General features: G+C 61.7%; 52 protein-coding genes (2 of these 52 running past the window's edge). 35 read left to right on the plus strand and 17 right to left on the minus strand.

The features are described from left to right. From CGA22_RS13030 to tauD, 7 genes are all read left to right on the plus strand, one after another. Positions 1 to 1,453 carry the 3' portion of a Tex family protein gene (locus tag CGA22_RS13030; RefSeq protein WP_041024659.1) on the plus strand. Its footprint begins 872 nt before the window's first position, so the window shows 1,453 of its 2,325 coding nt (coding positions 873-2,325); the start codon falls outside the window, past its left edge; its stop codon occupies positions 1,451 to 1,453. Continuing rightward, positions 1,453 to 1,836, plus strand: coding sequence for a PaaI family thioesterase (locus CGA22_RS13035; RefSeq protein WP_041024658.1), 384 nt, complete (start codon positions 1,453 to 1,455; stop codon positions 1,834 to 1,836). The genes CGA22_RS13030 and CGA22_RS13035 overlap by 1 nt, the downstream gene beginning before the upstream one ends. 269 nt (positions 1,837 to 2,105) lie before the next feature. Continuing rightward, positions 2,106 to 3,689, plus strand: coding sequence for a glutamate--cysteine ligase (gshA, locus tag CGA22_RS13040; protein WP_041024657.1), 1,584 nt, complete (start codon positions 2,106 to 2,108; stop codon positions 3,687 to 3,689). A gap of 174 nt (positions 3,690 to 3,863) precedes the next feature. Next, positions 3,864 to 4,841, plus strand: coding sequence for a taurine ABC transporter substrate-binding protein (gene tauA, locus CGA22_RS13045; protein WP_041024656.1), 978 nt, complete (start codon positions 3,864 to 3,866; stop codon positions 4,839 to 4,841). A gap of 26 nt (positions 4,842 to 4,867) precedes the next feature. Continuing rightward, on the plus strand, positions 4,868 to 5,662 hold the full coding sequence (tauB, locus tag CGA22_RS13050) for a taurine ABC transporter ATP-binding subunit (RefSeq protein WP_041024655.1): 795 nt from the start codon (positions 4,868 to 4,870) through the stop codon (positions 5,660 to 5,662). Beyond that, positions 5,659 to 6,498, plus strand: a complete 840-nt coding sequence (gene tauC, locus CGA22_RS13055; protein ID WP_041024654.1) for a taurine ABC transporter permease TauC — start codon at positions 5,659 to 5,661, stop codon at positions 6,496 to 6,498. Before tauB ends, tauC begins: the two co-directional genes overlap by 4 nt. A gap of 49 nt (positions 6,499 to 6,547) precedes the next feature. Then, positions 6,548 to 7,390: a taurine dioxygenase gene (gene tauD / locus CGA22_RS13060; RefSeq protein WP_041024653.1), complete on the plus strand. Its 843-nt coding sequence runs from the start codon at positions 6,548 to 6,550 to the stop codon at positions 7,388 to 7,390. A 65-nt stretch (positions 7,391 to 7,455) separates the two neighbouring features. Here tauD and mgrA read toward each other — a convergent pair whose 3' ends face one another. Next, positions 7,456 to 8,493, minus strand: coding sequence for an L-glyceraldehyde 3-phosphate reductase (gene mgrA / locus CGA22_RS13065; protein ID WP_041024652.1), 1,038 nt, complete (start codon positions 8,491 to 8,493; stop codon positions 7,456 to 7,458). A 222-nt stretch (positions 8,494 to 8,715) separates the two neighbouring features. Further along, positions 8,716 to 9,606 (minus strand): LysR family transcriptional regulator, encoded by an 891-nt coding sequence (locus CGA22_RS13070; protein ID WP_041024651.1) that lies wholly within the window; start codon positions 9,604 to 9,606, stop codon positions 8,716 to 8,718. A gap of 117 nt (positions 9,607 to 9,723) precedes the next feature. On the opposite strand from CGA22_RS13070, the gene CGA22_RS13075 reads away from it, so the two are divergent. Continuing rightward, positions 9,724 to 10,464, plus strand: a complete 741-nt coding sequence (locus tag CGA22_RS13075; protein ID WP_041024650.1) for an SDR family oxidoreductase — start codon at positions 9,724 to 9,726, stop codon at positions 10,462 to 10,464. Between the two features lie 12 nt (positions 10,465 to 10,476). On the opposite strand, the gene betT is transcribed toward CGA22_RS13075, so the two are convergent. Then, positions 10,477 to 12,438 carry a choline transporter BetT gene (betT, locus tag CGA22_RS13080; protein WP_177329295.1) on the minus strand — a complete coding sequence of 654 codons (1,962 nt, stop codon included), beginning with the start codon at positions 12,436 to 12,438 and terminating at the stop codon, positions 10,477 to 10,479. A gap of 462 nt (positions 12,439 to 12,900) precedes the next feature. Here betT and CGA22_RS13085 point away from each other — a divergent pair, with 462 nt between their 5' ends. From CGA22_RS13085 to CGA22_RS13140, 12 genes are all read left to right on the plus strand, one after another. Next, positions 12,901 to 13,893: a D-cysteine desulfhydrase gene (locus CGA22_RS13085; protein ID WP_188258608.1), complete on the plus strand. Its 993-nt coding sequence runs from the start codon at positions 12,901 to 12,903 to the stop codon at positions 13,891 to 13,893. A gap of 309 nt (positions 13,894 to 14,202) precedes the next feature. Then, positions 14,203 to 15,003 carry a cystine ABC transporter substrate-binding protein gene (tcyJ, locus tag CGA22_RS13090; protein ID WP_041024647.1) on the plus strand — a complete coding sequence of 267 codons (801 nt, stop codon included), beginning with the start codon at positions 14,203 to 14,205 and terminating at the stop codon, positions 15,001 to 15,003. Further along, positions 15,003 to 15,668: a cystine ABC transporter permease gene (gene tcyL / locus CGA22_RS13095; RefSeq protein WP_041024646.1), complete on the plus strand. Its 666-nt coding sequence runs from the start codon at positions 15,003 to 15,005 to the stop codon at positions 15,666 to 15,668. The genes tcyJ and tcyL overlap by 1 nt, the downstream gene beginning before the upstream one ends. 3 nt (positions 15,669 to 15,671) lie before the next feature. Continuing rightward, positions 15,672 to 16,433, plus strand: coding sequence for an L-cystine ABC transporter ATP-binding protein TcyN (tcyN, locus tag CGA22_RS13100; protein ID WP_041024645.1), 762 nt, complete (start codon positions 15,672 to 15,674; stop codon positions 16,431 to 16,433). 464 nt (positions 16,434 to 16,897) lie between these two features. Beyond that, a complete protein-coding gene (locus CGA22_RS13105; protein WP_041024644.1) occupies positions 16,898 to 17,668 on the plus strand; it encodes a hypothetical protein in 771 nt (256 codons plus the stop codon). 249 nt (positions 17,669 to 17,917) lie between these two features. Further along, positions 17,918 to 19,159 carry an SfnB family sulfur acquisition oxidoreductase gene (locus CGA22_RS13110; RefSeq protein ID WP_041024643.1) on the plus strand — a complete coding sequence of 414 codons (1,242 nt, stop codon included), beginning with the start codon at positions 17,918 to 17,920 and terminating at the stop codon, positions 19,157 to 19,159. 23 nt (positions 19,160 to 19,182) lie between these two features. Further along, positions 19,183 to 20,376 (plus strand): SfnB family sulfur acquisition oxidoreductase, encoded by a 1,194-nt coding sequence (locus CGA22_RS13115; RefSeq protein WP_041024642.1) that lies wholly within the window; start codon positions 19,183 to 19,185, stop codon positions 20,374 to 20,376. Next, positions 20,376 to 21,764, plus strand: a complete 1,389-nt coding sequence (locus tag CGA22_RS13120; RefSeq protein WP_041024641.1) for an LLM class flavin-dependent oxidoreductase — start codon at positions 20,376 to 20,378, stop codon at positions 21,762 to 21,764. Before CGA22_RS13115 ends, CGA22_RS13120 begins: the two co-directional genes overlap by 1 nt. Beyond that, positions 21,754 to 22,563 (plus strand): MetQ/NlpA family ABC transporter substrate-binding protein, encoded by an 810-nt coding sequence (locus CGA22_RS13125; protein WP_188258609.1) that lies wholly within the window; start codon positions 21,754 to 21,756, stop codon positions 22,561 to 22,563. The genes CGA22_RS13120 and CGA22_RS13125 overlap by 11 nt, the downstream gene beginning before the upstream one ends. A gap of 2 nt (positions 22,564 to 22,565) precedes the next feature. After that, entirely contained in the window at positions 22,566 to 23,684 is a 1,119-nt protein-coding gene (locus CGA22_RS13130; protein ID WP_041020984.1) for a methionine ABC transporter ATP-binding protein, read from the plus strand. Beyond that, a complete protein-coding gene (locus tag CGA22_RS13135; protein ID WP_041020983.1) occupies positions 23,674 to 24,318 on the plus strand; it encodes a methionine ABC transporter permease in 645 nt (214 codons plus the stop codon). Before CGA22_RS13130 ends, CGA22_RS13135 begins: the two co-directional genes overlap by 11 nt. 56 nt (positions 24,319 to 24,374) lie before the next feature. Beyond that, the gene (locus CGA22_RS13140) at positions 24,375 to 25,004 is read left to right on the plus strand and encodes a class I SAM-dependent methyltransferase (protein WP_041020982.1); all 630 of its coding nucleotides are present in this window, start codon (positions 24,375 to 24,377) and stop codon (positions 25,002 to 25,004) included. 85 nt (positions 25,005 to 25,089) lie between these two features. Here the strand turns inward: CGA22_RS13140 and CGA22_RS13145 are convergent, their stop codons facing one another. Then, positions 25,090 to 25,668: a transporter substrate-binding domain-containing protein gene (locus tag CGA22_RS13145; protein ID WP_041020981.1), complete on the minus strand. Its 579-nt coding sequence runs from the start codon at positions 25,666 to 25,668 to the stop codon at positions 25,090 to 25,092. 133 nt (positions 25,669 to 25,801) lie between these two features. Here CGA22_RS13145 and CGA22_RS13150 point away from each other — a divergent pair, with 133 nt between their 5' ends. After that, positions 25,802 to 26,224: a DUF4399 domain-containing protein gene (locus tag CGA22_RS13150; protein WP_041020980.1), complete on the plus strand. Its 423-nt coding sequence runs from the start codon at positions 25,802 to 25,804 to the stop codon at positions 26,222 to 26,224. 147 nt (positions 26,225 to 26,371) lie between these two features. Here the strand turns inward: CGA22_RS13150 and serA are convergent, their stop codons facing one another. Continuing rightward, on the minus strand, positions 26,372 to 27,601 hold the full coding sequence (serA, locus tag CGA22_RS13155; protein ID WP_041020979.1) for a phosphoglycerate dehydrogenase: 1,230 nt from the start codon (positions 27,599 to 27,601) through the stop codon (positions 26,372 to 26,374). Positions 27,602 to 27,803: 202 nt separating this feature from the next. Between serA and CGA22_RS13160 the strand changes: the two genes are divergently transcribed. From CGA22_RS13160 to CGA22_RS13175, 4 genes are all read left to right on the plus strand, one after another. After that, positions 27,804 to 29,198 carry an FAD-binding oxidoreductase gene (locus CGA22_RS13160; protein ID WP_041020978.1) on the plus strand — a complete coding sequence of 465 codons (1,395 nt, stop codon included), beginning with the start codon at positions 27,804 to 27,806 and terminating at the stop codon, positions 29,196 to 29,198. A gap of 40 nt (positions 29,199 to 29,238) precedes the next feature. Further along, the gene (locus tag CGA22_RS13165; RefSeq protein WP_041020977.1) at positions 29,239 to 29,904 is read left to right on the plus strand and encodes a fumarylacetoacetate hydrolase family protein; all 666 of its coding nucleotides are present in this window, start codon (positions 29,239 to 29,241) and stop codon (positions 29,902 to 29,904) included. A 171-nt stretch (positions 29,905 to 30,075) separates the two neighbouring features. Further along, positions 30,076 to 31,008 carry an SdiA-regulated domain-containing protein gene (locus tag CGA22_RS13170; RefSeq protein ID WP_041020976.1) on the plus strand — a complete coding sequence of 311 codons (933 nt, stop codon included), beginning with the start codon at positions 30,076 to 30,078 and terminating at the stop codon, positions 31,006 to 31,008. A gap of 116 nt (positions 31,009 to 31,124) precedes the next feature. After that, positions 31,125 to 32,036: an SdiA-regulated domain-containing protein gene (locus CGA22_RS13175; RefSeq protein ID WP_041020975.1), complete on the plus strand. Its 912-nt coding sequence runs from the start codon at positions 31,125 to 31,127 to the stop codon at positions 32,034 to 32,036. A 137-nt stretch (positions 32,037 to 32,173) separates the two neighbouring features. On the opposite strand, the gene rpiA is transcribed toward CGA22_RS13175, so the two are convergent. Then, positions 32,174 to 32,848, minus strand: a complete 675-nt coding sequence (gene rpiA, locus CGA22_RS13180) for a ribose-5-phosphate isomerase RpiA (protein WP_041020974.1) — start codon at positions 32,846 to 32,848, stop codon at positions 32,174 to 32,176. Between the two features lie 137 nt (positions 32,849 to 32,985). On the opposite strand from rpiA, the gene ilvA reads away from it, so the two are divergent. Further along, positions 32,986 to 34,500, plus strand: a complete 1,515-nt coding sequence (ilvA, locus tag CGA22_RS13185) for a threonine ammonia-lyase, biosynthetic (RefSeq protein WP_041020973.1) — start codon at positions 32,986 to 32,988, stop codon at positions 34,498 to 34,500. Between the two features lie 41 nt (positions 34,501 to 34,541). Continuing rightward, a complete protein-coding gene (locus CGA22_RS13190) occupies positions 34,542 to 34,970 on the plus strand; it encodes a DUF2269 domain-containing protein (RefSeq protein WP_041020972.1) in 429 nt (142 codons plus the stop codon). A 94-nt stretch (positions 34,971 to 35,064) separates the two neighbouring features. Here the strand turns inward: CGA22_RS13190 and CGA22_RS13195 are convergent, their stop codons facing one another. Then, a complete protein-coding gene (locus tag CGA22_RS13195; RefSeq protein WP_041021514.1) occupies positions 35,065 to 35,721 on the minus strand; it encodes an HAD family hydrolase in 657 nt (218 codons plus the stop codon). A 143-nt stretch (positions 35,722 to 35,864) separates the two neighbouring features. Between CGA22_RS13195 and CGA22_RS13200 the strand changes: the two genes are divergently transcribed. Beyond that, positions 35,865 to 36,344 carry an RNA pyrophosphohydrolase gene (locus CGA22_RS13200; protein ID WP_003186867.1) on the plus strand — a complete coding sequence of 160 codons (480 nt, stop codon included), beginning with the start codon at positions 35,865 to 35,867 and terminating at the stop codon, positions 36,342 to 36,344. A gap of 22 nt (positions 36,345 to 36,366) precedes the next feature. Further along, complete coding sequence (ptsP, locus tag CGA22_RS13205) at positions 36,367 to 38,646, plus strand: phosphoenolpyruvate--protein phosphotransferase (protein ID WP_041021513.1); 2,280 nt, start codon at positions 36,367 to 36,369, stop codon at positions 38,644 to 38,646. A 94-nt stretch (positions 38,647 to 38,740) separates the two neighbouring features. On the opposite strand, the gene CGA22_RS13210 is transcribed toward ptsP, so the two are convergent. Further along, positions 38,741 to 39,487, minus strand: a complete 747-nt coding sequence (locus CGA22_RS13210; protein ID WP_041021512.1) for an NRDE family protein — start codon at positions 39,485 to 39,487, stop codon at positions 38,741 to 38,743. A 175-nt stretch (positions 39,488 to 39,662) separates the two neighbouring features. Between CGA22_RS13210 and CGA22_RS13215 the strand changes: the two genes are divergently transcribed. The 3 genes from CGA22_RS13215 (at position 39,663) to CGA22_RS13225 (ending at position 42,345) form a co-directional block, all read left to right on the plus strand. Further along, positions 39,663 to 40,445, plus strand: a complete 783-nt coding sequence (locus CGA22_RS13215; RefSeq protein ID WP_041021511.1) for a sulfite exporter TauE/SafE family protein — start codon at positions 39,663 to 39,665, stop codon at positions 40,443 to 40,445. 68 nt (positions 40,446 to 40,513) lie between these two features. Further along, entirely contained in the window at positions 40,514 to 41,323 is an 810-nt protein-coding gene (lgt, locus tag CGA22_RS13220) for a prolipoprotein diacylglyceryl transferase (RefSeq protein ID WP_041021510.1), read from the plus strand. Positions 41,324 to 41,373: 50 nt separating this feature from the next. Next, positions 41,374 to 42,345 carry a thymidylate synthase gene (locus CGA22_RS13225; protein WP_041021509.1) on the plus strand — a complete coding sequence of 324 codons (972 nt, stop codon included), beginning with the start codon at positions 41,374 to 41,376 and terminating at the stop codon, positions 42,343 to 42,345. Positions 42,346 to 42,494: 149 nt separating this feature from the next. Here the strand turns inward: CGA22_RS13225 and cadR are convergent, their stop codons facing one another. Continuing rightward, positions 42,495 to 42,941 carry a Cd(II)/Pb(II)-responsive transcriptional regulator gene (gene cadR / locus CGA22_RS13230; RefSeq protein WP_041021508.1) on the minus strand — a complete coding sequence of 149 codons (447 nt, stop codon included), beginning with the start codon at positions 42,939 to 42,941 and terminating at the stop codon, positions 42,495 to 42,497. Positions 42,942 to 43,027: 86 nt separating this feature from the next. Between cadR and CGA22_RS13235 the strand changes: the two genes are divergently transcribed. Continuing rightward, positions 43,028 to 45,241, plus strand: coding sequence for a heavy metal translocating P-type ATPase (locus tag CGA22_RS13235; protein WP_041021507.1), 2,214 nt, complete (start codon positions 43,028 to 43,030; stop codon positions 45,239 to 45,241). Positions 45,242 to 45,407: 166 nt separating this feature from the next. Here the strand turns inward: CGA22_RS13235 and CGA22_RS13240 are convergent, their stop codons facing one another. The 7 genes from CGA22_RS13240 to CGA22_RS13270 form a co-directional block, all read right to left on the minus strand. Beyond that, positions 45,408 to 48,455: an efflux RND transporter permease subunit gene (locus tag CGA22_RS13240; protein ID WP_041021506.1), complete on the minus strand. Its 3,048-nt coding sequence runs from the start codon at positions 48,453 to 48,455 to the stop codon at positions 45,408 to 45,410. Next, positions 48,452 to 49,516 carry an efflux RND transporter periplasmic adaptor subunit gene (locus CGA22_RS13245; protein ID WP_041021505.1) on the minus strand — a complete coding sequence of 355 codons (1,065 nt, stop codon included), beginning with the start codon at positions 49,514 to 49,516 and terminating at the stop codon, positions 48,452 to 48,454. Before CGA22_RS13245 ends, CGA22_RS13240 begins: the two co-directional genes overlap by 4 nt. Continuing rightward, positions 49,513 to 50,616, minus strand: a complete 1,104-nt coding sequence (locus CGA22_RS13250) for an efflux RND transporter periplasmic adaptor subunit (protein ID WP_041021504.1) — start codon at positions 50,614 to 50,616, stop codon at positions 49,513 to 49,515. Before CGA22_RS13250 ends, CGA22_RS13245 begins: the two co-directional genes overlap by 4 nt. Before the next feature lie 504 nt (positions 50,617 to 51,120). Continuing rightward, the gene (locus tag CGA22_RS13255) at positions 51,121 to 51,903 is read right to left on the minus strand and encodes a MetQ/NlpA family ABC transporter substrate-binding protein (protein WP_041021503.1); all 783 of its coding nucleotides are present in this window, start codon (positions 51,901 to 51,903) and stop codon (positions 51,121 to 51,123) included. Positions 51,904 to 52,081: 178 nt separating this feature from the next. Further along, positions 52,082 to 53,014 (minus strand): sigma 54-interacting transcriptional regulator, encoded by a 933-nt coding sequence (locus tag CGA22_RS13260; protein ID WP_041021502.1) that lies wholly within the window; start codon positions 53,012 to 53,014, stop codon positions 52,082 to 52,084. A gap of 49 nt (positions 53,015 to 53,063) precedes the next feature. Continuing rightward, the gene (locus CGA22_RS13265) at positions 53,064 to 53,645 is read right to left on the minus strand and encodes an alpha/beta hydrolase (RefSeq protein ID WP_041021501.1); all 582 of its coding nucleotides are present in this window, start codon (positions 53,643 to 53,645) and stop codon (positions 53,064 to 53,066) included. 139 nt (positions 53,646 to 53,784) lie between these two features. After that, complete coding sequence (locus CGA22_RS13270) at positions 53,785 to 54,030, minus strand: DUF2789 domain-containing protein (protein ID WP_041021500.1); 246 nt, start codon at positions 54,028 to 54,030, stop codon at positions 53,785 to 53,787. A 133-nt stretch (positions 54,031 to 54,163) separates the two neighbouring features. Here CGA22_RS13270 and CGA22_RS13275 point away from each other — a divergent pair, with 133 nt between their 5' ends. Next, positions 54,164 to 54,709 (plus strand): NfeD family protein, encoded by a 546-nt coding sequence (locus CGA22_RS13275; protein ID WP_223194760.1) that lies wholly within the window; start codon positions 54,164 to 54,166, stop codon positions 54,707 to 54,709. Position 54,710: 1 nt separating this feature from the next. After that, on the plus strand, positions 54,711 to 55,472 hold the full coding sequence (locus CGA22_RS13280; RefSeq protein ID WP_041021499.1) for a slipin family protein: 762 nt from the start codon (positions 54,711 to 54,713) through the stop codon (positions 55,470 to 55,472). Positions 55,473 to 55,507: 35 nt separating this feature from the next. On the opposite strand, the gene CGA22_RS13285 is transcribed toward CGA22_RS13280, so the two are convergent. Then, on the minus strand, positions 55,508 to 56,374 hold the 3' portion of the coding sequence (locus tag CGA22_RS13285) for an aspartyl beta-hydroxylase (protein WP_041021498.1). It continues 75 nt past the right edge of the window; 867 of the gene's 942 nt are visible here — the last part of the coding sequence; its start codon lies off the right edge, out of view; it ends in the stop codon at positions 55,508 to 55,510.

A 56,374-nucleotide genomic window follows, 5' to 3' on the forward strand; every position in this document is an offset into this window, starting at 1 on the left:
GCTGGGCGAACTGCGGGACAACGCCGAGACCGAGGCAATCAACGTCTTCGCCCATAACCTGCACGACCTGCTGCTGGCGGCACCGGCCGGCCCACGCGCCACATTGGGCCTGGACCCGGGCCTGCGTACCGGTTGCAAGGTGGCGGTGGTGGACTCCACCGGCAAGCTGCTGGACCACGCGACGGTCTATCCCCACGTCCCGCACAACAAATGGGACCAGACCCTCGCAGTGCTCGCGGCCCTGTGCGCCAAGCATTCGGTGGACCTGATCGCCATCGGCAACGGCACCGCCAGCCGTGAAACGGACAAACTGGCCGCCGAGCTGATCAAGAAATACCCGGCCATGAAGATGACCAAGGTCATGGTTTCCGAGGCTGGTGCTTCTGTTTATTCGGCCTCGGAACTGGCGTCCAAGGAGTTCCCGGACCTGGACGTGTCGATCCGTGGCGCGGTGTCGATTGCCCGTCGCCTGCAGGATCCGCTGGCGGAGCTGGTGAAGATCGACCCGAAATCCATTGGTGTCGGCCAGTACCAGCACGATGTGTCCCAGTTGAAACTGGCCCGCGGCCTGGACGCCGTGGTGGAAGACTGCGTAAACGCCGTGGGTGTGGACGTGAACACCGCTTCGGTGGCGCTGCTGGCGCGCATCTCTGGCCTCAACGCTACGCTGGCGCAGAACATCGTCACCCACCGCGATGAGCACGGCGCCTTCAAGACCCGCGCCGCGTTGAAGAAAGTCCCGCGCCTGGGGGAAAAGACCTTCGAACAGGCCGCCGGCTTCCTGCGCGTCATGAACGGCGACAACCCATTGGATTCGTCGGCGGTCCACCCTGAAGCCTACCCGCTGGTGCAACGCATCGCCGCCCAGACCGATCGCGACATCCGCTCACTGATCGGTGACGCTTCGTTCCTCAAGCGCCTGGATCCGAAGAAATTCACCGACGAAACCTTCGGTCTGCCCACCGTCACCGACATTCTGCAGGAGCTGGAGAAACCGGGCCGTGACCCGCGCCCCGAGTTCAAGACCGCCGAATTCCAGGAAGGCGTCGAAGACCTCAAGGATCTGCAACCCGGCATGATTCTCGAGGGTGTGGTGACCAACGTCACCAATTTCGGGGCGTTCGTCGACATCGGCGTGCATCAGGACGGTCTGGTGCACATTTCGGCCTTGTCGGAGAAATTCATCAAGGATCCGCGCGAAGCCGTGAAGGCCGGTGATGTGGTGAAGGTGAAGGTCATGGAAGTCGACATTCCGCGCAAACGCGTCGGCTTGTCGATGCGCATGAGCGACACGCCCGGCGAGAAAGTCGACGGTGCCCGCGGCCCTCGCCCAGGCTCAGCGCCGCGTCAGTCACAGAACACCGCGCCGCGCAAGGAAACCGCCACGGCGGCCCCGGCCAACAATGCCATGGCCTCGCTGTTCGCCAACGCCAAGCAGTTGAAGAAACGCTGATGGACACGCCGGCCGAGTTGGTGGAAAGCGCCTTCTTCAAGCTGCTCGGCTGCCGCCTGCACAGCCTGGGGGACGGGGTGGCGCAAGTTGCCCTGGCCCTGGAGCCGCCGTTGCGCAATCGTGGCGGCAAGCTGCACGGCGGCGCACTGTTCAGCCTGGTGGACATCGCCATGGGCCTGGCTTGCTCCAGTGTCCATGGCTTTGATCAACAGAGCGCAACCATCGAATGCAAGATCAACTACATTCGCGCCGTGTCCGACGGCGAGGTGCTGTGCACGGCCCGGGTCATCCACCCGGGGCGACGTACGCTGGTGGTCGAGGCCGAAGTGACCCAGGGCGACAAGCTGGTCGCAAAAGCACAAGGCACCTTCGCTGTCCTATAGCTCCCTGTCATCGATTTGAGTTAATTTCGGCGCAACAGAAACAGCGTCGCAACTCCCTGTGGGAGCGAGCCCGCTCGCGATAACGGTGTGTCAGTCGCATCAACGCAGCTGATTCACCGCAATCGCGAGCACGCTCGCTCCCACAGGAGACTGCGATGATCCGTTCTTGGCCGTACAAAACCAGGCGATAACGCCAGTTTCAACTTCACCCTTGTAGAGCGCCTTGCCCACCCCCATATTGGGGCGACTGACGCGTGAAGGAATTCAACTTGAGCGACCTCTTAAACCGCCGCCTGGCCCTGCTCGGCGAGCGCGCCAACCTCTCCCTGCTCGAGCAGTGCCTGCACGGTATCGAACGTGAATGCCTGCGTGTCACGGACAGCGGGCGCCTGGCGTTGACTCCGCATCCCGAAGCCCTGGGCTCGGCGCTGACCAACGAGCAGATCACCACCGACTATTCCGAGTCGCTGCTGGAGTTCATTACCCCGGCCCTGGCGGACCCGGCCGATACCCTGAGCAGCCTCGACAGGATCCACCGGTTCGTCTACAGCAAACTCGGTGACGAGTACCTGTGGAGTCCGTCGATGCCGTGCCCGCTGCCGGCGGAAGAAGAGATCCCGATCGCGTACTACGGCACCTCGAACATCGGTCGGCTCAAGTACGTCTATCGCCAGGGCCTGGCCCTGCGCTACGGCAAGACCATGCAATGCATCGCCGGGATCCATTACAACTTCTCCCTGCCGGAAAAACTCTGGCCGCTGCTCCGCCAGGCCGAGGCGGCAGACGTCAGCGACCGGGATTTCCAGTCGCTGGCCTACATCGCGCTGATCCGTAATTTCCGTCGCTACAGCTGGCTGCTGATGTACCTGTTCGGTGCCTCGCCGGCCCTGGACGCCGGTTTCCTGCGCGGTCGCCCGCATCAGTTGGAACAACTGGACCCGGACACCCTGTACCTGCCCTATGCCACCAGCCTGCGCATGAGCGACCTGGGTTACCAGAGCAACGCCCAGGCTGGCCTGACGCCGTGCTACAACGACCTGGCCAGCTACACCGACAGCCTGCGCAAAGCGGTGGCGACGCCTTATGCACCGTATGTCGAAGTCGGCACGCATCGGGACGGTGAGTGGGTGCAGCTCAACACCAACATCCTCCAGATCGAAAACGAGTACTACTCCAACATCCGCCCCAAACGCGTGACCTACACCGGCGAACGTCCGATCCAGGCCTTGATGGCCCGGGGCATCCAGTACGTTGAAGTACGCTGCCTGGACATCAACCCGTTCCTGCCATTGGGCATCGACGTCATCGAGTCCCGTTTCCTCGATGCGTTCCTGTTGTATTGCGGCCTCAACGAGAGTCCGTTGTTCGAAAGCAGCGAATGCGGCAATGCCACCGACAACTTCCTGACCGTGGTCAAGGAAGGCCGCAAGCCGGGCCTGCAACTGCAACGCCAGGGCCAATCGGTGGACATGCAGGCATGGGCCATCGAACTGCTGGAGCAGATCGCGCCGCTGGCGTCGTTGCTCGACCAGAGCCAGGGTGGCGATGCTCACCGCCAGGCCCTGGATGCACAACTGGCGAAGGTCCGGGATCCGTCCCTGACCCCATCCGCGCAGGTACTGGCGGCCATGGCGGAACATCAGGAAAGCTTCGCCCAGTTCTCCCTGCGCCAGAGCAAGGCCCACGCCGAGTTCTTCCGTGCCGAACCATTGCCTGCCCAGGAACAGGCCGCGTTCGAAGCATCCGCTCGCGAATCCCTGGCCCAGCAAGCCGAGCTGGAACAGAACGAAGTGGGGGATTTCGACGTGTTCGTGGGTTCGTATCAGGCGAGCATTCTGGCGATCAGTAACTAGATCGCACTTGTCGAGCAAGTCAGTGTGGCGAGGGAGCTTGCTCCCTCGCCCGCTCCCGGCGATCAATTTTTTCGCTGATAAGCTTATGCGAAAAAGTTATTTATTTTTGAATTCTTAGATCATTTAGTCTCCTTCAACGCCGAACATCCGGCGGCCTGTCGAGGAGCTTTCCCCATGACTTTGAGTTTCCCCCTTCGCCTTCTCGCAGCCGCCTCCCTGGCTGCCGCGAGTCTGTTTGCCCAAGCCGCCGACCTGACCGTCGCCTACCAGACCACCGTCGACCCGGCCAAGGTTGCCCAGGCCGACGGCACCTATGAAAAAGCCACCCAGGCCAGCATCGACTGGCGCAAATTCGATAATGGCGCCGACGTCATTGCCGCCATCGCCTCGGGCGATGTGCAGATCGGTTACCTCGGTTCCAGCCCGCTGACCGCCGCCATCACGCGCAAGGTTCCGGTGGAAACCTTCCTCATCGCTACCCAGATCGGCGCCGCCGAGGCCCTGGTAGTCCGCGACGGCTCCGGGATCAACACCCCGCAGGACCTGATCGGCAAGAAGATCGCCGTACCATTCGTTTCCACTGGCCACTACAGTCTGCTCGCCGCGTTGAAGCACTGGGGTATCGCCCCGTCGCAAGTCACCGTACTCAACCTCGCGCCACCGGCCATCATCGCCGCCTGGAAGCGTGGCGACATCGATGCCACCTATGTCTGGGACCCGGCCCTGGGCGTGGCCAAGGAGAACGGCAAGGTACTGATTACCTCGGCGGAGCTGGCCAAATTCGGCGCGCCAACCTTCGATGCCTGGATCGTGCGCAAGGACTTCGCCCAGAAACACCCTGAAATCGTCACCGCCTTCGCCAAAGTCACCTTGGACGCCTACGCCCAATACCGCAAGGATCCGCAAGCCTGGCTGGCAAACACGGCCAACATCGACAAGCTGGTGAAACTCTCCGGCGCCAAGGCCAGCGACATTCCGCTGTTGCTGCAAGGCAACGTGTATCCACTGGCGGCGGACCAGGTCGTGAGCCTCGGCGCGCCGACCACCCAGGCCATCACCAACACCGCTGCGTTTCTCAAGGAGCAAGGCAAAGTGGAAGCGGTCCTGCCCGACTACGCCCCTTACGTCAGCGCCAAATACATCACTCACTGATCGCCAGGAAAAAGGGAGTCACTGCAATGGCCTTGCTACAGCTGGAGCGCATCGGCGCACAGTATCCCGGGGCATCGGAAGCCGTGTTGACGGATATTTCACTGACCCTGGGGCCGCAACAATTGCTGGTTGCCCTGGGTCCGTCCGGCAGCGGCAAGACCTCGCTGCTGAACCTGATCGCCGGGTTCGTCCAGCCCAGCGCCGGGCAGATCACCCTGGACGGCGTGCCAGTCCTGGGGCCCGGCGCCGAACGCGGCGTGGTGTTCCAGGACGACGCGCTGTTGCCTTGGCAGGATGTGCTGGCAAACGTCGGGTTCGGCCTGGAGCTGGCCGGGGTCGCCAGGGAACCGCGCGAAACCCGCGCCCGGGAGATGCTCGCCTTGGTGGGCCTGGCCGGTTTCGAGGGACGCCGTGTCTGGCAGCTCTCCGGTGGTCAGAAGCAGCGCGTCGGCCTGGCCCGGGCACTGGCGGCCGACCCTCGCGTGCTGCTGATGGACGAACCCTTCGGCGCGCTGGACGCGTTCACCCGTGAACAGATGCAAGAGCTGTTGCTGCAGGTCTGGCAACGCACTGCCAAACCGGTGTTCCTGATTACCCATGACATCGAAGAGGCCGTGTTCCTCGCCACCGAACTGATCCTGCTGGCGCCCAACCCGGGGCGGATTGTCGAACGGCTGAGCCTGGACTTCAGCCGGCGCTACGGGGCCGGGGAGTCGGCGCGATCGATCAAGTCCGACCCTCGCTTCATCGACATCCGTGAACACGTGCTTGCCAAAGTGTTCGCCCAACGCAGCGTCACCCGACACCAGGAGCCGGTATGAGCAGCTATGAAATCCCGGCGGTGGCCAGCGAACCCCTAACCGGAAAACCAGCGCGCCGCTTCCGGCATCCCCTGAGCACGCGCCGGATCAGCGGCCTGACGCTGATCACGCTGCTGGTCCTGTGGTGGGCGATGACGGCAAGCGGGCTGGTCGAACCGTTGTTCCTGCCCTCGCCTTCCGCCGTGCTGCAAAAAGGCTGGCTGCTGGCGACCAGTGGCTATATGGACGCCACGCTCTGGCAGCACCTGGGCGCGAGCCTCGGACGGATCGGCCTGGGCTTGTTGTTGGCCGTGCTGACAGCGGTGCCGGTGGGCATTGCCATTGGCTCCAGCCGTATCGCTCGGGGCGTGTTCGATCCGTTGATCGAGTTCTATCGGCCGATTCCGCCGCTGGCCTACCTGCCGCTGATCGTGATCTGGTGCGGCATCGGCGAATTGTCGAAGGTGCTGCTGATCTACCTGGCGATTTTTGCCCCGATTGCCATCGCCACCGCCACCGGTGTGCGCACGGTCGACCCGGCCAAGGTACGGGCCGCGCAATCCCTGGGCGCGACGACGGCACAGTTGATTCGCCACGTGATCCTGCCCAGCGCCCTGCCTGACATTCTCACCGGCATTCGCATCGGCCTGGGTGTGGGCTGGTCGACACTGGTGGCCGCCGAACTGATCGCCGCCACCAGCGGCCTGGGGTTCATGGTGCAGTCAGCAGCGCAGTTCCTGGTCACCGATGTGGTGGTGCTGGGGATCCTGGTCATCGCACTCATCGCCTTCGCCATGGAAATGAGCTTGCGAGCTGTGCAACGCAAACTGGTGCCGTGGCATGGCCAGGCCCATTGAGACCGAATGACCACGCCGACCATTCGGCGCCCAATCCAGGAAAACAACGATGAGCCACCCAACCGTCACCCCGTTGAGTATCGCCCTCGGTGCGCAGATCAGCGGGATCGATATCAGCCAGCCGCTGGGCATGGAACAACGGGATTTCATTGAGCAGGCATTGCTCGAACACCAGGTATTGTTCTTTCGGGACCAGCCCATCGACCCGGTCCAGCAGGCACGCTTCGCCGCCTGTTTTGGCGACCTGCATATTCACCCCATCTACCCCAATGTGCCCGGGCAGCCCGAAGTGCTGGTGCTCGACACGGCTGTCACCGATGTTCGCGACAACGCCGTCTGGCACACCGACGTGACCTTCCTGCCGACCCCGGCCATGGGGGCGGTGCTCAGCGCCAAACTATTGCCGGCGTTCGGTGGCGATACCTTATGGGCCAGCGGCATTGCCGCCTACGAAGCCTTGTCGGCACCGTTGAAAAGCCTGCTGCAAGGCCTGACGGCCACCCACGATTTCACTCGATCCTTTCCTCTGGAGCGCTTTGGTCATACCGCCGCGGACCAGGCTCGTTGGGAAGAAACACGACGGAAAAACCCACCGCTGTCCCATCCGGTGGTTCGCACCCATCCGGTGAGCGGTCGCCGGTCGCTGTTCGTCAACGAAGGCTTTACCACACGCATCAATGAGCTGTCCGAAACCGAAAGCGAAGCCATTCTGAAACTGCTGTTCGCCCATGCCACCCGCCCGGAGTTCACCCTTCGCTGGCGCTGGCAGGTCAATGACGTGGCGTTCTGGGACAACCGCGTGACCCAGCATTTCGCCGTGGACGACTACCGCCCTGCCCGACGCGTGATGCACCGGGCGACGGTGCTGGGGGATGTGCCGTTTTTCGAATAATCCCCAATCCTATGTGGCGAGGGAGCTTGCTCCCTCGCCACAGAGTCTGTGTTCAGATTTGGGGATTACTCCGCCGACGAAGGCTTCTCCCAGAGATTGATACCGCCTTCCTGGGCAAACCGGTCGATCTCCGCCAGTTCTTCGGCATTGAAGCTCAGGTTCTGCAGCGCCCCGACGTTCTCGACGATCTGCTCCGGGCGGCTGGCGCCGATCAGGGCAGACGTGACCCGAGGATCGCGCAGGGTCCAGGCCAGGGCCATTTGTGCCAGGCTTTGGCCGCGTCGCTGAGCGATCTCGTTGAGGGCGCGCACGTGGGCGATGTTTTCCTCCGACAGATGCGAAGCCTGCAACGAACCGCCACCCGGACGATTGACCCGTGCATCGGACGGAATACCCTTGAGGTACTTGTCCGTGAGCAGACCCTGGGCCAGTGGGGTAAAGGCGATCACGCCGGTACCCAATTCGTCGGTGGCGTCCAGCAGGTCTTTTTCCACCCAGCGGTTGAGCAGGTTGTAGGCTGGCTGGTGGATCAGCAACGGGATTTTCCACTCCTTGAGCAACGCAGCCATTTCCCGGGTCTTTACGCCGGAATAGGAAGAAATACCGACGTACAACGCCTTGCCTTGTTGTACTGCCGTCGCAAGGGCGCTGGCGGTTTCTTCCAGCGGGGTATCCGGATCGAAGCGGTGGGAATAAAAGATATCCACATAGTCGAGTCCCAGGCGTTGCAGGCTCTGATCGAGGCTGGCCAACACGTACTTTCGCGACCCGCCACCCTGGCCATACGGTCCGGGCCACATGTCCCAACCGGCCTTGCTGGAGATGATCAACTCGTCGCGGTAGTGCTTGAAGTCCTCACGCAACAACCGACCGAAATTGATCTCGGCGCTGCCGTAGGGCGGGCCGTAGTTGTTCGCCAGGTCGAAGTGGTTGATGCCCAGGTCAAACGCCGTGCGCAGCAAGGCACGCTGAGTGTCGATCGGCGTGCTGTCGCCGAAGTTGTGCCACAACCCCAGCGACAACGCCGGCAACACCAACCCGCTGCGACCAACGCGGCGATAGGGAATGGACTCGTAGCGATTTTCAGCAGCGATGTAGGTCATCGAAGGCTCTCTGTTCGGGGACAATGCGGATGGCAGAAGCTAACATTTCACAGACGCATCGTTCAGCTCGAAAGTTCGCGTAGTCGTCGTGAAAGCGACAGGATCGCAGCGAGATCCAATGTGGGAGCGAGCCTGCTCGCGATGGCGGTGGGACAGGCGATGATACGTCGGCTGATAAGGCCTCATCGCGAGCAGGCTCGCTCCCACAGGCGGCGATTAGCGCTAACGCGCCTCGGCAAACACCTCCGTCACCCAATCCACAAACACCCGCACCCGCGGCGAAAGGTGACGGTTGTGCGGGTAGAGCACCGATATCGGCATGGGCGGCGGCGGGGTGGCCGTGAGGATTTCCTGGACCAGGCCCTGCTGGATCTGCGTTTCCATCCGATAGCGCGGGCATTGGATCAGGCCCAGGCCGGCGATGGCCGAGGCGGCGTAGATTTCGGCACCGAACACCGAGAGCGCACCCTCGATAGCCACTTCCTTGAGTTCGCCTTCAACCATGAACTCGAACGGATATTGTTTGGCGGTGGTGCGCGACACGTAGTTCACCGCCCGGTGCCGGCCCAGGTCGTCGAGGCTTTTCGGTTCGCCGTACTGACGCAAATAGGCGGGGCTGGCACAGGTGATCTGTCGCAGGTTGGCGACACGCCGGCCAATCAACGACGAATCCCCCAGCGTGCCGGCCCGCAGCACGCAATCGATCCCTTCGCTGATCAGGTCGACGAAACGATCGGCCTCGCTGATGGACAACTCGATGTCCGGGTAACGGGCCATGAATTGTGGCAGCGCCGGGATCACGAAATGCCGGGCCAGGGTACCGTGCAAGTCCACCCGCAACCGCCCCTTGGGCGCCACGCTGCGAAACGCCAGTTCGGCCTCTTCGAGTTCCGCCAGCAGTTGAACGCAGCGAGGGTAATAAGCTTCGCCATCCAGCGTCGGTCGCACCTTCCGGGTGCTGCGCTCCAACAGGCGTACACCCAACCAGGCTTCGAACTGATTGAGGGTATGAGTCAGCGTGGCGCGGGGCAGGTTCAGGTCATCGGCGGCCAGAGTAAAACTGCTGCGCTCGTAGATGCGCACGAACACCTTCATCGCCTTGACTTGATCCATGGCTTGCCGCGCCCTGATTGTTGGTGGTTATTGAACAGTCAAGGCAACTCTCGTGTATTTATCGGGGTAAGTAAACATGTGAGTCTGGTTCCACTCCACCCAACGAAGGAAACAGCCATGTCGACTCAAACCGCCAAAGTAGCCATTGTCACCGGAGCGTCCCGCGGCATCGGTGCTGAAATCGCCAAGCAATTGGCCCACGATGGCTTCGCTGTCGCCATCAACTACGCCAACAGTGCTACCGAAGCGTCGAAGCTGGTGGTGCAGTTGCGCCAGGCCGGTCACCGGGCCATCGCGATCAAGGCCGATGTGTCTTCCGCCGCCGACGTTCGCCGGATGTTCGATGAGACGGAGGCGCAACTGGGCAAGGTCGATGTGCTGATCAACAACGCCGGGATCCTCCAGGTGATGCCCCTGGCGCAGCACAGCGACGAACTGTTCGACCAGACCTTCGCGATCAACACCCGGGGTACGTTCAATACCTTGCGCGAAGCCGCGACCCGCCTCAACGACGGCGGCCGCATCGTGAACTTCTCCAGCAGTACCGTTGGCCTGAACCTGCCCGGCTATTCGGTGTACATCGCCAGCAAGGCGGCGGTGGAATCGCTGACCCAGGTATTCGCCAAGGAGCTGCGCGGCCGCCAGATCACCGTCAATGCCATCGCTCCCGGCCCGGTGGCGACCGAACTGTTCATGCACGGCAAGAGCGAAGAACAGATCCAGCAGTACGCCAAGATGCCGCCCCTGGAACGCCTCGGCCAGCCGGAGGACATCGCCAGCATCCTCTCCTTCCTGGTGAGCCCTGCCGCCGGCTGGGTGAACGGTCAGGTCCTGCGGGCCAACGGCGGGCTTGTCTGAGACGCCGCCCGATCAACGCACCAGATGCAGGAACTGCATGTGCCGTTCGTACTGGTCGAGGATGTCGTTGATGACCTGCTCCTTGGTATAGCCCACCAAGTCGTAGTCCTGGCTGCCCTCGCTCAAATGTACCTCGGCACGGTAGTAACGACGGTTGTTGATCTGCTTGGAGCCCATGCCGCCCCGGGCGAAGGATGGCGTGAAGTAGCCGCGCATCTGTACCTGGTAGATGAACGGGTGCTGCTCGCCATGACCGATTTCCAGGCTGACGCTGTCGTTGGCCGGGTCGGGCTGGGTCATCACCGCCAGCCCCTTCTCGGCGAACACCGCTTTCACCTCCTCGATGGCCGGACGCACCGTGGTGTCGAGGAAGCGATAGACCTCGTCCCGGGACGGGAAATGCACCGCCTGGCTCAAGCGCTGGCGCCAGCCGCCCTTGCCGCGACGCGAACCCGACACCGGCGCCAGGGAATGCAATTGCGCGATCTGCTTCTGGGACTCGAGGTGAAACGCTTTGTGCAGGCCCCACATCATCAACAACAGGATCAGCGAGAACGGCAGTGACGTCAGCACCACCGCTGATTTCAGCGCATCGATGCTGCCGGAGAACAGCAGCGCACTGGTCACCAGGGCGGTCATCGCCCCCCAGAACACCCGCAGCCATTTCGGCCCGTCTTCATCAGCATTGCCGCCCTTGGCCGAGAGCGTTGACAGCACCACGGTGCCGGAATCGGCCGAGGTGACAAAGAACACGAAGCTGATGAACACCGTGATCGCGATGACCGTCTTGCTCCACGGGTAGGTTTCCAGCAGCAGGTAAAGACTCATCGACGGATTGTCCAGGGCCGACATGCCCAGGGCGCTCATGCCGTGGTTGAGTACCTGGTCGATGGCGCTGTTGCCGAAGATCGACATCCACGCGAGGGTGAAACCCAAGGGGATCAGCAACACGCCAAACACGAATTCACGGATGGTGCGACCACGGGAAATCCGCGCGATGAACAGCCCCACGAACGGCGACCAGGCGATCCACCAGGCCCAATAGAACACCGTCCAGCCCCCCAGCCAGTCGCTGGGTTTGTCGTAGGCATAGAGATCGAAACTCTTCATCGGCAAGGCGCCGAGGTAATCGCCCACATTCTGGATCAGGGTGTTGAGCAAATGCTGGGTGGGCCCGGCAAACAGCACGAACAGCAGCAGCGCGCAGGCCAGCAGCATGTTGATGTCGGACATGACCCGCACGCCCTTATCGACGCCGGCCACCGCCACGATGATCGCCGCCCCCATCATCAGCACGATCAGGCCAACCTGAATCCATTGGGTATGCGGAATGCCCAGCAGGTAATCGAGACCGGAATTGAGGTGCAGGACCCCAAATCCCATGTCGGCGCCGAGGCCGAACACGGTTGCGATGATGCCGAAGCCATCGACGGCATAGCCGATGGGACCGTTGATGCGTTTGCCGATCAGCGGATACAACGCCGAACGCAGCGCCAGCGGCAGGTTATGCCGATAGGCAAAGTACGCCAGGGCCATGCCGACGAACGCAAACACGCCCCAGCCGTGCAGGCCCCAATGCAGAAACAGTATCTGCATGGCCTGGCGCGCCGCATCGGCAGTGCCGGCCTCGCCTTGGGGCGGCTGCGCCAGATGGGTCAGCGGCTCGGAGACGCAAAAGAAGAACAGCGTGATGCTGATCCCGGCGGCGAACAACATGCCGGCCCAGGACAGGTAACTGAATTCGGGCTCGTCGTGGTCGGCACCGAGCTTGATCTTGCCGTAGCCGGACAAGGCGGTGACCACCACGAAGACCAGATACAGGGCCATCGCCAGCAGGTAATACCAGCCGACCGTATTGGCCGCCCAGTTCTGCGCCGCCAGCAGCCAGGCGCCGGCTTGCTCGGGCATGGCAATCACCACCAGGCCGAACAACAGGATAAACGTCGCCGCGAAGTAGAATACCGGCGGGTTCATGCGGACCAGGCCGCTGGGTGGAAGGGACGAGGCACTCATGAACGAAGTACCCCGATGTGGGAAACCGTGACAGTCGATAACGGACTCGGCAAAGGCAAGCCTCCTGTTGTGAGCGGGCAGCAAACCAATGGTTTAACTTGAATGAACGTTCAATTTAAACATGAATAGGCAGCTAAGGACTAATCGCCGGTCTCGGCGGTACGTGTCCCACATAGATGACGCCGCTTCGCCTACATTCGTTCAGTGGGGCACCCTAGGTTCCAAATAAACAAATACCCTGTGGGAGCGAGCCCGCTCGCGAAAGCGGTCTGTCAGGCACATTGTATGTAGCAGGTACACCGCTATCGCGAGCAGGCTCGCTCCCACAAGGGGCTCCGTCCCCCACTCTGATCTGGTCCCGGGGTTGCCCGTGAATATCGGCGTGCCTATAGTCCAGACATTGCCTACAACCAGTACGGACTCATGATCAAACAACAGCTGTCCCGCTTTAACCGTCTCGACCTGCTCGGCCATCCGACACCGCTGGAAAAACTCGAACGCCTCTCCGCCTGGCTCGGCCGCGACCTTTACATCAAGCGCGACGACCTGACGCCCCTGGCCCTGGGTGGCAACAAGCTGCGCAAGCTCGAATACCTCGCCGCCGACGCCTTGGCCCAGGGAGCCGACACCCTGATTACCGCCGGCGCAATCCAATCCAACCATGTGCGCCAGACTGCCGCACTGGCGGCCAGACTGGGCCTGGGTTGCGTGGCACTGCTGGAAAACCCCATCGGCACCGAGGACGCCAATTACCTGGGCAATGGCAACCGATTGCTGTTGGAATTGTTCGACGCCAAGGTCGAACTGGTGGAAAACCTGGATAACGCCGACGAGCAACTGCAGGCCCTGGCCGCGCGGCTGCGCAACAACGGCAAGAAGCCGTACCTGGTGCCGATTGGTGGCTCAAACGCCCTGGGCGCATTGGGGTACGTGCGCGCCGGCCTGGAATTGGCCGAGCAAATCAAGGATACCGGCCTGGATTTCGCCGCCGTGGTGCTGGCCTCGGGCAGCGCCGGCACCCACAGCGGCCTGGCCCTGGCCTTGAGTGAAACCCTGCCGCAACTTCCAGTAATTGGCGTAACGGTATCGCGCAGTGAAGAAGACCAGTTCCCTAAGGTCCAGGGGCTTGCCGAACGCGTCGCCCAGTTGCTTGATGTCGCGCTTCCAGAGGCCTTCAAGGTGAACCTGTGGGACGAATATTTCGCCCCTCGCTACGGTGAACCGAACGCCGGTACGCTGGCAGCGGTCAAGCTGCTGGCCAGTCTCGAAGGCCTGCTGCTGGATCCGGTCTATACCGGCAAGGCCATGGCCGGCCTGCTCGACGGCATCGGCCGCGACCGTTTCGACGAGGGTCCGATCATCTTCCTGCACACCGGCGGGGCACCGGCGCTGTTTGCCTACAACGCCGCGTTCTGAAAGGAATGAGAGCAGCATCTTCCTGTGGGAGCGAGCCTGCTCGCGATGGCGGTGTTTCAGTCAAATAGCCGCTGACTGACCCACCGCCATCGCGAGCAGGCTCGCTCCCACAGAGAACAACTCCATTTCGGAATATGTGGATGATTTAATATTATTTTCCAATCTATTAAAGCCACCCTATAGTCATGCCCGCTGGCCTAATTGCCACGCGACGCACACGCCGCTTTAAGGCAGGATGTGGCAGTCTTCCAGATCACGGCTACACCTTCTAATCCAATACGTCTTCATAAGAAAACACAGGGGCTTGTCATGAATTTTTCCGCATTACGTCGCAACCTGTTGATCGGTTCGCTGGGCCTGGCATTGAGCGCCGGCCTGTTGGGGCAAGCAGTGGCCGGTGAGCAACTGCAGAAAATCAAGGATGCAGGCGTGATCAACGTCGGCCTGGAAGGCACTTATCCACCGTTCAGCTTCGTCGATGCCGACGGCAAACTGGCCGGTTTCGAAGTCGAGTTTTCCGAAGCCCTGGCCAAGGAACTGGGTGTGAAGGTGAATCTGCAAGCCACTAAATGGGATGGCATCCTGGCTGCGCTGGAATCCAAGCGTCTGGACGCCGTGATCAACCAGGTCACCATTTCCGAAGAGCGCAAGAAAAAGTACGACTTCTCCGAGCCCTACACCGTCTCCGGCATCCAGGCGCTGGTTCTGAAGAAAAACGAAGAAAAACTCAACATCAAGGCCGCCGCCGACCTGGCTGGCAAGAAAGTCGGCGTAGGCCTGGGCACCAACTACGAACAGTGGCTCAAGGACAACGTGCCCAAGGCGGACATCCGTACCTACGAGGATGATCCGACCAAGTACCAGGACCTGCGTATCGGCCGTATCGACGCAATTCTGGTAGACCGCCTGGCCGCCTTCGAACTGGCGAAAAAGGCCCCGGACACCGCGGTTGCCGGCGACGCCTTCTCCCGCCAGGAAGCCGGCGTGACCCTGCGTAAAGGCGAACCCGAGCTGTTGGCGGCGGTGAACAAAGCCATCGATAAGCTGCGCGCCGACGGCACCTTGAAGAAGCTGTCCGAGAAATACTTCAACGCTGACGTCACTCAATAATGGAAGCAAAGCTCCAACTCGTCCTCAGTTCCACGCCCTTTTTGCTTCAGGGCGTGTACTTCACGGTCATCCTGAGCCTGGGAGGAATGTTCTTCGGCTTCCTGCTCGGGTTTGGCCTGGCCTTGATGCGCCTGTCGCGCTTCAAACTGGTGAGCTGGTTCGCCCGGGTCTACGTCTCGTTCTTCCGCGGCACGCCGTTGCTGGTCCAATTGTTCATGATGTATTACGGCCTGCCACAAGTGGGCATCGAACTGGACCCGATACCCGCAGCGCTGATCGGTCTCTCGTTGAACATGGCCGCCTACATCTGTGAAACCCTGCGGGCCGCCATCAGCTCCATCGAGCGTGGCCAGTGGGAAGCGGCTGCCAGCATCGGTATGACCCGCGTGCAGACGTTGCGTCGGGCCATCCTGCCGCAAGCCATGCGCACGGCCCTGCCGCCCTTGGGAAACAGCTTCACGTCGCTGGTCAAGGACACCTCGCTGGCAGCCACCATCCAGGTGCCTGAACTGCTCCGCCAGGCGCAGTTGGTTTCCGCGCGGACCTTTGAAATTTTCGCCATGTACCTGTCCGCGGCACTGATCTACTGGATTCTTGTCAGCGCCCTGGCACATGTGCAAAACCGTCTGGAAGCGCGGGTCAACCGGCATGAGCAGGAGTCGTGAAGCATGATCGTGGTTGAAAAGCTGACCAAACAATTCAAGGGTCAGACGGTGCTCAACGGCATCGACCTGCAGGTCGAAGAAGGCGAAGTCGTTGCCATCATCGGTCCCAGCGGCTCGGGCAAGACCACCTTCCTGCGCTGCCTGAACTTCCTCGAAGAACCCAGCAGCGGCCGGATCAAGGTCGGTGACATCGAAATCGATGGCAGCCGCCCGCTGAACCAGCAACAGAGCCTGGTGCGTCGTCTGCGCCAGCAGGTGGGTTTTGTGTTCCAGAACTTCAATCTGTTTCCCCATCGCACGGCCCTGGAAAATGTCATCGAGGGCCCGCTGGTGGTGAAGAAGACCCCACGTGCCGACGCCGAGACTCTGGGCCGCAAACTGTTGGCCAAGGTCGGCCTGGCCGGCAAGGAGGACGCCTATCCACGACGCCTCTCCGGCGGTCAGCAACAACGGGTGGCGATTGCCCGGGCGTTGGCGATGGAGCCGCAAGTGATTCTGTTCGACGAACCGACCTCGGCTCTGGACCCGGAACTGGTCGGAGAAGTCCTGGCGACCATTCGCGGCCTGGCCGAAGAAAAACGCACCATGGTCATCGTGACCCACGAAATGAGCTTTGCTCGTGACGTGGCGAACCGCGTGGTGTTTTTCGACAAGGGCGTGATCGTCGAACAAGGTGAAGCCAAGGCCATGTTCGCAGCACCCAAGGAAGAACGCACCCGGCAGTTTCTCAGCAAGTTTCTCTCCGCCGGTCACGGTGCGCAGTAACTTATCGATAAAGGCTTACTTCCAGGGACGGAAGGGGCTGTCGACTTGAAAACAAACCAGCAACGTGAAATCCGCTGAATATCTTCAATTATTTGAAGTGCGGTATATACATACCTCTCGCAACACTTTCCTTCTCGCTAAGCTTCCTGCCAGCTCATGCCCTGCAAACCTCCGGCCGGGCTTTAAAGCAAGGTAAAAGGCGACTCCCGCTGTGTATTTTTAACATCATCATGTAGGACATTTCTGAAGAACTACAGAGTCCGCCAATAAGCACGCACCTCTATTGACACTGAAACTATCGACCCCGTATCTAGCTTACCAATAGGCGATGCCCATTATTTTAGTTGTACGCAGCGGATAACCGTAGAAACAGCATTCAAGACTGCACAATAAAATAGTCGTGTATATCAACGCCTTTGCTCTTTCCGAAACGGACTTCGTTTTTCAGCATCAAGGAGAACACCATGACATGTACGTCAACTATCCCGGAACTCGCCGCCCCCGCCCTGGCCAATGCCTGCCGTAGCGGAATCAACATCACCGGTGCCGCTCGCCTGGAAGTGCTCATCCCCCCTTACCCCGGTATGGACGCCGGCGACCTGATCGAACTGTTCTGGGACAACTGCTACGTCGGCTCGCGCCTGCTGACCGAGGCGGATACGCAAGCCAGTGTCACGTTGCGTGTACCGGAGAGTTTCATCGTCAACGGGACCTCGCGCATCCATTATCGTGTGATGCGGGTCGGGCGCGGGCCGGCACTGTCGGCAGCGCATCGGGTACAGGTCAAACTCGACTGTCCCGGCGGCCAGCCATCGACCCTGAGTGGCGATGAAAACCAGGGGCTGGCACCGGTGCGTATTCCGGAGACCATCCGGCGCCAGGGAGTGAACCCGAGCCAGATCAAACGCGGCGTCCCGCTGACCATCGAGCCCTACCTGAACATGGCCGTCGACGATGCGATCACCTTGCGCTGGGGCGATGTGCGCATGGACCTGCCCCGGATCAAATCCTGCGAAGTGGGCCAGCCGGTCAACGTCTGGGTGCCACCGGAGATCATCCTGGAGGCGGGAGAAGACCTGCGCCTGGAGGTGACCTATTGCATCCTCGATCGAGTGGGCAACAACTCCCACTGGGCGCCGCCCCGGACACTGACGATCGGCTGCGCCAGGGCTTATTTGAAAACCCCACCGAAAGAGCTGCTCCTGGCTGCAGAACCGCGACGTAAAAAGCCTTGATACAACAGGCTCGGGGGACATTTTCTGTGGCGAAGGGGATTTATCCCCTCGCTACAACATCACCCGGCGAAAGCCCTCTATGCATATTCCTAAACGTTAGTTCAAAAAGAATTTACATCCGTTTAGGGTATATGAACCGGACCACCGGACATTCCTGATTTTCTTGAGATGTGAGGTGGGTATGGTACGGAACACAATCACCCCGGCGCAGAACGCCCAGGCGCTGCCGACAGCCACGGAGCGGCTGTGATGTCTGGTCTGGCGCAAGCAAAGATCCAGAGCGATCTGGACGTCGCACCCCCGTTGTTGCCTGCCCAGGTGCTGCGCAACGATGCCGAGGCGATCCAGGCCGCACGCGAGTTGGCACAGGTAGCTCGCCAACAAGCCGCACGACGGGATCAACAGCGCAAGCTGCCTTGGGCTGAGATCGAACAATTCACCCGCAGCGGGCTCGGCAGTATCGCTATCCCTCGGGAATTCGGTGGGCCGCAAGTCTCGTTCGTCACCCTTGCCGAAGTCTTCTCGATCATTTCCGCCGCCGACCCGGCCCTCGGACAGATTCCGCAGAACCAGTTTGGCGTGCTCCAACTGATTCTTGGCACAGGCACCGAACGGCAGAAAGAAATCCTTCTGAATAGCGTGCTCGAAGGCTGGCGCATCGGCAACGCGGGGCCGGAACGCGGTACTCGCAACACCTTGGAGCTCAAGGCACGGATCAGCGCCGACAGCCACGGCTTCGTCATCAACGGCCAGAAGTTCTATTCCACCGGCGCATTGTTCGCCCATTGGGTTGCGGTCAAGGCGCTGAACGACGAGGGCCGGCAGGTGCTGGCTTTCGTACGACGCGGTACACCGGGCCTGCGCATCGTCGACGACTGGTCGGGTTTCGGTCAGCGCACTACGGCCAGTGGCACCGTGCTGCTGAACAACGTGCGGGTCGATGCCGAGCTGGTGCTGGACAACTGGCGCATCAACGAGACGCCAAACGTGCAAGGTGCGATCTCGCAATTGATCCAGGCTGCCATTGACGCGGGCATCGCCCGTGGTGCTATCGACGACACCATTGCATTCGTCCGCGAACGCTCCCGACCCTGGATCGATGCCAAAGTCGAGCGGGCCAGCGATGACCCATACGTTATCGCCGACATCGGCAGGCTGAAAATCGACCTGCACGCCACCGAAGCGCTGTTGCGCAAGGCCGGCCAGGTGCTGGACCAGGTCAATGCCGCGCCCATCACCGCGCAATCCGCCGCCCGGGCCTCGATAGCCGTGGCCGAGGCCAAGGTGTTGAGCACCGAAATTGCCCTGCAGGCCAGCGAAAAGCTGTTCGAGCTGGCCGGCAGCCGCGCGACCCTCGCCGAATTCAACCTCGACCGTCATTGGCGCAATGCGCGCGTCCATACCCTGCACGACCCGGTGCGCTGGAAGTATCACGCAGTGGGCGCCTATCACCTGAACGGCACTTTACCGGCCCGGCATTCCTGGATCTGACCACCCGACCTCTGGAGCAGCACATGACGTTTTCCCAACACGTCGCGGTGATCACCAGCGACGAACAAGCCCTGGTCGTAGCCAGCGACCTGGCCGACGACTTCAAGCGCGACAGCGCCCTGCGCGACCTCGAACGGCGCCTGCCGCACCCCGAGCTCGAAGCCTTTTCCCGCTCCGGCCTGTGGGGCATCAGCGTGCCCAAGGCCTACGGTGGCGCGGGCGTTTCCAACGTCACGCTGGCCAAAGTCATTGCATTGATCGCCGAGGCTGACGGCTCTCTCGGGCAGATTCCGCAGAACCATTTTCATGCCCTGGAAGTGCTGCGGGTCAATGGCAGCGACGCACAGAAACACCGCCTGTACAGCGAGGTCCTGGCCGGCCAGCGGTTTGGCAATGCCTTGGCGGAGCTGGGCACCAAGACCGCCCATCACCGCACCACCCAGCTGCGCCGCGACGGCGACGGCTATCGCATCAACGGTCGCAAGTTCTACGCCACCGGTGCGCTCTATGCCCAGCGCATCCCCACGTCAGTGGTGGATGAGCACGGTGTCCAGCAGTTGGCCTTCGTCCCGCGCAACAGCAAGGGTCTGACGGTGATCGACGATTGGAGCGGTTTCGGACAGCGCACCACCGGCAGCGGTTCGGTGCTGTTCGAAGACGTGTATGTCTCGGCCGAAGACGTCCTGCCCCTCCAGAGTGCCTTCGAGCGGCCGACGCCGGTGGGGCCACTGGCGCAGATTCTTCATGCCGCCATCGACACCGGTATCGCCCGCGCCGCCTATGAAGATGCCCTGCAGTTTGTCCGGAGCAAAACCCGGCCATGGATCGACGCCACCAGTGAGGTCGCCACCGAAGACCCACACACGCTCAAGAGTTTTGGCCAACTGAGCAGCCGCCTGCATGCCGCCGAAGCGCTGCTGGAAAGGGCCGGGGAATTTCTCGACCGGGCCCAGGCCGACGCCAACGCCGAAACAGTCGCCGCCGCGTCGATTGCCGTGGCCGAAGCCCGCGCCATCAGTACCGAAATTTCCCTAGCCACCGGCAGCACGCTGTTCGAGCTGGCCGGTAGCCAGGCGACCCTGGCTGAGCATGGCCTGGACCGCCATTGGCGCAACGCCCGGGTGCACACGCTGCATGACCCGGTGCGCTGGAAATACCACGCGGTGGGCAACTTCTATCTCAATGATGAGAAGCCGCCGCTGCGGGGGACCATCTGATGGCACCCGGCAAGAAAAAAATCCTGCTCAACGCGTTCAACATGAACTGCATCGGGCACATCAATCACGGACTGTGGACGCATCCCCAGGACACCTCTACCCAGTACAACACTCTCGAATACTGGACCGGACTGGCGCAACTGCTGGAACGCGGGCTGTTCGACGGGTTGTTCATCGCCGATATCGTCGGGGTCTACGACGTGTATCAACAATCGGTGGACGTCACGCTGAAGGAGTCGATTCAGCTACCGGTCAACGATCCGTTGCTGTTGGTCAGTGCGATGGCCGCCGTCACGAAAAACCTGGGCTTCGGCCTCACCGCCAACCTGACCTACGAGCCGCCCTACCTGTTCGCCCGTCGCATGAGCACCCTCGACCATCTGAGCCGTGGCCGGGTCGGCTGGAACATCGTCACCGGCTACCTGGAAAGCGCCGCCAAGGCCATGGGCCTGACTGCGCAGGTCGAGCATGACCGTCGCTACGACCAGGCCGATGAATACCTGCAAGTGCTCTACAAACTGTGGGAAGGCAGCTGGGAAAACGACGCGGTGCTCAACGACCGCGAACAGCGGATCTACGCCCGACCGGAAAAAGTCCACAAGGTCCGCCACCAGGGCGAGTTCTATCGGGTCGAGGGTTACCACCTCTGCGAACCTTCACCCCAGCGTACACCGGTGCTGTTCCAGGCCGGCAGCTCGGAGCGTGGACTGCAGTTCGCCGGGCGCCACGCCGAGTGCGTGTTCATCAGCGGGCAGAACAAAGCGGCGACCAGGCACCAGGTGGACAAGGTGCGCGCCAGCGCCGTTCAGGACGGACGCAAGCCCGAGGACATCAAGGTGTTCATGGGCCTGAACGTGATCGTCGGCGAGACCGAAGCAGCCGCCTGGGCCAAGCACGCCGAATACCTGAGCTACGCCAGCGCAGAAGCCGGGGTCGCACATTTCTCCGCGTCGACGGGCATCGATTTTTCCGAGTACACACTGGACGAACCTATCCAGTACGTGAAGAACAATGCCATCCAGTCCGCTACCCGGATCCTGCAGAACAACGATTGGACCCGGCGCAGGCTCCTGGAACAACACGCCCTGGGCGGCCGCTACATCACGCTGGTCGGCTCGGCCGAGCAGGTGGCCGACGAGCTGGAGTCATGGATTGCCGAAACCGGTCTCGACGGTTTCAACCTGACCCGCCTTGTCACGCCACAAAGCTATGTGGACTTCATCGACCTGGTGATCCCCGAACTGCAGCGACGCGGGTCGTACAAAACGGAATATGACCGCGGCACCCTGCGGGAAAAGCTGTTCCATGCAGAAGCTCATTTGCCCGAACGACACACCGGCTCGCACTACCGACACGGACTCAATACTGGAAATTCTCATGACTCATGACACGCTCTCCTGGCCGTTCAAAGCACTGGCCCTGACCCTCAGCCTGTTCAGCCCGGCACTGTTTGCCACCGATGCACCGCTGAAAATCGGTACCACCGCCGCATTCGCCATCCCCCTGGAGGCCGCCGTGGACGAGGCGTCCAAACAAGGCCTGAAGGTCGAGTTGGTGGAGTTCAGCGACTGGATCGCGCCGAACGTCAGCCTCGCCTCCGGCGATATCGACGTGAACTATTTCCAGCACATCCCGTTCCTGGAAAATGCCAAAGCCGCCGCCGGATTCGACCTGGTGCCGTTCGCACCGGGAATCATCAACAACGTCGGCCTCTACTCGAAGAAATACAAAAGCTTCAACGAACTGCCCGAGGGCGCGAGCGTCGCCATCGCCAACGATCCGATCAACAGCGGCCGCGGCTTGCAACTGCTGGCCAAGGCCGGGTTGATCACGCTCAAGCCGGGAGTGGGCTACAAGGCCACCGAGGATGACATCGTCGCCAACCCGAAGAAGCTGCGGATCCTGCAGGTCGAAGCCGTGCAACTGGTGCGCGCCTATGAAGACGCCGACCTGGTGCAGGGATACCCCGCCTACATCCGCCTGGCGAACACCTTCGATGCTACCTCCGCGTTGCTGTTCGACGGCCTCGACCACAAGGAGTACGTCATCCAGTTCGTGATCCAGCCCAAGAGCAAGAATGACCCGCGGCTGATCAAGTTCGTCGACATCTATCAACACTCTCCTGCGGTGCGGGCAGCCCTGGACAAGGCCCATGGCAAGCTCTATCAGGCCGGTTGGGAGGGCTGACCATGAGCGTCGCCAATGCTCGTCCCAGATCAGAAGCATCCTTGCCCCTCAGCGCCACGCACACCGAGCTGCATCCAGAGCTCAACCGCGCCCATGTACGTTTCATCGGCGTGGGCAAGACCTACAACGGCGCCCGGGTAGCGGCTCTGCAGGGCATCGACCTGGCGATCCAGCATGGCGAAGTGTTCGGCATCATCGGCCGCAGCGGCGCCGGCAAGTCATCACTGATCCGTACCATCAACCGCCTGGAACAACCCAGCAGCGGACGGGTGCTGATCGATCAGGTCGACATCGGCGGATTCGATGAAGATCGCCTGGTGGAATTGCGTCGACGTATCGGCATGATCTTCCAGCATTTCAACCTGATGTCAGCCAAGACCGTATGGCAAAACGTCGAGTTGCCGCTGAAGGTCGCCGGCGTACCCAAGGCACAGCGCCAGCGCAAAGTCCGCGAACTGCTGGAACTGGTCGGCCTGCAAGACAAGCACAAGGCTTACCCGGCGCAGCTCTCGGGTGGCCAGAAGCAACGCGTCGGGATCGCCCGGGCGCTGGTGCACGACCCACAGATCTTGCTGTGCGACGAGGCCACCTCGGCCCTGGACCCGGAGACCACCCAATCGATTCTCGGCCTGCTGCGCCAGATCAATCAGCGGCTGGGCCTGACCATCGTGTTGATCACCCATGAAATGGCGGTGATCCGTGAGGTCTGCGACCGCGTGGTGGTGCTCGAACAAGGGCGGATCGTTGAACAAGGGCCGGTCTGGGAGGTATTCGGCAACCCTCGGCATGAGGTCAGCCGGACATTGTTGGCGCCGTTGCAACAGGCCTTGCCAGAGGAATTGCAAAGCCGTTTGCAGGCACAACCGCCATCGGCAGACGCAGCTGCGGTGCTGCGCTTGCAATTCACGGGTACGGGGCGGGAGGAACCGGATCTCGCGGCGCTATTCAGTGCCCTGGGCGGACGGGTGCGATTGCTGCATGGGGGTATCGAACGGATTCAGGGTCATGGGCTGGGACAATTGCTGCTGGCGGTCAGCGGCTCGTCCTGGGGCGTCGAAGAACTGCGGCAACGCGCCGGCAATTGGGCGCAACAGGTGGAGGTGCTGGGCTATGTGGTTTGATCGGTTGCTGCAGGGTTTCATCGACACGCTGCTGATGGTGGGCGTGTCGTCGCTGATCGCGTTACCAACCGGCATCGCACTGGCAGTGATTCTGGTCACCAGCGGCAAGGGCGGGATCTACGAAGCGCCCACGTTGAACCGCGCCCTGGGCGCGTTCGTGAATCTGTTCCGTTCGATACCCTTCCTGATCCTCATGGTGGCGCTGATCCCGTTTACGCGGCTGATCGTCGGCACAACCTACGGCGTGTGGGCTGCCGTGGTGCCGTTGACCATCGCTGCCACGCCGTTCTTCGCCCGCATCGCCGAAGTCAGCCTGCGGGAAGTCGACCACGGCTTGATCGAAGCCGCCCAGGCCATGGGCTGCCGACGCTGGCATATCGTCTGGCACGTGCTGTTGCCAGAAGCACTGCCGGGCATCGTTGGCGGCTTTACCATCACGCTGGTGACCATGATCAATTCCTCGGCCATGGCCGGGGCCATCGGTGCCGGCGGCCTGGGGGACATTGCCTATCGTTATGGTTACCAGCGCTTCGACAGCCAGATCATGCTCACCGTGATCGTGTTGCTGGTGGCACTGGTGGCGCTGATTCAGTTGGGCGGTGATCGGTTGGCGCGAGGGCTGAACAGGCGTTGAGTCGATGCTGTGACGATGGGGTATAGTCGGCTTTCGCTCCCTACTCAAGCCTCGCCATGAAACACTCTCCCGACGACCTCCACGCCATCACCGCCACGACCCTGGGCCATTACAACTCGGTCGCCGAGAGCTTTCGCGAAGGTACTCGCGATCACGACGTCAGCCAGAACATCGACGCGCTACTACGGCATATCCATGGCCCGGCACCGCTCCACATTCTCGATTTCGGCTGCGGTCCGGGGCGGGATCTGCAGACTTTCACCCGCATGGGACACGTTGCGGTGGGTCTCGACGGTTCGCAAGCATTCGCCCGAATGGCTCGCCAGGACAGTGGTTGCGAAGTGTGGCAGCAGGACTTCCTGCAACTTGACCTGCCAACCGAACGCTTCGACGGGATTTTCGCCAACGCCGTGCTGTTTCATATCCCGGTCCAGGAACTGCCGCGAGTGCTCAAGCAGTTGCATGCCACCCTCAAACCCGATGGCGTGCTGTTCAGCTCCAATCCCCGCGGCGAGAACCAGGAAGGCTGGAGCGGCCAGCGCTACGGCGCCTACCACGACGTTGAAGCCTGGCGCACGTTGCTCACCGCCGCCGGTTTCGTCGAGCTGGAGCACTACTACCGGCCGGCGGGGCTACCCCGGGAGCAACAGCCATGGCTGGCGAGTGTCTGGCGCAAGACTGTCTGACCCTTGAAGACGTCATCGCGAGCAGGCTCGCTCCCACATGGGAACCTCATCGCCTGTGGGAGCGAGCCTGCTCGCGATGACGGCACTACTGTCCAACCGGTTGCTGCTTACCCAACCACTTCTGCGACAACTGCTCCAACCTCCCATCATCCTTGATGCGCGCCAGGGCGTTGTCCACGCTGGCCTTGAACGCCGGGTTGCCCTTCTGGAACGGAATCACCAGGCTCGGTGCCGGGCCGCTCTTTTCTTCTGGTTGAAAAGACTGCGCCATCATGAGCGGACGTGATGTGTCGTCCTTGCTCGCCAGCAGTTGCGCATCCGGACGGCTGTAAGCGGCACTGGTATCGAAACGTTCCGCCAGTTCCGGGGTCATTGCTATGTGGTTGATGGCGACGTCGTACTTGCCACTTTCCACGCCGCTCAGCAGATCCGCGGCATCGGTGACCACAAAGTCGGCGCGTACATCGAGTTCATTGGCCAGCATCTGGCCCAGTTCCACTTCAAAGCCGGTGAGCTTGCCGTCTTCCTTGAAGTTGAAGGGAGCGGCATTGGCTTCGAGGGCGATGCGCAGTTCGCCACGATCGTTGATGTCGTCGATCAATTCGGCATGGGCCAAAGGGCTCAAGAGGGGTAGCAGGCAGATCAGGCCAGGCAGAAAACGCATGGTCACTCCTTGGTATTTGTACAAGCGACGCTCGTTTCAGGCTCGCTTTGCTATGGTTGTTGCAGGCTTCGACAACGATTGGTCATGAAGTTGTCACGACCAGCAGGATTTCACGGAAAAACTGGAGAAAAAAATGAAAAGCTTTATGTCACGTGCAGTTTTAGCAGGGCTGATGCTGGGAACTTCGATGCTGGCGGCAGCGACGCCTGCGCCTAAAGACGCAAAAGTATTTTTCGTGTCCCCAGCGGATGGCGCCACCGTCTCCCAGGAATTCAAGGTCAAGTTTGGCGTCGAGGGCATTGCGCTGGCGCCGGCGGGTGATACGACAAAGAACACCGGACATCACCACCTGCTGATCGACGTCGACAAACTGCCGGCCGCTGGCGCGGCGATTCCGGCCGACGCCAACCACATGCACTTCGGCAAGGCGCAAACCGAGGCCACCATCAAACTGGCGCCCGGCAAGCACACCTTGCAGCTGGAGCTGGGCGACTTCAGCCATGTACCGTTCGATCCGCCGATTGTCTCTGAAAAGATCACCGTAAACGTGAAATAAACGTGATTGGCTGACAGTAAATAACCTCTGTGGGAGCGAGCAGGCTCGCTCCCACAGGTTTATGTCAGGCAATAAAAAACGGGAGTCCTTAAGGACTCCCGTTTTTTCATTACATGCCACTTGAAGCTAACAGCTCGCCGCTGCTCTTTAGAACAACACGCGGGACCGGATGGTGCCCTTGATGTGCTGCAGCTTCTCTTGCGCCAGGTCCGAGTATTCGGCGTCGACGTCGATCACGACGTAGCCGACCTTGTCGTTGGTCTGCAGGAACTGACCGGAAATGTTGATGCCGTTTTCCGCGAAGACCTTGTTGATCTCGCTCATCACACCCGGAATGTTTTCGTGGATGTGCAGCAGACGGTGCTTGCCAGGGTGCGCCGGCAGGGCCACTTCCGGGAAGTTCACGGACGATACCGAGGTACCGTTGTCGCTGTACTTGACCAGCTTTTCCGCCACTTCCAGGCCGATGTTGGCCTGGGCTTCAGCGGTGGAACCGCCGATGTGCGGGGTCAGGATCACGTTGTCCAGGCCACGCAGCGGGCTTTCGAAGATATCGTCGTTGGAGCGCGGCTCCACCGGGAACACGTCGATGGCAGCGCCGATCAGGTGCTTGTCCTTGATCGCGTCGGCCAGGGCGTCGAGCTTGACCACAGTGCCGCGGGCGGCGTTGATCAGGATCCCGCCCTTCTTGATGGCGCGGATTTCCTTCTCGCCGATCATCCACTGGGTCGCTGCGGTTTCCGGCACGTGCAGGGTCACGATGTCGGACATGCCCAACAACTCATGCAGATCGTTGACCTGGGTGGCGTTGCCCAGTGGCAGCTTGGTCACGGTGTCGTAGAAGAACACCTGCATGCCCAGGCCTTCGGCCAGGACCGACAGTTGGGTGCCGATCGAACCATAACCGACGATACCCAGCTTCTTGCCACGGATTTCGAAGGAGTTGGCCGCGCTCTTGATCCAGCCGCCACGGTGGCAGGAAGCGTTTTTCTCGGGAATGCCGCGCAACAGCAGAATCGCTTCGGCCAGCACCAGTTCGGCAACGGAACGGGTGTTGGAGTACGGCGCGTTGAACACCGCGATACCGCGCTCGCGAGCCGCGTCGAGGTCAACCTGGTTGGTGCCGATGCAGAAGCAGCCGACCGCCACCAGTTTCTTGGCGTGGTCAAAGATCTCTTCGGTCAATTGAGTGCGGGAGCGAATACCGATGAAATGAGCATCGGCGATCTTTTCCTTGAGCTGGGCTTCCGGCAGAGAACTGGTGATGTACTCGATACTGGTATAGCCCGCCGACTTGAGGACGTCGACAGCCGATTGGTGGACGCCTTCGAGGAGAAGGAACCTGATCTTGCTCTTATCGAGAGAAGTCTTGCTCATCTGCGTAAACCTGTGTCCCGGAAAAAATGGCAGGGAATCGGACCGCGCAATGCTGGCCCGACCGGCGTGATGGCCGTCGCCGCAGAACGACCTTCGGCACTGTCCTGCGGGGGCGGTATGCTAGCATATGCGACCTGCAAACACTCATTCTGCGACATGAAGCGTTCTCAGGGTGACCATGAATTGTTCGAGAGTTTTGCCGATGACCAATCCAGCCCTGATAGAAGAACTCAAGTCCCTGGTCGAGCCTGGCAAGGTCCTGACCGATGCCGACGCCCTGCAAACCTATGGCAAGGATTGGACCCGGCACTTCGCCCCGGCGCCGAGCGCCATCGTTTTCCCCAAGACCATCGAACAGGTCCAGGCCATCGTGCGCTGGGCCAATGAACACAGGGTTGCCCTGGTGCCATCGGGCGGGCGTACCGGGCTTTCCGCCGCAGCCGTGGCGGCCAGCGGCGAAGTGGTCGTGTCATTCGACTACATGAACCAGATTCTCGAGGTGAACCTCACCGACCGCACCGCCGTCTGCCAACCGGGCGTGATCACCGAACAATTACAGAACAAGGCTGAAGAGCATGGACTGTACTACCCGGTGGACTTCGCTTCGGCCGGTTCCAGCCAGATTGGCGGCAATATCGGCACCAATGCCGGCGGAATCAAGGTAATTCGCTATGGCATGACCCGCAACTGGGTAGCCGGGATGAAAGTCGTCACCGGTAAGGGCGACCTGCTGGAGCTGAACAAGGACCTGATCAAGAACGCCACCGGCTATGACCTGCGGCAGCTGTTCATCGGCGCCGAAGGCACCCTCGGTTTCGTGGTCGAGGCCACCATGCGCCTGGATCGGGCGCCGAAGAATCTCACGGCGATGGTGCTCGGCACACCGGACTTCGATTCGATCATGCCGGTGCTCCACGCCTTCCAAGGCAAGCTCGACCTGACTGCCTTCGAATTTTTCTCCGACAAGGCCCTGGCCAAGATCATGGGCCGTGGCGACGTACCCGCGCCGTTCGAAACCGACTGCCCGTTCTACGCCCTGCTGGAGTTCGAAGCCACCACCGAAGCAGTCGCCAATCAGGCCCTGGAAACCTTCGAGCACTGCGTGGAGCAAGGCTGGGTGCTGGACGGCGTGATGAGCCAGAGCGAAACCCAGCTACAGAATCTGTGGAAACTGCGCGAGTACATCTCCGAAACCATTTCCCACTGGACGCCGTACAAGAACGACATCTCGGTGACCGTCTCGAAAGTCCCGGAATTCCTCAAGGAAATAGACGCGATCGTCGGCAAACACTACCCGGACTTCGAAGTCGTCTGGTACGGCCACATCGGCGACGGCAACCTGCACCTGAATATCCTCAAGCCGGAGAGCCTGGGCAAGGATGAGTTCTTCGCCAAATGTGCGACAGTGAACAAATGGGTTTTCGAGATCGTCGAGAAGTACAACGGCTCGATTTCGGCAGAGCACGGCGTGGGCATGACCAAGCGCGATTACCTGACCTATAGTCGCTCCCCGGTGGAAATCGAATACATGAAGGCCATCAAGGCCGCATTCGACCCGAACGGCATCATGAATCCGGGCAAGATTTTCGCGGTGTGATGTAAAACACTTGATGAGTTTCAGAAAACAGGAGTCGGTAATGAGCTATCAGCACCAGTATGTCGACGGTACCCGCATCCACTTTCCGGTTGGAAAAGTGGTGTGCATTGGGCGTAACTACGCCGAACATGCAAAGGAACTGGATAACCCGGTGCCCACCGAGCCCTTGCTGTTCATCAAGCCCGGCAGTTGCGTGGTGCCGCTGGAAGGCGGTTTCAGCATTCCCGTCGAGCGGGGTTCGGTGCATTACGAAGCGGAAATCGCCGTACTGATCGGCAAGCCGCTGTCGACCCGGCCAAGCGTCGAAGAAGTGCTCGATGCCATCTCCGGCTTCGCCCCGGCCCTGGACCTGACCCTTCGGGACAAGCAGGCCGAACTCAAGGCCAAGGGCCTGCCGTGGGAAGTTGCCAAGTCGTTCGATGGCGCGGCGGTGATCGCACCCTTCGTATCGAATGCCACCTTTGCCGATCTGGCCAATATTTCCGTACGCCTGACCATCAACGGTGAAGTGCGCCAGGACGGCAACAGCAGCCTGATGCTCAACCCCATCGTGCCGATGATCCAGTACATGGCCGGCTGCTTCTCGCTGCAGGCCGGCGATGTGATCCTCACCGGCACCCCGGCGGGCGTCGGGCCGCTGAATGTGGGGGATGAGCTGGTACTGGAACTGCCGGGGGCCAGCCGTTTCGAAAGCAGCGTTTGCTGACAACTGCGCCATCTCCTTCTTGTGGGAGCGAGCCTGCTCGCTCCCACAAGGGTTTGAGGGTATCCATCCCACGATTTACCGTTTTTTTCACATGCCATCCGGATAATTCCGGCGAACGTGGCATCTGAGCCAGCCATTCCCCCTGCCCGAATTCCTGGAACGCAATCATCGATGGCCAAGACCCCAGCACCGCCCCACGCCGCCCCTGTCCGCCGCTCCCGCTTTGCCCTGCCCTGGTATGCCTGGTCGCTGCTGGCGGTGGCTGTCGCTTATGGGCTGGCGTTTGCGATGCATTGGGATGATCGGGGCCTGCTTTGGGTTTCGGAACACTTTGAGAGCCCTGCCCAACGCCAGGAAAGCGTCTGGCTGCCGGATTACACCGCTGTGATCGACGCCAAGCCGCTCCCTGGTATGGAGAAGGATGAAGCGTCCGATGTGACCTACAACCCACAGACCAAGACCCTGTTTGCCGTCATGGGCAAGAATCCGTTCCTGGTGGAGCTGACCTTGCAGGGCGATGTGCTGCGCAAGATGCCGTTGGTGGGCTGGAGCAACCCTGAAGGGGTGACCTTCATGGAGAACGGGCTGCTGGCCATTACCGATGAGCGAACCCACACACTGTCGATCGTTCATATCGATGCCGGCACCCGCGAACTGAACAACAACGATTTCCCCCACTACGATCTTGGCCCCTCGAAGAACCAGAACAAGGGGTTCGAGGGGGTTGTCTGGGACCCACGCAACCAGCAACTGGTGCTGGGCGAGGAACGTCCGCCAGCATTGTTCACCTGGAAAAGCGATGGCAGCCTGTTGCTCAAGGGTGACAAACAGATCCATGCCAGCAAAGAACTGGACCTGCGCAACCTCTCGGCCCTGGCGATCGATCCTCGAACCGGTCACATGCTGGTGCTTTCGGCCGACTCACATCTTTTGCTGGAGCTCGATGAAAAAGGCCAGCAGGTCAGCTTCATGACGTTGCTGGGCGGCTTCAACGGGCTGAAGGACACCATCCCCCGCGCCGAAGGTGTCACCATGGATGAAGCCGGCAACGTGTACATGGTCAGCGAGCCAAACCTGTTCTATCGTTTCGAGAAACAACGCTGACAGCGCAACTCTGTAAGGCAATTCCTCCTTCGCTGTAGGGTGTGGCATACGGCCATTAAGCTTCAGTTCAGGCAGTCGTGGTATTTCCAGCCACCTGTTCTTACCCGAGCCCACCCATGCGCCGACTTGCCCGCCCCAAACCCTTGTTCCTGATGCTACTGGCAATCGTCCTGACCGCCCTGATCGCGACGGGTCAGTACCTGCGCCTGTACGAACGGGCCTGGTTCAACCTCAATACACGCTGGCAACCCATCAACGAGCAGGCCATCGCTCTGGACCAGTACCGGGTCACGATAGAGGCCCAGGTGATCGAAGGTCTCGACGACGTGTCGGCACTGACGTTCGATCCGGTACGCAAGAGCCTGTTCACGGTCACCAACAAGAATGCCGAACTGATCGAGCTGTCACTGGACGGCAAGATCCTGCGCCGGGTGGCATTGATCGGTTTCGGTGATCCGGAAGCCGTGGAATTCATCAGCGAGGACATCTACGTCATCAGTGACGAGCGCCAGCAGCGGCTGATCAAGATTCACCTGGACGAAGACACCCGGTTTCTCGACGCGGCCGACGCCGAACAAATGACCCTCGGCGTGCACATGAGCAAGAACAAAGGATTCGAAGGACTGGCCTACGACTCAGTGGGCAAGCGGCTGTTCGTAGCGAAAGAGCGCGACCCGATGCTGATTTATGAAGTGCAGGGCTTTCCCCATCACAACTCGGAAAAGTCTTACGCAGTCCACGTCATCAACAACCCCAAGCGCGACGCCGGACTGTTCGTGCGGGATCTGTCGAGCCTGCAATACGATGAGCGCAGCGGCCATCTGCTGGCATTGTCCGATGAGTCGCGACTGATCATCGAGCTGGATATCGACGGGAAGCCCCTGAGCACACTGTCCTTGAGCAAAGGCCGTCAGGGACTGCAAAAAAATGTTCCCCAGGCCGAAGGCATCGCCATGGACGACGACGGTACTCTGTACCTGGTGAGCGAGCCGAACCTGTTCTATGTGTTCGAGAAAGCGCAGCCTTGAACCAGACCCGCCATGAATCCCCTGCTCGCGATAGCGGTTCCACATTCAACGCTGATGTGACGGGTGAATCGCTATCGCGAGCAGGCTCGCTCCCACAGGGGCCCGGCTTCGAGCAGAAGACCGGGCACCTGCCGTGTTTACTCGGCCCGCAGGGTCTTCACCCCTTCCGCCGTACCCAGCAACAGCACATCCGCCGGACGGGCAGCGAACAAACCATTGGTAACCACGCCGACGATGGCATTGATCTGGCTTTCCAGCTCCACCGGATTGCTGATCTGCAGGTTATGCACATCCAGGATGATGTTGCCGTTATCGGTCAGCACACCCTCGCGATACACCGGATCGCCGCCCAGCTTTACCAACTGGCGGGCCACGTGGCTGCGAGCCATCGGAATGACCTCGACCGGCAGCGGGAACGCACCGAGCACCGGCACCAGTTTGCTGGCGTCGGCGATGCAGATGAAGGTCTTGGCCACCGCCGCGACGATCTTCTCGCGGGTCAGGGCCGCACCGCCTCCCTTGATCAGGTTCAGGTGCGCGTCGCTTTCGTCGGCGCCGTCGATGTAGAACTCCAGGTCGCTCACCGTGTTGAGCTCATACACCGGGATCCCGTGGCCCTTCAGCCGCGCGGCGGTGGCTTCGGAGCTGGCAACCGCCCCATCGAAGGCGCCCTTGTGCTGCGCCAGCGCATCGATGAAGCAATTGGCCGTGGAGCCGGTGCCGACCCCGACGATGCTCTTGTCATCCAGTTTCGGGAGGATGAGGTCGACGGCGGCCTGGGCCACGGCCTGTTTGAGTTGATCCTGGGTCATGCGGGCTCCGAAAACGGGCAGGGAGTAAAGAGGGGCGCGAGTATAACCCAACAAAACCTCGGGATTCGTGTGGTCGCCCGGCCAAAAGCCGGGTTAGACTCCTTGGCCCTGCCCAACCCGCCCAGTGATGCTTTCCGATGCTTGAACAGTACGTCAAAAAGATCCTCACCTCGCGCGTCTACGACGTCGCCGTAGAAACCCCGCTGCAGACCGCTCGTCAGCTTTCCGAGCGGCTGGGCAACAGCATCTGGCTCAAGCGCGAAGACTTGCAGCCGGTGTTCTCGTTCAAGATTCGCGGGGCGTACAACAAGCTGACCCAGCTCAGCGATGAAGAGCGTTCGCGCGGTGTGGTCACGGCGTCGGCGGGCAACCACGCCCAGGGCCTGGCCCTGGCCGCCAAGGTCCTGGGCGTGAAAGCCACCATCGTGATGCCCAAGACCACCCCGGAAATCAAGGTTGAAGGCGTGCGCTCCCGTGGCGGCAAAGTGGTGTTGCATGGCGACTCGTTCCCCGAGGCCCTGGCCTATTCGCTGAAACTGGTCGACGAAAAGGGTTACGTCTATATCCATCCCTACGACGATCCCCACACCATTGCCGGGCAGGGCACGGTGGCGATGGAAATCCTGCGTCAGCATCCGGGGCACCTGGACGCGATTTTCGTTCCGGTGGGCGGCGGCGGGCTGATTGCCGGAATCGCGGCCTATGTGAAGTACCTGCGACCTGAAATCAAGGTCATCGGTGTCGAACCCGATGACTCCAACTGCTTGCAGGCCGCCATGGCCGCCGGCGAGCGGGTAGTGTTGCCGAGCGTCGGCCTGTTTGCCGACGGCGTTGCCGTGGCGCAGATCGGCCAGCACACCTTCGATATCTGCAAGCATCACGTCGATGAAGTCATCACCGTCAGTACCGACGAGATCTGCGCCGCAATCAAGGATATCTATGACGATACCCGCTCGATCACCGAACCTGCCGGCGCCTTGGGTGTAGCCGGTATCAAGAAGTACGTCGAGTCACGTGGCATCAGCGGCCAGACCCTGGTGGCCATCGATTCCGGTGCCAACGTCAACTTCGACCGCCTGCGCCACGTGGCCGAGCGCGCCGAGCTGGGCGAGGGTCGTGAAGCAATCATCGCAGTCACCATTCCCGAGCAACCCGGCAGCTTCAAGGCGTTCTGCGAAGCCGTCGGCAAGCGCCAGATCACCGAATTCAATTACCGCTACAACACCGGCAGCGAGGCGCACATCTTCGTGGGCGTGCAGACGCATCCGGAGAACGACCCTCGCAGTACGCTGATCGCCAGCCTGACCGAGCAAGGTTTCCCGGTACTGGACCTGACCGACAACGAACTGGCCAAGCTGCATATCCGCCACATGGTCGGCGGGCACGCGGCCCACGTCATCGACGAGGTGGTGCTGCGCTTCGAATTCCCTGAACGTCCGGGCGCGCTGTTCAACTTCCTCAACAAGCTGGGCGGACGCTGGAACATCTCGATGTTCCATTATCGCAACCATGGCGCGGCGGACGGCCGTGTGGTCGCCGGGCTGCAAGTGCCCCACGACGAGCGCCATCTGGTGCCGGCGGCCCTTGAGGAGATCGGCTATCCGTATTGGGATGAAAGCGATAACCCGGCGTACCAGTTGTTCCTGGGTTAACAAAGGCTAGGCTGTTGGGCACGACTCAAGGAAATTGAACAATGGAAACGTTGACTGCGCTGAAGATCGCCCACGTCCTGGCCACAGTCCTGCTGCTGGTGGGCGCCATAGGGCTGGCTCTCTGGGTCTGGCGGACTCGCCGCAACGGCGACGCCACGGCCCCGGCCCGCGTACTGCAACGTCCACGGGTGTTTGTCTGGCTGGTGATGGGGCTTGCCCTGACGAGCCTGCCCTTCACGGGCTGGTGGATGGTTCATCAGGTGGGCTGGCCGTTGGGACAGACCTGGCTGCTGGCTTCCAGCATCCTCTATACCCTGGCGGCGTTGACCGGGTTCTGGCTGTTGGTGCGATTGAACAAGCGGCGCAAGCTGCCGACGGCGGGCAACGGCACCTTTACCTTGGCCTTGGCGCTGTTCAGTTTTGTCTGCCTGATTGCCATTGCCGGGTTGATGGGGGCCAAGCCGGTCTAGGATCTGGAACCGAGTCGGCTTCATCGCGAGCAGGCTCGCTCCCACAGGGGAAACGCATTCCAATGTGGGAGCGAGCCTGCTCGCGATGACGATCTCAGTCGCGCAGACTGATCACCGGCCAACCGCGCTTCTGCGCCTCAGCCCGCAGGTTCGGGTCCGGATCCACGGCCACCGGATGCGAAACCACCTCCAGCAACGGCAGGTCGTTCATCGAATCGCTGTAGAAATAGCTGCCTTCGAGGGAATACCCGGTTTCTTCCAGCCAGCGGTTCAGCCGGGTCACCTTGCCTTCGCGGAAGCAGGGAATGTCGGTGCTGCGCCCACTGTAGCGCCCATCGACCATCTCGCACTCGGTGGCGATCAGGGTTTCGACCCCCAGGCGCTCGGCAATCGGGGCGGTGACGAAGCGGTTGGTGGCGGTAATGATCACCAGTTTGTCGCCAGCGTCACGGTGTTTTTTCAGCAGTTCGATGGCCTTGGGCAACACGATGGGCTCGATGCAGTCGCGCATGTAGTCCGAGTGCCATTGGGCCAGGACTTCCATTTCGGTACGGCCGAGGATTTCCAGGCAGAAGTTCAGGTATTCGGCATTATCGAGCTTGCCGGCCAGGTAATCCTGGTAGAACTCATCGTTGCGCGCCTTGTACGTGACGGCGTCGAGGAAGCCGCGCTCACACAGGTAATCGCCCCAGGCGTGATCGCTGTCGCCGCCCAACAGGGTGTTGTCCAGGTCGAATAAGGCCAGCCGCATTGCAGTTACTCGCTGAAATTTCTGAAGAAAGGCGCTCAGAATACGGACTTTTCACAAGAGTGCACATAACCTGGGCGGGCTCGTTGCTGCTATCACAACCTTTGTGGAACAATGCGGCGACATGCGCTTGCGAGGTTGTTGCCGTGATCGATCCCGATGGTTTCCGACCCAATGTGGGGATCATTCTTACGAATGATGCCGGTCAGGTGCTATGGGCTCGCCGTATCAATCAAGACGCCTGGCAGTTTCCTCAAGGCGGGATCAACCCCCAGGAGACGCCGGAAGAGGCTTTGTACCGCGAGTTGAACGAAGAAGTGGGGCTGGAGCGCGAAGATGTTGAAATACTCGCCTGCACCCGAGGCTGGTTGCGCTATCGTTTGCCGCAACGCCTGGTCAGGACGCATAGCCAGCCGCTGTGCATCGGCCAGAAGCAGAAATGGTTTCTCCTGCGCCTGATCTCCAACGAGCAGCGGGTGCGGATGGATTTGACCGGTAAACCGGAGTTCGATGGCTGGCGCTGGGTCAGCTATTGGTATCCGCTGGGCCAGGTGGTGACATTCAAGCGCGAGGTGTATCGACGCGCTCTCAAAGAGCTTGCCCCGCGCCTGCTGACGCGCGACTGACGACGGAGTTCGACCCCGAGCCATGCTCAATACGCTGCGCAAGATCGTCCAGGAAGTTAACGCCGCCAAGGATCTCAAAGCGGCGTTGGGGATTATTGTGTTGCGCGTCAAAGAGGCCATGGGCAGCCAGGTCTGCTCGGTCTACCTGCTGGACCCCGAGACCAACCGTTTCGTGCTGATGGCCACCGAGGGCTTGAACAAGCGCTCGATCGGCAAGGTCAGCATGGCACCCAATGAAGGTCTGGTCGGCCTGGTCGGCACGCGCGAAGAGCCCCTGAACCTCGAAAACGCCGCGGATCACCCGCGCTACCGCTACTTCGCCGAAACCGGCGAGGAGCGCTATGCCTCTTTCCTCGGCGCACCGATCATCCACCACCGTCGCGTCGTCGGCGTGTTGGTCATCCAGCAAAAGGAGCGCCGCCAGTTCGATGAAGGTGAAGAAGCCTTTCTCGTGACCATGAGCGCGCAATTGGCCGGGGTGATCGCCCACGCCGAGGCCACCGGCTCGATCAGCGGCCTGGGTCGCCAGGGCAAGGGTATCCAGGAAGCCAAGTTCGTCGGCGTACCGGGGTCACCGGGCGCAGCCGTGGGCACGGCGGTGGTCATGCTGCCGCCGGCCGACCTCGACGTGGTTCCAGACAAAACCATCACCGACATCAACGCCGAGCTGGGCCTCTTCAAGACCGCCATCGAAGGCGTGCGCGCCGACATGCGCGCCCTGTCGGCCAAACTGGCGACACAGCTGCGTCCCGAAGAACGCGCGCTGTTCGACGTCTACCTGATGATGCTCGACGACGCCTCGTTGGGCAGCGAAGTGACCACGGTCATCAAGACTGGCCAATGGGCCCAGGGCGCGTTGCGCCAGGTGGTGACCGACCATGTCAACCGTTTCGAACTGATGGACGACGCTTACCTGCGCGAGCGCGCTTCGGACGTCAAGGACCTCGGTCGCCGCCTGCTGGCCTACTTGCAGCAGGAGCGCCAGCAGACCCTGGTCTACCCCGACAACACCATCCTGGTCAGCGAGGAACTGACCCCGGCCATGCTCGGCGAGGTGCCCGAGGGCAAGCTGGCGGGGCTGGTCTCGGTATTGGGTTCGGGCAACTCCCACGTCGCGATCCTCGCCCGGGCCATGGGCATCCCCACGGTGATGGGCCTGGTGGACCTGCCGTACTCCAAGGTCGACGGCATCCAGATGATCGTCGACGGCTACCACGGCGAGGTCTACACCAACCCCAGCGACGTGCTGCGCAAGCAGTTCGCCGATGTGGTGGAGGAAGAAAAACAACTGTCCCTGGGCCTGGATGCGCTGAGGGACCTGCCCTGCGTGACCCCCGACGGCCATCGCATGCCGCTGTGGGTCAACACCGGCCTGCTGGCTGACGTGGCCCGGGCGCAGAAACGCGGCGCCGAGGGTGTGGGCCTGTACCGCACCGAAGTGCCGTTCATGATCAACCAGCGCTTCCCCAGCGAAAAGGAACAACTGGCGATCTACCGTGAGCAACTGGCCGCGTTCCATCCGCAGCCGGTGACCATGCGCAGCCTGGACATTGGCGGCGACAAGGCCTTGTCCTACTTCCCGATCAAGGAAGAAAACCCCTTCCTCGGCTGGCGCGGGATTCGCGTGACGCTCGACCATCCGGAAATCTTCCTGGTCCAGGCCCGCGCCATGCTCAAGGCCAGCGAAGGGCTGAACAACCTGCGCATCCTGTTGCCGATGATCTCCGGCACCCATGAGCTGGAAGAAGCCCTGCACCTGATCCACCGCGCCTGGGGCGAAGTCCGCGACGAAGGCACTGACGTGCCGATGCCGCCGGTTGGCGTCATGATCGAGATCCCGGCAGCGGTGTACCAGACCAAGGAGCTGGCACGGCAGGTGGACTTCCTCTCGGTCGGTTCCAACGACCTGACCCAGTACCTGCTGGCCGTGGACCGCAACAACCCACGGGTGGCCGACCTGTACGACTACCTGCACCCAGCCGTGCTGCAAGCCTTGCAGAACGTAGTGCGCGACGCCCACGCCGAAGGCAAGCCGGTGAGTATCTGCGGTGAAATGGCCGGCGATCCGGCGGCGGCGGTGTTGTTGATGGCGATGGGCTTCGACAGCTTGTCGATGAACGCCACCAACCTGCCGAAAGTGAAATGGATGCTGCGCCAGATCAACCTCAGCAAGGCCCAGGAACTGCTGGCGGAGGTGATGACCATCGATAATCCGCAGGTCATCCACAGCTCGTTGCAACTGGCGCTGAAGAACCTGGGGCTGGCGCGGATGATCAATCCGGCTTCGAACAAGACGCTTTAGTTCGCGGCGCGCCCATCGCGAGCAGGCTCGCTCCCACAGAACTCAGTGTGGGAGCGAGCCTGCTCGCGATGGGGCCAGCGCAATCACCACAGCACTAGACCCTGACCTCGACCTCCCCCAAATGCCCCCCATGGGGCCCGAAGCTGCGCTCGACCATGTGCCGCGCCCCATCGGCCTGGACAATCAACGCCGTACTCGCCCGCGTCCCGTAGGCAGGGCTGGCAATGAACACACTCGACAGCAGCGTCTCGGTCGCCAACCCCACACCGGTGTCCGGCAGTTCCGCCACGGGTGCCGGTTGCGGATCGTTCAGTAGCGCCAACAGACCCTGGGGTTGCGGATCGGCGAGCACCTCGACCAGTGCCGCCCGGGCCTTGAGCAGTTTGGGCCAAGGCGTGTTCAGCCCGGCATTCGATACCCCGTAGACGCCTTCGGCCAGTCGCTGTGGCCGAGCATCGCGGGCGTTGTAGTGCCACAGCTCGCTACCGTCACCGAGCAGCAGGTTGAACCCGCCATACTCGCCGGCACGGGGCACGATTTCGCTCAGGTAGTCGGCAATCGGCAGATTCCCGCTCAGAAACCGCGCCACCAGTTCGCCCCGAGACTTGAACGCCGGCAGTTGGCCTGGATCACGGATATTCGTCAGGGCCGCAAAGCGACCGTCGGCGCCGATACCGAGCCAGGTGCCGCCAGCTTCCAGGTCGCGACCGGCGTAGACATGGGGAGCGTCGGGCCACTGGGCCAGGGGCAGGGTCGGACGCGCGTAGAACTCGTCACGATTGGCCGCCACGATCAGCGGTTGGGCGTGACCGGGTCGCCAGGCAAATACGATCAGGCACATCAGGTAGTCCCCCACTCAACAATGCCGAACGCAATCCCCTCGCCACAGGGTTTGTGTCGGATCAACTTCCACTCTAACCGACACATCGCCCGCGCATCCATCGCCTTCAGTAGAGCCCAAGGGCATGGATCCGTTACCATGCCGCTCTTGTTTCGGGGATGGGTGGGGGACGCTGGTGGAATTCGTGATCTATCTGCTGCTCGGCGCCTGCGCCGGGGTGCTGGCCGGGTTGTTCGGCGTGGGTGGCGGGATGATCATTGTCCCGGTGCTGGTGTTCAGCTTCACCCTGCAGGGTTTTGACCCGCAGGTATTGACGCACCTGGCGGTCGGTACGTCCCTGGCCTCGATCATCTTCACCTCGGTCAATGCTGTGCGCGAACACCAGCGCAAAGGCGCGGTACGCTGGCCGATCTTTGCCTGGATGACCGTCGGGATCCTGATCGGTGCCGGGTTCGGTGCGGTCACCGCCGAAGCGATTTCCGGACCGCACCTGCAAAAGATCATTGGCGTGTTCGCCATGATCGTCGCCGCGCAACTGGCCCTGGATTTCAAGCCCAAGGCCAGCCGCACGGTACCTGGCAAGGCCGGGTTGACCCTGGCCGGCACGGTCGTCGGCTGGGCCTCGGCGATTTTCGGCATCGGCGGCGGCTCGCTGACCGTGCCGTTCCTGACCTGGCGCAGCGTGCCCATGCAGCAGGCAGTGGCCACCTCCTCGGCCTGCGGCTTGCCGATCGCCCTGGTCAGTGCACTAAGTTTCATGATTCTGGGGTGGCACGATCCACTGTTGCCGGCCCATAGTCTCGGTTTTGTGTATTTGCCGGCGCTGCTGGGCATTGCCCTGACGAGCATGGTCTTCGCCCGCGTCGGCGCGCGACTGGCCCATCGCCTGTCGCCGCGCTTGCTCAAGCGGCTGTTCGCGGCTTTGCTGTTCTGCGTGGGCCTGAGTTTCCTGCTCTGACGCAATCCTGGCTTAATCCCGGGGTGACAGGGTCACCCCAGTATTTTTGACGTTTACGAGGAATATCAATGCTGCCTTACCCGCAGATCGATCCGGTGGCCCTGGCCATCGGCCCGCTGAAAATCCACTGGTACGGCCTGATGTACCTGGTCGGCATCGGCGGTGCCTGGCTGCTGGCGTCGCGACGGCTCAACCGTTTCGACCCGACCTGGAACAAGGAAAAGCTCTCCGACCTGGTGTTCTGGCTGTCCATGGGCGTGATCGTCGGCGGACGCCTGGGCTATGTGCTGTTCTATGATCTGAGCGCCTACCTGGCGAACCCGACGCTGATCTTCGAGGTCTGGAAGGGCGGCATGTCGTTCCACGGTGGCTTCATCGGCGTGATGCTGGCGGCGGTGTGGTTCGGCAAGCGCAACAACAAGTCGTTCTTCGAACTGATGGACTTCGTCGCGCCAATGGTGCCGATCGGCCTGGGCGCCGGGCGCATCGGCAACTTCATCAACGCCGAATTGTGGGGCAAGCCGACCGACGTGCCGTGGGCGATGATCTTCCCGCCGTTCAGCGATCCGGCGCAGTTGCCGCGCCATCCGTCGCAGCTATACCAGTTCGCTCTTGAAGGCGTGGCCCTGTTCCTGATTCTCTGGCTGTTCTCGCGCAAGCCACGGCCGACCATGGCAGTGTCCGGGATGTTCGCGCTGTTCTACGGCATCTTCCGCTTCATCGTCGAGTTCGTCCGTGTGCCGGACGCCCAGCTCGGCTACCTGGCATGGAACTGGCTGACCATGGGCCAGGTCTTGTGCCTGCCGATGATCGTCGGTGGCCTGGTGCTGATCTGGCTGGCTTATCATCGTGCGCCGGCAGCGGCGGCCAAAGCTTAAAAATTCGGACCCCGAGGCGCCGGCCTCGGGTTCAAGGACACAGGTAACCCATGAAGCAATATCTCGATCTGGTGGCCCACGTCATCAAGAACGGCACCAAGCAGGCCAACCGCACGGGCGTGAACACCATCAGCTTTCCTGGCGCGATGCTGCGCTATGACCTGAAGGACGGTTTTCCGGCCATCACCACCCGCAAGATGGCGTTCAAATCGGCCATCGGCGAGATGTGCGGTTTTCTCCGCGGCGTCAACAACGCCGCCGAATTCCGTGCCCTGGGCTGCAAGGTCTGGGACCAGAACGCCAACGAAAACAGCCAGTGGCTGGCCAACCCGTTCCGCCAGGGCGAAGACGACCTGGGCGAGATCTACGGCGTGCAGTGGCGCAAGTGGCCGGCCTACAAGCAGATCCCCGTAAGCAATCCGGCGGCCATCGAGCAGACCCTCGCCCAGGGCTACCGGCAGATCGCCGAAGGCGAGGAAAACGGCCAGGCCTATGTGGTGTTGTACAAGGCTATCGACCAGGTTCGCCAGTGTGTCGACACCATCATCAAGGACCCGGGCAGCCGTCGTATCCTGTTCCACGGCTGGAACTGCGCCCAGCTCGATGAGATGGCCCTACCGCCATGCCATCTGCTCTATCAGTTCCACCCGAATGTCGAGACGAAGGAAATTTCCCTGACCCTCTACATCCGCTCCAACGACCTGGGGCTGGGCACGCCGTTCAACCTCACCGAAGGCGCCGCCCTGCTGAGCCTGATCGGCCGCCTGACCGGCTACACGCCGCGCTGGTTCACCTATTTCATCGGTGACGCCCACGTCTACGAAAACCACCTGGACATGCTCAAGGAACAACTCACCCGCGAGCCGTTCCCGATGCCAAGGCTGGTGATTTCCGAGCGGGTACCGGAGTTTGCCAAGACGGGCGTGTACCAGCCCGAGTGGCTGGAGCTGGTGGAACCGGGGGACTTCTCCCTCGAAGGCTACCAGCACCACGCGCCGATGACCGCGCCGATGGCGGTCTAAAGCGCACCACTACCCCTGTGGGAGCAAAGCTTGCTCGCGACGAACGATACGCGATCTACTGACGGATCGAGGTGTTTTCATCGCGAGCAAGCTTTGCTCCCACAGGCCCAGCCCATAGGCCTCTGTGTATTCGGATTCGCGGCAAGGGCTCAATGCCCGTGACTGCGCCCCACATGTGAATGCTCCACCTCTGGCGCCACCGCCCCGCTCACTTCCAAGCGCTGCAGGATCCCGCATTGATCCGGATCCGGCCCTTCGCCGCAACGGCGGCGCAGGTCGATCAGTTGTGCCTGCAAGGCCAGCAGGCCGTCGATGCGGGCCTTGACGTGGAGGATGTGTTCGTCGACCAGCGCGTTGACGCTCTCGCACTGATCCTGGGGACTGTCGCGCAGGGCCAGCAAGCTGCGGATTTCTTCCAGGGTCATGTCCAGGGTGCGACAGTTGCGGATGAACGTCAGCCGCTCGGCGTGGGCCTGGGTGTAGACGCGGTAATTGCCGTCGCTGCGGGCCGGTTCCGGCAACAAGCCTTCGCGTTCGTAGTACCGGATGGTTTCGACTTGGCAGTCGGTGATTTTCGCCAGTTCGCCAATCTTCATGGCATTGCCTCCTGAACAGGTGCTTGACCCTATAGTGGCTACAGGGTCTTTACTGTGCAACAAGCACTTTTCATGGACGTCACCCAATGAGCGATTCCCTTCACATCCATAAGCCCATCCACGACCATGACCACGGGCATTCCTGCTGCGCTTCGAAAGCAGCGCCGTCCGTGGTCAATCTCGGTAAAGCGCCGACGGACGGTGCTCGGCTGAGCAGCTTTCGCATCGAAGCGATGGACTGCCCTACCGAGCAGACGCTGATCCAGAACAAGCTTGGCAAGCTCGAAGGCATACAGCAGTTGGAATTCAACCTGATCAATCGCGTATTGGGGGTGACCCATGACCTGCCCGACGATGGGCCGATCATCCGTGCCATCCAGTCCCTCGGCATGCAGGCCGAACCGCTGACGCCGGGCCAGGAGCAACAGACCAGCAATCTGCCTGCCCCGACCAAACCCTGGTGGCCGCTGGCGCTGTCCGGCGTCACGGCCGTGGGCGCCGAGCTGATCCACTTCACCAATGCCGCGCCAGGCTGGGTGGTCGCCGTGGTGGCCCTGGTGTCGATCCTCAGCGGCGGCCTGGGCACCTACAAGAAGGGCTGGATCGCCCTGAAGAACCTCAACCTGAACATCAACGCGTTGATGAGCATCGCTGTGACCGGCGCGGTGCTGATCGGCCAGTGGCCGGAAGCGGCCATGGTGATGTTCCTGTTCACCGTGGCGGAGCTGATCGAAGCCAAATCCCTCGACCGGGCGCGCAATGCCATCAGCGGTCTGATGCAGATGGCTCCGGAACAGGCCACGGTGCAACAGGCCGATGGCTCGTGGCAGGTACAGGAGGTCAAGGCCATCGCCCTCGGTGCACGGGTACGGGTTCGCCCCGGCGAGCGCGTCGGGCTGGACGGTGAAGTGGTCGCCGGTCGTTCGACCATTGACCAGGCGCCGATCACCGGCGAAAGCCTGCCGGTGGAAAAAACCGTGGGCGACAAGGTGTTCGCCGGCACGATCAACCAGGCCGGCGAGCTGGAATACAGCGTGACCGCGGCAGCCGATCAATCCACCCTGGCGCGGATCATCCACGCCGTGGAGCAGGCCCAGGGCTCCCGCGCACCTACCCAACGCTTCGTCGACCGATTCTCGACCATCTATACCCCGGCGGTGTTTGCCCTGGCGCTGGCGGTAGCCGTCATCCCGCCCCTGTTCATGGGCGCGGCGTGGTTCGACTGGATCTATCGGGCACTGGTGCTGCTGGTGGTGGCCTGCCCCTGTGCGCTGGTGATCTCCACCCCGGTGACCATCGTCAGCGGCCTTGCCGCGGCAGCGCGCAAAGGCATCCTGGTCAAGGGCGGCGTGTACCTGGAGGGTGGCTACAAGCTCGACTACCTGGCCCTGGACAAGACCGGCACGATCACCCACGGCAAACCGGTACAGACCGACTACGTGGCGCTGGACCCGAGCGTGGAAGCCATTGCACCGGCCCTGGCCGCCAGCCTCGCCGCCCGTTCCGATCACCCGGTGTCCAGGGCCATCGCCGCTGTGGATAAACAACCGGCGCCGCAGCCTGTGGATAACTTCGAAGCGCTCCCGGGACGCGGGGTGCGCGGTGATATCAATGGCCAGACCTACCACTTGGGCAATCATCGCCTGGTGGAAGACCTTGGGCTGTGTTCCCCGGAACTGGAAGAGAAACTCTTCGCCCTGGAAAAACAAGGCAAGTCCGTGGTGCTGCTGCTCGACGGCTCGGGTCCCCTGGCGCTGTTCGCGGTGGCTGACACGGTGAAGGACTCCAGCCGCGAAGCCATCCGGCAGTTGCATGAACTGGGCATCAAGACCCTGATGCTCACCGGCGACAATGCCCACACCGCCGAAGCAATTGCCAGCCAGGTCGGCATGGATCAGGCGCGGGGCGACCTGCTGCCGGGGGACAAGCTGCAAGCCATCGAAAACCTGTACGCCCAGGGTCACCGGGTCGGCATGGTGGGCGACGGCATCAACGACGCCCCCGCCCTGGCCCGAGCGGAAATCGGCTTCGCCATGGCGGCGGCCGGCACCGATACGGCCATAGAGACCGCCGATGTCGCCTTGATGGACGATGATCTGCGCAAGATTCCGGCCTTCATCCGCCTGTCGCGGCAAACCTCAAGCATCCTGAAACAGAACATCGCCCTGGCGCTGGTGATCAAGGCCATCTTCCTCGGCGTCACCTTTGCCGGGTTCGCCACCATGTGGATGGCGGTGTTTGCCGACATGGGGGTGAGTTTGCTGGTGGTGTTCAATGGGTTGCGGTTGTTGCGCAAATGAAGGTGTAGTTGCGCGCAACACACAACCATTGTGGCAAAGCCATAACCTGTGGGAGCAAAGCTTGCTCGCGATTACGGTAAGCCAGTCGACATGAATCTTGGCTGGTCTGCCGCTATCGCGAGCAAGCTTTGCTCCCACAGGTTTTTGCGCCTCGCCACAGAATCCATCAATCGCGTTGCGGCTCGCGAATCTTGTACCAGGCCACATACAGCGCCGGCAGGAACAGCAAGGTCAGCAGTGTGGCGATGATGATCCCGCCGATCATCGCGTAGGCCATCGGCCCCCAGAACACTTCCCGGGCAATCGGGATCATCCCCAGGCTCGCCGCAGCTGCCGTGAGCAAGATCGGTCGCCGCCGGTGTTGGGTAGCTTCCACCACCGCATCCCAGGGCTCATATCCGTCACGCTCGTACTCATCGATCTGGGTAACCAGGATCACCGAGTTGCGGATGATGATGCCGATCAGCGCCAGGATCCCCAGGATCGCCACGAAGCCCATGGGCGTGCCTGTCGGGACCAACGCCAGAACCACGCCGATCAACCCGAGGGGGGCGACGCTGGCCACCAGGAACAATTTCTGCACGCTGTGCAGTTGGATCATCAGGAACGTCGCCATCAGAAACAGCATCAGCGGCACGACACTGGCAATCGGCCCCTGGGCCTTGCCGCTCTCTTCCACCGTCCCCCCGGTGGCGACCTTGTAGCCCACGGGCAGGCCGGCGGCGAACTTGTCGATGTCCGGCTGCAGCTGTTTCACCAGGTCGGTGGGCTGGATTTCATCGCGCACCGCAGCCTTGATGGTGATCGTGGGCTTGCGGTCGCGACGCCACACCAACGGCTGTTCCAGCTCATAGCGCACCGTGGCGAACGCCAGCAACGGAATCGACGTGCCGCCCGGCGTGACGATCTGCAGGTTCTGCAAGGTTTCCGGCGAACCCCGTTCACTGTCTACGGCACGCCCGACCACGTTGATCAGGTAGATGTCATCGTCGACCTGGGTAACCGGCGATCCGCTGACGATGCTGTTCATCAGCTTGGCCACGTCATCGGAGGACAACCCCAGTTGGCGCGCCTTGTCCTGGGCGATGTCGATACGCAGCACCTTGCCCGGCTCGTTCCAGTCGTAAATGATTTCGCCGATGTGCTCGTTCTTGTCCAGTTCGGTGGCCAGTTCGATGGCATGCTTGCGCACCTGGTCGATGTCCTTGCCGCTGACCCGGTACTGGATCGGCCGCCCTACCGGCGGCCCCATTTCCAGGGCCTGCACGTAGCTGCCAATGCCGACGAAGTCCTCGCGCAGGCGTTTTTGCAGGCGCTCGGTGAGAGCCGTGCGCGACTCCAGGCCCTTGCTGACGATCACCAGTTGCGCGTAGTAGGGGTTCTGCAGTTGCTGGTCCAGCGGCAGGTAGAACCGAATCGCGCCTTCGCCGATGTAGGTGCTCCAACGCTCGATGTCCGGGTCGCCCTTGAGGGTCGCTTCCAGACGATCGACGGCCTTGCGCGTCTCGTCCATCGAGGCGTTCTGCGGCAGGTTGAGGTCCACCAGGATCTCCGGCCGGTCCGAAGACGGGAAGAACTGGTTCTGCACGAAGCGCATGCAGAACACCGCCAGCACGAACAGCAGCACGGTGATGCCGATGGCCCACCAGCGATTGCGCATCGCCCACAGCAGGCCGCCATTGAACGCCCGGCCGATGCGCCCCGGCTCGGCATCGTGGGGTTTCACGTTGGCGCTGAGGATGTGCACACCGATCACCGGGGCGAACAGCACGGCGACGATCCAGGACACCAGCATTGCCACGGCGATCACCGCGAACAGGGTAAAGGTGTACTCGCCGGCGGAACTGGCGTTCAGGCCGATGGGCACGAAACCGGCGACGGTGACGAGGGTACCGGTGAGCATCGGGAACGCGGTCGAGGTGTAGGCGAAGGTCGCGGCCTGCTCCTTGGTCTCGCCTTTTTCCAGGCGCGTGACCATCATTTCCACGGTGATCATCGCGTCATCCACCAGCAGGCCGAGGGCAATGATCAAGGCGCCGAGGGAGATCCGCTGCATGGTGATGCCGCTGTATTCCATGAACACAAAGACCATCGCCAGCACCAGGGGAATCGAGCAGGCCACCACCAGCCCGGCACGTATGCCGAGACTGATGAAGCTGACCACCAGCACGATCACCACCGCCTCGAACAAGGCACTGGTAAAGCCGCCGACCGCCTCCTGTACCACCTCGGCCTGGTCCGACACCGTATGCACGCCGATGCCCACCGGCAGGTCGGCGGTCAGTTCGGTCATGCGGGCATGCAGCGCCTTGCCGAATTCCTGGATGTTGCCGCCCTTCTTCATGGCGATGGCCAGGCCGATGGCCGGCGTACCGTTGAAACGGAACAACGGCGTGGCCGGATCGACGTAGCCACGACTGATCTGGGCAATGTCGGCCAGTCGATAGAACCGGTCATTGAGTCGCAGGTTGACGTTGGCCAGGTCCTTCTCCGACTGGAACTGCCCGGAGGTGCGCACGGAAATCCGCTCCGGCCCGGCGTCGATCACCCCCGCGGGCGTCACCGCGTTCTGGGATTGCAGGCTCTGCACCACCTGGCGCTGGTCGATGCCCAATGCAGCGAGTTTGCGCGTGGAGAAGTTCAGGTACAGCACTTCATTCTGCTCGCCGAGCATTTCCACCTTGCCCAGGCCGGGCACGTCGCGGATCTCGGCCCGTACCTGTTCCACGTAGTCACGCAACTGGCGCATCGACAGGCCGTCGCCGGTAAAGGCATACACCGAACCGTACACGTCGCCAAACTCGTCGTTGAATCCCGGTCCCTGCAAGCCTTCGGGGAAGTCGCCACGAATGTCGTTGATCTTCTTGCGCACCTGGTACCAGATCTCGGGGATGTCCTTGGCGCTGGTGGTATCGCGCAGGTACACGAAGACCGTCGACTCGCCCGGCCGGGTATAGCTTTTCACGTAGTCGAGGGAATCAAGCTCTTCGAGTTTTTTCTCGATGCGGTCGGTGACCTGCTTGAGGGTTTCCTCCTGGGTCGCACCCGGCCACCGGGTCTGGATGATCATGGTCTTGATGGTGAACGACGGGTCTTCTTCGCGCCCCAGGTTCACGTAGGAAAACACGCCCATCAGCAACGCAACGAACATCAGGTACCAGACAAACGACTGATGCCGCAGGGCCCATTCGGACAGGTTGAAGGGCCCTTTCATCGTGCGTCCTCGTCGAGTTTCACTTTCTGCCCCGGCTGGAGGCTGTTGACGCCGGCGCTGACCACGCGGTCGCCGGACTTGATACCGTTGGCCACCAGCACCGAGTCGGCCGAACGCTCGAGTATTTTCACTTCACGGGGGGAGACGGTCTGGGTCTGCGGGTCGACGAGCCAGATCCGCGCCTTGCCATCGACCTCCTGCAACGCACTGAGCGGCAACTCGATACGCGGTTCGATGGCCGAGCTCAGCGTCACACTGATAGCCGTGCCCAGGCGCAGGCCGGGCGGGGTGTCGGTCAAGGTCAGGCGCGCGCGACGGGTGCGAGTGGCGCTCTGGGCCTGGGGCTCGATCTCGCGCACGATGGCGGTGGTGCGAATGCTCGGGTCCAGTTGCGCCGCGACTTCGAACACCACGCCCTCGGGCAGACGTTCGACCAGCCCGGCCGGCAGGTCGATCACCGCTTCCTTGATGTCGGGACGGGCCAGGGTCACCACTTGTTGGCCGGCGGTCACCACCTGCCCGGCTTCTGCAGTCCACGCCGTGACAACGGCGTCGTGGTCGGTGCGCAGCTCGCTGTAGTTGAGCTGGTCACGGGCCTGCTCCACCGCCGCCCGGGCCTGTTCGAGGGAAGCACCGGTGGTTTTCAGGTCGGTCTGGGCGACGTCCAACTGCGCCTGGGCACCGACACCCCGATCGAATAACTGCTGCTGGCGACGGGCATTGGCCTGGGCATTGATGTACTGCGCCTCGATCCGCGCAAGGTCGCCCTCGGCGGCACGCAAGCGGTTCTGTTGATCGGTGGGGTCGAGGGTCGCCAGCAGGTCGCCTTTTTTCACTTCGGCGCCGACATCGACATTACGGCGCGCAATTCGTCCCGGTACCCGGAAACCCACATTGCTCTCGTAACGCGCCTGGATATTCCCGGCGAAGCGTCCGAGGGCCTGCTGGTCAAGCGCGCGGACCTCGATGGACAACACCGGACGTACCGGCTCGGGTGGCGCGTCTTCCTTCGAACAGGCAGCCAGGACCAGGCTCACCAGAACCATCCCCAAACGCTTCATGGCTGGGCTCCTGCCGGCGGTTGGTCATGAGTGTTTTCAGCGATCTCGACGCGCACCCCAGGATGCAGCAGTTGCCCACCGGCCGTCACGACAGTCTCGCCGCCCTTGAGCCCATCGCTGATGATGACTTTTCCAGTCAGGTACCGACCGACAGTGACGGTACGCAATTGCGCCCGGCCTTCGCCATCCACCAGCCACACGGCGGGTTCGCTGAGGTCCTTGGTCAGGGCCGACCAGGGCAACTCCACAGCGGTCTTGCCTGCGGACTTGGCGGTGGCGCTGACCACCGAACCCAGGCGCATGCCCTCGGGCAAATCGTCGAGGGTCACCTTGACCTGCACGGTGCCGGTCTCGGCAGACACCGCCGGGGTGATCTCGCGCACCTTGCCCGTGGTCTGGATGGCCGGGTTATCCAGCAGGCTGATGACAATGGCCGGATCCGAGGGGGGTTCGCTCAACAGCGATTCATAGATGTTGAATACCGCGTCGCGCTCGCCGTCCCGGGCCAGGCTGAAGATCGGCTCCGTGGCCTGTACCACCTGGCCGACCTCGGCCTGGCGCGCGGTGATGATCCCAGGCGCCTCGGCGATCAGCGCGGTGTAGCTCAGTTGCTCCCGGGCATTGGCCAACTGGGCCTGGGCGGCCGCCAGCGCGCTCTGGCTGCTGCGCAATTGCGCCTGGGCCGCGTCGTATTCGCTCTGGCTGGTGTAGCCCTTGGGCAAGAGTTTCTGCTGGCGCACGAAGGCCGCCGCGCTTTGCTTGACCCGCGCCTGTTCGGCAGCCACCTGGGCCTCGGCGGAATCGACGTTGGTCTGCAAGTCCCGCGGGTCGAGTCTGGCCAGTACTTGCCGGGCCGAGACCCGGTCACCGACATCGACCTTGCGCTCGATGATCTTGCCGCCGACACGAAATGACAGGTCGGTCTGCACCCGAGCCTGGACATCCCCGGTCAGGGTTACCGAGGCTGCATACTCGTTAGGCACGGCTTGCTGCACGAAAACCCGCGGCAGGGCTTTTTCACCGATTTTTTCGTCACCGCATCCCGCCAACAACGCACACAAGCCCAAGCAAACAAGCAGTTTGTTTCGGGGACCAGCCATGCAGACTCCTTGCATTGCACGAATGTGCCAGTGACGATACGACTGTGAGCTTAGAACAGGGTTCCACGGATGCACAGGCAGGGCCAGGCCCAAGAAGCCGGGACAGGACCGGTCAGGTCGGTGATTGAGCAGGCATGGACGTGCGTAGCGGAAGGGGGCCGTCTATCTTTCCGGGAATTGCAGATGGGCTTTGGTGAAAGGAATCTCTCCACGGAACCACAGCCCTCATCACAAGGAGATAGCCATGGCTGACGTGAAAGCCCCGCAACCCCTCGACCCGCGAGATCTTATCAAACTGCTGGTGGCCCTGCGTCGCGCGCTGAAGATGGGAGCTGTGTAGCCGCAGAAGCCCCAAGCCGGGGCTCGGTACTTCGATTTATTGTGGCGAGGGAGCTTGCTCCCGCTCGGCTGCGAAGCAGTCGCAAGGTTTGGGACTCGCTTCGCAAGCCAGCGGGAGTAAGCTCCCTCGCCGCGATCATTCCAACTTTTTCCGGGCGGATTCGATCAGAACGCCGGCAATACCGCGCCGCTGTATTTCTTCTCGATGAATGCCTTCACTTCCGGGCTGGTCAGGGCCTTTGCCAGTTTCTGCATGGCGACGCTGTCCTTGTTGTCCGGACGGGCCACCAGGAAGTTGACGTAAGGCGAATCCGAACCCTCGATCACCAGCGCATCCTTCGCCGGGTTGAGACCCGCCTCCAGGGCATAGTTGGTGTTGATCATGTCCAGGTCGACCTGATCCAGCACCCGCGGCAGCATGGCCGATTCCAGTTCCTTGAACTTGAAATTATGCGGGTTCTTGCCGATGTCTTTCGGCGTCGCCAGGGCGTTTTTCGGGTCCTTGAGCTCGATCAGGCCAGCCTTCTGCAGGAGGATCAGGGCGCGGCCGCTGTTGCTGCCCTCGTTGGGGATGGCGATGGTGGCGCCGTCTTTCAGCTCGGCCAGGCTTTTGACTTTCTTCGAGTAGCCGCCAAACGGCTCGACGTGCACACCGATCACAGTGACCAGGTTCGTGCCTTTACCCTCGTTGAAGCTCTTGAGGTACGGCAGGGTCTGGAAGTAGTTGGCGTCCAGACGCTTCTGATCGACCTGTACGTTGGGTTGAACATAGTCGGTGAACACTTTGATTTGCAGGTCCACGCCTTCCTTGGCCAGGGCCGGCTTGATCAGCTCGAGGATTTCAGCGTGGGGGACCGGAGTCGCCGCTACCACCAGTTTCTCCGCGGCCTGGGCCAGACCCGAAGCCAACGCTGCCGCCAATGCGGTGAACAACAGAACCTTTTTCATGCAGTGTCCTTATCGAAAAATCATGGTCGTCATGGACGACGGTCAAGGGTGGAGTGCCAGCGAAGTGCTATCGCTCGCGTGAAGCGGACGATACCGATATTTTTTATTCCTTAACAATATCTTTTATTCAAGTTCATATTCATTTTACTCATATAAACAAAACGCTCTCGGCAAGGCTTTAGAAGAGCGGGTCCAGACGGGTAAGCAGCGCCTTGAACGCCACGCGCTCGGCAGCCGTTCCGCTTGCGAGGGTCTTTGCTGCCTGCTCGATGGCGTCGAGTACCGAGGGCAGGGATGGCAGGTTCAAATGCTCCGGCAAGATTTCCTCTGCCGTGCTCACCAGCAATGCGAAATGAATGACGTTCTCCAGTTCGCGGGTATTGCCCGGCCAACTATGCCGCTCAAGCGCTTGCTGGGCCGCCTCGCTGATCAGCGGCATGGTCAGGCCGAGGCGCTGGGTGTAGATGCCCAGGAAGTACTCGGCCAGGGGCAGGATATCGCCCACCCGCTCGCGCAGGGCCGGCAGTTCGAGACGGCCTTCGCTGAGGTAGTGGTAAAGCCGTTCATGAAACTTGCCGGCGGCCACTGCTTGCGCCAGATCGATACTGGTGGCCGCCACCAGCCGCACGTCCACGGGGCTGGGCTGGTGAGCACCAACGCGAGTGACTTCGTGGTTTTCCAGGGCCGCCAGCAGCTTGACCTGGATCGGCAACGGCAGATCGCCGATTTCATCCAGGTAAAGCGTGCCGCCATTGGCCGAGCCGAACCAGCCAGCCCGGCTGCTGGCCGAACCGCTGTAGCTGCCGGCCGCATAGCCAAACAATTCCGCGTCGGCGTAAGTCGGACTGATGGCGCCGCAATTGACCGAGACGAACAACCCGCCACGATCGCTTTCGCGGTGGATGTGCCGGGCAAGTAACTCCTTGCCCGTGCCGGTTTCGCCGCGAATCAACACCGGGATTGCGCGTGGCGCCAGTTGCTCCAGTGCCTGACGCAGCTGGCGGGAACGTGGGTCAACGAACACCAGCGCCTTGGCGCGGATACTCAGGGGGCTTTTTTCCGCATCGGGAAAGGTCAGCAACGGCTGACCGAAGATTTCATGCAAGCTCATGGCAGACTCCCGCCCCACACCGCCGGGTAACGGAAGGGCGTTAAAAAATTCAGGCGCGACGCAGGGCGTGATGCTCCATGCGGTTTTGCAGACGATAGAGATAGGCGAAACCCTGCTCCCAGCGCTGATGGCCGGACTGCACGTTGATGTGCCCAGCCCCGCTCAGGATCCCGGCTTCGGCCCCCCAGTTACGCGCCAACTCCAGCGCACGCGGCGCACTCACCGCGGCGTCGTTGTCGGAACTGACCACTTGACTGGGAAAGGGCAACGGATCGGTGGGAATCGGTGCGAAATTGCGCAGCGCAGGCACACACGCTGGCCGCTCGACATCCGCCGGCGCAACCAGCAATGCCCCACGAACCTGCCGTAGCAGTTGCAGCGGCGCGGTGGCCGCCCAATGGGCAACCGTGATGCAGCCCAGGCTGTGGGCAATGAGGATCACCGGCGTGTTGTCGGCGGCAATGGCTTCGGCCAGCGCAGCCACCCAGTCTTCACGCCGGGGCGTCAGCCAGTCGTCCTGCTCGACCCGGGCGCTGTTGGGCAGACTGTTCTGCCAATAGGTTTGCCAATGATTTTCCGGCGATCCTTGCCAGCCCGGCACAATCAGGTAGCGAGTCGATTCGTTGCGCATGGGTGCTCTCCTGCGTGTCTGTTCAGGGACGAGTATAGGGAGGAGAGATATATTGTTTAAGGAATAAGAAGCTATTTGTTAATAACCAAATTAAAGATCCCGCGCGAGCAGGCTCGCTCCCACAGGTTCTGTCTCTGCATCAATTACTGCGCCCTTTCCTCAACAACACGTCCAACTGATCCACCAGCACCGCCCAATCGGCATCCTCGAGGATTTCGTCGCGCAGCAATTGCCGCTGACCTTCGCTCCAGAAAAACGCGTCAGCCAGATGCAGTTCGGGCTTGAGGGGTGAATGGCTGGCAATGAACTGATCGATGCTGACGGCATCGTCGGGTAACCCCAGTTGCTTGAACAGGGCGGAAAGGCTGTGGATTGGGGTTTCCATGGGGACTCCTGACATGGCTGAACGGGGTGCTCTCCCCGCAGTCTAGCCTCTGGAGGATCGTCAGACTGTTCAAAATTCGATCAACCCACGGTTCGACTAGACTGTAGATAACGACTGTGGATAAACGTCACGCATGGACGTTGCGGAGGGTCCGGTGAATGTTCGCTGCTTGATGCTTGCGCTGCTGGCGATGAGCGGGCCGGCCCTGGCAGCCGATGGCCCTGCGCTGATGGTCGCCAACTCCCTGGGTTTCTGGCTGATTGCCTTGGGCGTGGCCTTACTGATCGCCGAGGCGGCCTTGCCCAACTATGGCGTGGCCGGTCTGGGTGGCATCATTTTGTGTGTCATCGGCGCGATTATCCTGACCAATGCCGATGTGCCTGTTCCCTTGATGGTCGGCCTGGGCTTGATCAGTGCCTTGCTGCTGATCTTCCTGTTGATCCGCGCGTTGAAAACCCGGCCGCGCCAGCCCGTCAGCGGCGATGCCGCATTAATGGGAAGCGTCACCGTGATTACCACCCTGCAGGTCGGCAACCATCACCATGGCTGGGTGCAGTTGGAAGGCGAACGCTGGCAAGTGGCATGCGCGACGACCCTACGGCCTGGACAAGCAGTACGCGTCATCGCACGCAAAGGCCTGCTGCTGGAAGTGGCCCCCGCTGACTCACAAGGAGCATGAGATGGGTATGCAAATCGGTTTCGTGATGCTGCTGTTACTGTTGATCGCACTGGCGGCTTCGACCTTCCGGATCCTGCGCGAGTACGAACGTGCGGTGGTGTTCCAGCTCGGCCGGTTCTGGCAGGTCAAGGGGCCCGGGTTGATCCTGCTGATTCCGGTGGTGCAGCAAATGATCCGCGTCGACCTGCGCACCATCGTGCTCGATGTACCGCCACAGGACGTGATCACCCGGGACAACGTCTCGGTGAAGGTCAACGCGGTGCTGTATTTCCGCGTACTCGACCCGCAGAAGGCAATCATCCAGGTCGAGAATTTCCTCATGGCAACCAGCCAATTGGCCCAGACCACCTTGCGCGCCGTGCTCGGCAAACATGACTTGGACCAACTGTTGGCCGAGCGCGAGCAATTGAATGGCGATATCCAGCAGGTGCTGGACGCCCAGACCGACGCCTGGGGCATCAAGGTGGCGAACGTCGAGATCAAGCACGTGGACCTCAACGAATCGATGATTCGCGCCATCGCCCGGCAAGCCGAGGCCGAACGGGAACGGCGGGCCAAGGTGATCCACGCCGAAGGCGAGCTGCAGGCGTCGGAAAAACTCATGCAGGCCGCCGAGATGCTCGGGCGTCAGCCAGGCGCCATGCAACTGCGCTACATGCAGACGTTGGGATCGATTGCCGGGGACAAGACCTCCACCATCGTTTTTCCCCTGCCGATCGAGTTGCTCAAGGGGATGGCGGAGCTGTCTCCGAACAAGCCCTGATGGCGCCGCCGAGCCTAAACAGGCCATAGAACTGATTACCTTGGCAGGGACTTCAGGGCTTCATACGGCCCTTGCGCCCACGCCTGCACCCGCTCGCGCAACAAAGGCGACGCCTCCCGGCGCTTCTCCTCGCTGTCGCCGGTAAAACCCTGCGCCGGCTGCTTGGCGTGCCGCTTCACGCTGGCGAACGCCTGCCTGCGCTGCACCTCATCAAGCTGGAAAAAGACCGCCAGCCTGCCTGCCATGGCGTCGGGCAGCTCGCGATAGTCAACCGTCTGTGCGGCGGATGCCTGGCATTGCTCCAACCCGGCCTGCAGCAATCGCCCGACCCTACGCGCAATGAAATCTTCCGGACCGCCGAAAGGCAACCCATCGTCCAGGACACTCGCCCCGATCATCCCCGGCACCATGTGCATGCCGGGGCGGCGCAGATGAGACACGGCGATTTCCAGGGGATCGCGGTACACGAACAGCCAGGGCGTATCGGGAAAACATTCACGCAGCCGTGACAGCTCACCGATGTTCCAGGCGTCGAGCTTGATCACCAATCGCCGTTCCACGCCTCGACGAGGCTGCCCATAGGCCGACAGCAACCCCTTGAGCGCCGCGCAGCGTTCGGCGGTGGGCAGGTCACTGCGCAGTAGCCGGTCCAGCGGCGGCGGTTCGGAGACGACGATGTGGTCGTCCAGTTGCGCCAGCATCTGGCTGATCAGTGTCGAGCCACAGCGCGAGGCATGGAAGATGAACGCACTGGGCGCAAGCCCGGGGCTCTGGTGCTGCCACTGGGCGAGCGCGTCCAACGGAGTCTGGCGCCGGAACGCCTGGTTGAAGGGCAGGCGCAAGGCGTCTTCCACGGCATCGCCGAAGAAAGGTTGCGACAAGGGCTTCTCGCCGAACCAGCA

It is taken from the genome of Pseudomonas sp. PSB18 (genome assembly GCF_014596565.1).
Taxonomy (GTDB): domain Bacteria; phylum Pseudomonadota; class Gammaproteobacteria; order Pseudomonadales; family Pseudomonadaceae; genus Aquipseudomonas.

Excerpts from the sequence above, each read along its gene's own strand:
- ptsP (WP_041021513.1), top strand. The coding sequence starts at position 36,367 with ATGCTCAATACGCTGCGCAAGATCGTCCAGGAAGTTAACGCCGCCAAG.
- tcyN (WP_041024645.1), top strand. The coding sequence starts at position 15,672 with ATGATCGTGGTTGAAAAGCTGACCAAACAATTCAAGGGTCAGACGGTG.
- CGA22_RS13275 (WP_223194760.1), top strand. The coding sequence starts at position 54,164 with ATGGACGTTGCGGAGGGTCCGGTGAATGTTCGCTGCTTGATGCTTGCG.
- rpiA (WP_041020974.1), bottom strand. The coding sequence starts at position 32,848 with ATGACCCAGGATCAACTCAAACAGGCCGTGGCCCAGGCCGCCGTCGAC.
- CGA22_RS13160 (WP_041020978.1), top strand. The coding sequence starts at position 27,804 with ATGACCAATCCAGCCCTGATAGAAGAACTCAAGTCCCTGGTCGAGCCT.
- CGA22_RS13240 (WP_041021506.1), bottom strand. The coding sequence starts at position 48,455 with ATGAAAGGGCCCTTCAACCTGTCCGAATGGGCCCTGCGGCATCAGTCG.
- serA (WP_041020979.1), bottom strand. The coding sequence starts at position 27,601 with ATGAGCAAGACTTCTCTCGATAAGAGCAAGATCAGGTTCCTTCTCCTC.
- CGA22_RS13135 (WP_041020983.1), top strand. The coding sequence starts at position 23,674 with ATGTGGTTTGATCGGTTGCTGCAGGGTTTCATCGACACGCTGCTGATG.
- cadR (WP_041021508.1), bottom strand. The coding sequence starts at position 42,941 with ATGAAGATTGGCGAACTGGCGAAAATCACCGACTGCCAAGTCGAAACC.
- mgrA (WP_041024652.1), bottom strand. The coding sequence starts at position 8,493 with ATGACCTACATCGCTGCTGAAAATCGCTACGAGTCCATTCCCTATCGC.
- CGA22_RS13035 (WP_041024658.1), top strand. The coding sequence starts at position 1,453 with ATGGACACGCCGGCCGAGTTGGTGGAAAGCGCCTTCTTCAAGCTGCTC.
- tauD (WP_041024653.1), top strand. The coding sequence starts at position 6,548 with ATGAGCCACCCAACCGTCACCCCGTTGAGTATCGCCCTCGGTGCGCAG.
- CGA22_RS13145 (WP_041020981.1), bottom strand. The coding sequence starts at position 25,668 with ATGCGTTTTCTGCCTGGCCTGATCTGCCTGCTACCCCTCTTGAGCCCT.
- CGA22_RS13120 (WP_041024641.1), top strand. The coding sequence starts at position 20,376 with ATGGCACCCGGCAAGAAAAAAATCCTGCTCAACGCGTTCAACATGAAC.
- CGA22_RS13125 (WP_188258609.1), top strand. The coding sequence starts at position 21,754 with ATGACTCATGACACGCTCTCCTGGCCGTTCAAAGCACTGGCCCTGACC.
- CGA22_RS13210 (WP_041021512.1), bottom strand. The coding sequence starts at position 39,487 with ATGTGCCTGATCGTATTTGCCTGGCGACCCGGTCACGCCCAACCGCTG.
- betT (WP_177329295.1), bottom strand. The coding sequence starts at position 12,438 with ATGAACCCGCCGGTATTCTACTTCGCGGCGACGTTTATCCTGTTGTTC.
- CGA22_RS13245 (WP_041021505.1), bottom strand. The coding sequence starts at position 49,516 with ATGAAGCGTTTGGGGATGGTTCTGGTGAGCCTGGTCCTGGCTGCCTGT.
- CGA22_RS13250 (WP_041021504.1), bottom strand. The coding sequence starts at position 50,616 with ATGGCTGGTCCCCGAAACAAACTGCTTGTTTGCTTGGGCTTGTGTGCG.
- CGA22_RS13115 (WP_041024642.1), top strand. The coding sequence starts at position 19,183 with ATGACGTTTTCCCAACACGTCGCGGTGATCACCAGCGACGAACAAGCC.
- CGA22_RS13085 (WP_188258608.1), top strand. The coding sequence starts at position 12,901 with ATGATCAAACAACAGCTGTCCCGCTTTAACCGTCTCGACCTGCTCGGC.
- tauB (WP_041024655.1), top strand. The coding sequence starts at position 4,868 with ATGGCCTTGCTACAGCTGGAGCGCATCGGCGCACAGTATCCCGGGGCA.
- CGA22_RS13190 (WP_041020972.1), top strand. The coding sequence starts at position 34,542 with ATGGAAACGTTGACTGCGCTGAAGATCGCCCACGTCCTGGCCACAGTC.
- CGA22_RS13140 (WP_041020982.1), top strand. The coding sequence starts at position 24,375 with ATGAAACACTCTCCCGACGACCTCCACGCCATCACCGCCACGACCCTG.
- CGA22_RS13195 (WP_041021514.1), bottom strand. The coding sequence starts at position 35,721 with ATGCGGCTGGCCTTATTCGACCTGGACAACACCCTGTTGGGCGGCGAC.
- CGA22_RS13235 (WP_041021507.1), top strand. The coding sequence starts at position 43,028 with ATGAGCGATTCCCTTCACATCCATAAGCCCATCCACGACCATGACCAC.
- CGA22_RS13270 (WP_041021500.1), bottom strand. The coding sequence starts at position 54,030 with ATGGAAACCCCAATCCACAGCCTTTCCGCCCTGTTCAAGCAACTGGGG.
- tcyJ (WP_041024647.1), top strand. The coding sequence starts at position 14,203 with ATGAATTTTTCCGCATTACGTCGCAACCTGTTGATCGGTTCGCTGGGC.
- tauA (WP_041024656.1), top strand. The coding sequence starts at position 3,864 with ATGACTTTGAGTTTCCCCCTTCGCCTTCTCGCAGCCGCCTCCCTGGCT.
- CGA22_RS13105 (WP_041024644.1), top strand. The coding sequence starts at position 16,898 with ATGACATGTACGTCAACTATCCCGGAACTCGCCGCCCCCGCCCTGGCC.
- CGA22_RS13280 (WP_041021499.1), top strand. The coding sequence starts at position 54,711 with ATGGGTATGCAAATCGGTTTCGTGATGCTGCTGTTACTGTTGATCGCA.
- CGA22_RS13150 (WP_041020980.1), top strand. The coding sequence starts at position 25,802 with ATGAAAAGCTTTATGTCACGTGCAGTTTTAGCAGGGCTGATGCTGGGA.
- CGA22_RS13165 (WP_041020977.1), top strand. The coding sequence starts at position 29,239 with ATGAGCTATCAGCACCAGTATGTCGACGGTACCCGCATCCACTTTCCG.
- CGA22_RS13130 (WP_041020984.1), top strand. The coding sequence starts at position 22,566 with ATGAGCGTCGCCAATGCTCGTCCCAGATCAGAAGCATCCTTGCCCCTC.
- tauC (WP_041024654.1), top strand. The coding sequence starts at position 5,659 with ATGAGCAGCTATGAAATCCCGGCGGTGGCCAGCGAACCCCTAACCGGA.
- lgt (WP_041021510.1), top strand. The coding sequence starts at position 40,514 with ATGCTGCCTTACCCGCAGATCGATCCGGTGGCCCTGGCCATCGGCCCG.
- CGA22_RS13175 (WP_041020975.1), top strand. The coding sequence starts at position 31,125 with ATGCGCCGACTTGCCCGCCCCAAACCCTTGTTCCTGATGCTACTGGCA.
- CGA22_RS13075 (WP_041024650.1), top strand. The coding sequence starts at position 9,724 with ATGTCGACTCAAACCGCCAAAGTAGCCATTGTCACCGGAGCGTCCCGC.
- CGA22_RS13225 (WP_041021509.1), top strand. The coding sequence starts at position 41,374 with ATGAAGCAATATCTCGATCTGGTGGCCCACGTCATCAAGAACGGCACC.
- ilvA (WP_041020973.1), top strand. The coding sequence starts at position 32,986 with ATGCTTGAACAGTACGTCAAAAAGATCCTCACCTCGCGCGTCTACGAC.
- tcyL (WP_041024646.1), top strand. The coding sequence starts at position 15,003 with ATGGAAGCAAAGCTCCAACTCGTCCTCAGTTCCACGCCCTTTTTGCTT.
- CGA22_RS13110 (WP_041024643.1), top strand. The coding sequence starts at position 17,918 with ATGTCTGGTCTGGCGCAAGCAAAGATCCAGAGCGATCTGGACGTCGCA.
- CGA22_RS13265 (WP_041021501.1), bottom strand. The coding sequence starts at position 53,645 with ATGCGCAACGAATCGACTCGCTACCTGATTGTGCCGGGCTGGCAAGGA.
- CGA22_RS13070 (WP_041024651.1), bottom strand. The coding sequence starts at position 9,606 with ATGGATCAAGTCAAGGCGATGAAGGTGTTCGTGCGCATCTACGAGCGC.
- CGA22_RS13170 (WP_041020976.1), top strand. The coding sequence starts at position 30,076 with ATGGCCAAGACCCCAGCACCGCCCCACGCCGCCCCTGTCCGCCGCTCC.
- CGA22_RS13255 (WP_041021503.1), bottom strand. The coding sequence starts at position 51,903 with ATGAAAAAGGTTCTGTTGTTCACCGCATTGGCGGCAGCGTTGGCTTCG.
- CGA22_RS13260 (WP_041021502.1), bottom strand. The coding sequence starts at position 53,014 with ATGAGCTTGCATGAAATCTTCGGTCAGCCGTTGCTGACCTTTCCCGAT.